At 65.6% G+C, this 55,191-nt stretch carries 56 protein-coding genes, 1 tRNA gene and 2 pseudogenes (2 of these 59 only partly in view); 23 read left to right on the top strand and 36 right to left on the bottom strand.

The genetic code is table 11. From position 1 onward, the window contains the following. Positions 1-326, top strand: the 3' end of a protein-coding gene (locus ACFQO4_RS13265; RefSeq protein WP_500261368.1) for an aminotransferase class IV. Its footprint begins 574 nt before the window's first position; 326 of the gene's 900 nt are visible here — the last part of the coding sequence; the start codon falls outside the window, past its left edge; its stop codon occupies positions 324-326. A 9-nt stretch (positions 327-335) separates the two neighbouring features. Here ACFQO4_RS13265 and ACFQO4_RS13260 read toward each other — a convergent pair whose 3' ends face one another. Together ACFQO4_RS13260 and ACFQO4_RS13255 are read right to left on the bottom strand one after the other, a co-directional pair. Beyond that, positions 336-719, bottom strand: coding sequence for a DUF7344 domain-containing protein (locus ACFQO4_RS13260; RefSeq protein ID WP_500261367.1), 384 nt, complete (start codon positions 717-719; stop codon positions 336-338). A gap of 336 nt (positions 720-1,055) precedes the next feature. Further along, positions 1,056-1,346, bottom strand: coding sequence for a transcriptional regulator (locus tag ACFQO4_RS13255; protein WP_500261366.1), 291 nt, complete (start codon positions 1,344-1,346; stop codon positions 1,056-1,058). 99 nt (positions 1,347-1,445) lie between these two features. On the opposite strand from ACFQO4_RS13255, the gene ACFQO4_RS13250 reads away from it, so the two are divergent. From ACFQO4_RS13250 to ACFQO4_RS13240, 3 genes are all read left to right on the top strand, one after another. Then, on the top strand, positions 1,446-1,799 hold the full coding sequence (locus tag ACFQO4_RS13250) for a nucleoside triphosphate pyrophosphohydrolase (RefSeq protein WP_500261365.1): 354 nt from the start codon (positions 1,446-1,448) through the stop codon (positions 1,797-1,799). A gap of 78 nt (positions 1,800-1,877) precedes the next feature. After that, a complete protein-coding gene (locus ACFQO4_RS13245) occupies positions 1,878-2,852 on the top strand; it encodes a nucleotidyltransferase family protein (protein ID WP_500261364.1) in 975 nt (324 codons plus the stop codon). A 135-nt stretch (positions 2,853-2,987) separates the two neighbouring features. Then, entirely contained in the window at positions 2,988-3,674 is a 687-nt protein-coding gene (locus ACFQO4_RS13240) for a hypothetical protein (RefSeq protein WP_500261363.1), read from the top strand. A 22-nt stretch (positions 3,675-3,696) separates the two neighbouring features. Here the strand turns inward: ACFQO4_RS13240 and ACFQO4_RS13235 are convergent, their stop codons facing one another. Both ACFQO4_RS13235 and ACFQO4_RS13230 read right to left on the bottom strand, forming a co-directional pair. Next, positions 3,697-4,470 (bottom strand): hypothetical protein, encoded by a 774-nt coding sequence (locus ACFQO4_RS13235; protein WP_500261362.1) that lies wholly within the window; start codon positions 4,468-4,470, stop codon positions 3,697-3,699. 607 nt (positions 4,471-5,077) lie between these two features. Then, the gene (locus ACFQO4_RS13230; RefSeq protein ID WP_500261839.1) at positions 5,078-5,317 is read right to left on the bottom strand and encodes a glutaredoxin family protein; all 240 of its coding nucleotides are present in this window, start codon (positions 5,315-5,317) and stop codon (positions 5,078-5,080) included. A 79-nt stretch (positions 5,318-5,396) separates the two neighbouring features. On the opposite strand from ACFQO4_RS13230, the gene ACFQO4_RS13225 reads away from it, so the two are divergent. Together ACFQO4_RS13225 and ACFQO4_RS13220 are read left to right on the top strand one after the other, a co-directional pair. Beyond that, positions 5,397-6,452: a Gfo/Idh/MocA family protein gene (locus ACFQO4_RS13225; RefSeq protein WP_500261361.1), complete on the top strand. Its 1,056-nt coding sequence runs from the start codon at positions 5,397-5,399 to the stop codon at positions 6,450-6,452. Between the two features lie 261 nt (positions 6,453-6,713). Beyond that, positions 6,714-6,929 carry a hypothetical protein gene (locus tag ACFQO4_RS13220; protein WP_254157391.1) on the top strand — a complete coding sequence of 72 codons (216 nt, stop codon included), beginning with the start codon at positions 6,714-6,716 and terminating at the stop codon, positions 6,927-6,929. Positions 6,930-6,965: 36 nt separating this feature from the next. Here ACFQO4_RS13220 and ACFQO4_RS13215 read toward each other — a convergent pair whose 3' ends face one another. Beyond that, on the bottom strand, positions 6,966-7,301 hold the full coding sequence (locus ACFQO4_RS13215) for a hypothetical protein (RefSeq protein ID WP_500261360.1): 336 nt from the start codon (positions 7,299-7,301) through the stop codon (positions 6,966-6,968). A 91-nt stretch (positions 7,302-7,392) separates the two neighbouring features. Here ACFQO4_RS13215 and lrpA1 point away from each other — a divergent pair, with 91 nt between their 5' ends. The 5 genes from lrpA1 to ACFQO4_RS13190 all read left to right on the top strand — a co-directional run bounded on the left by lrpA1 (position 7,393) and on the right by ACFQO4_RS13190 (position 10,589). Beyond that, positions 7,393-7,821: an HTH-type transcriptional regulator LrpA1 gene (gene lrpA1 / locus ACFQO4_RS13210; RefSeq protein WP_500261359.1), complete on the top strand. Its 429-nt coding sequence runs from the start codon at positions 7,393-7,395 to the stop codon at positions 7,819-7,821. A gap of 147 nt (positions 7,822-7,968) precedes the next feature. After that, positions 7,969-8,448 carry an SRPBCC family protein gene (locus ACFQO4_RS13205; protein ID WP_500261358.1) on the top strand — a complete coding sequence of 160 codons (480 nt, stop codon included), beginning with the start codon at positions 7,969-7,971 and terminating at the stop codon, positions 8,446-8,448. Positions 8,449-8,527: 79 nt separating this feature from the next. After that, the gene (locus tag ACFQO4_RS13200) at positions 8,528-9,463 is read left to right on the top strand and encodes a DMT family transporter (RefSeq protein ID WP_500261357.1); all 936 of its coding nucleotides are present in this window, start codon (positions 8,528-8,530) and stop codon (positions 9,461-9,463) included. A gap of 29 nt (positions 9,464-9,492) precedes the next feature. Next, positions 9,493-9,777 (top strand): DdfA family disk-determining factor, encoded by a 285-nt coding sequence (ddfA, locus tag ACFQO4_RS13195; RefSeq protein ID WP_500261356.1) that lies wholly within the window; start codon positions 9,493-9,495, stop codon positions 9,775-9,777. Between the two features lie 113 nt (positions 9,778-9,890). Next, positions 9,891-10,589, top strand: a complete 699-nt coding sequence (locus tag ACFQO4_RS13190; RefSeq protein WP_500261355.1) for a J domain-containing protein — start codon at positions 9,891-9,893, stop codon at positions 10,587-10,589. Here the strand turns inward: ACFQO4_RS13190 and hflX are convergent, their stop codons facing one another. The 7 genes and pseudogenes from hflX to ACFQO4_RS13155 all read right to left on the bottom strand — a co-directional run bounded on the left by hflX (position 10,590) and on the right by ACFQO4_RS13155 (position 14,618). Continuing rightward, on the bottom strand, positions 10,590-11,918 hold the full coding sequence (hflX, locus tag ACFQO4_RS13185) for a GTPase HflX (protein ID WP_500261354.1): 1,329 nt from the start codon (positions 11,916-11,918) through the stop codon (positions 10,590-10,592). A 377-nt stretch (positions 11,919-12,295) separates the two neighbouring features. Further along, positions 12,296-12,556 (bottom strand): DUF3194 domain-containing protein, encoded by a 261-nt coding sequence (locus ACFQO4_RS13180; protein ID WP_500261353.1) that lies wholly within the window; start codon positions 12,554-12,556, stop codon positions 12,296-12,298. Next, positions 12,557-12,952, bottom strand: coding sequence for a prefoldin subunit beta (locus ACFQO4_RS13175; protein ID WP_312909050.1), 396 nt, complete (start codon positions 12,950-12,952; stop codon positions 12,557-12,559). 91 nt (positions 12,953-13,043) lie between these two features. After that, the gene (locus ACFQO4_RS13170) at positions 13,044-13,823 is read right to left on the bottom strand and encodes a hypothetical protein (protein WP_500261352.1); all 780 of its coding nucleotides are present in this window, start codon (positions 13,821-13,823) and stop codon (positions 13,044-13,046) included. A 103-nt stretch (positions 13,824-13,926) separates the two neighbouring features. Further along, positions 13,927-14,172: pseudogene (locus tag ACFQO4_RS13165) on the bottom strand (KEOPS complex subunit Pcc1); the annotation flags it as partial. A gap of 10 nt (positions 14,173-14,182) precedes the next feature. Then, complete coding sequence (locus ACFQO4_RS13160) at positions 14,183-14,317, bottom strand: DNA-directed RNA polymerase subunit P (protein WP_252700721.1); 135 nt, start codon at positions 14,315-14,317, stop codon at positions 14,183-14,185. 28 nt (positions 14,318-14,345) lie between these two features. Then, entirely contained in the window at positions 14,346-14,618 is a 273-nt protein-coding gene (locus tag ACFQO4_RS13155) for an eL43 family ribosomal protein (RefSeq protein ID WP_500261351.1), read from the bottom strand. Positions 14,619-14,980: 362 nt separating this feature from the next. Here ACFQO4_RS13155 and ACFQO4_RS13150 point away from each other — a divergent pair, with 362 nt between their 5' ends. Continuing rightward, positions 14,981-15,295 (top strand): hypothetical protein, encoded by a 315-nt coding sequence (locus ACFQO4_RS13150; protein WP_500261350.1) that lies wholly within the window; start codon positions 14,981-14,983, stop codon positions 15,293-15,295. Positions 15,296-15,460: 165 nt separating this feature from the next. Here ACFQO4_RS13150 and ACFQO4_RS13145 read toward each other — a convergent pair whose 3' ends face one another. Further along, positions 15,461-15,862, bottom strand: a complete 402-nt coding sequence (locus tag ACFQO4_RS13145) for a hypothetical protein (RefSeq protein WP_500261349.1) — start codon at positions 15,860-15,862, stop codon at positions 15,461-15,463. Between the two features lie 235 nt (positions 15,863-16,097). Next, positions 16,098-16,820: a DUF2103 domain-containing protein gene (locus ACFQO4_RS13140; protein ID WP_500261348.1), complete on the bottom strand. Its 723-nt coding sequence runs from the start codon at positions 16,818-16,820 to the stop codon at positions 16,098-16,100. Between the two features lie 177 nt (positions 16,821-16,997). Between ACFQO4_RS13140 and ACFQO4_RS13135 the strand changes: the two genes are divergently transcribed. After that, positions 16,998-17,264 (top strand): DUF7967 family protein, encoded by a 267-nt coding sequence (locus ACFQO4_RS13135; RefSeq protein ID WP_500261347.1) that lies wholly within the window; start codon positions 16,998-17,000, stop codon positions 17,262-17,264. 80 nt (positions 17,265-17,344) lie between these two features. Here the strand turns inward: ACFQO4_RS13135 and truD are convergent, their stop codons facing one another. Continuing rightward, on the bottom strand, positions 17,345-18,760 hold the full coding sequence (gene truD / locus ACFQO4_RS13130; RefSeq protein ID WP_500261346.1) for a tRNA pseudouridine(13) synthase TruD: 1,416 nt from the start codon (positions 18,758-18,760) through the stop codon (positions 17,345-17,347). Between the two features lie 249 nt (positions 18,761-19,009). Between truD and ACFQO4_RS13125 the strand changes: the two genes are divergently transcribed. Further along, positions 19,010-20,926 carry a PAS domain S-box protein gene (locus ACFQO4_RS13125; protein WP_500261345.1) on the top strand — a complete coding sequence of 639 codons (1,917 nt, stop codon included), beginning with the start codon at positions 19,010-19,012 and terminating at the stop codon, positions 20,924-20,926. Between the two features lie 37 nt (positions 20,927-20,963). Here ACFQO4_RS13125 and ACFQO4_RS13120 read toward each other — a convergent pair whose 3' ends face one another. The 5 genes from ACFQO4_RS13120 to ACFQO4_RS13100 form a co-directional block, all read right to left on the bottom strand. After that, on the bottom strand, positions 20,964-21,536 hold the full coding sequence (locus ACFQO4_RS13120; RefSeq protein WP_500261344.1) for a response regulator transcription factor: 573 nt from the start codon (positions 21,534-21,536) through the stop codon (positions 20,964-20,966). A gap of 493 nt (positions 21,537-22,029) precedes the next feature. Then, entirely contained in the window at positions 22,030-24,516 is a 2,487-nt protein-coding gene (locus ACFQO4_RS13115; RefSeq protein ID WP_500261343.1) for a DNA topoisomerase I, read from the bottom strand. 123 nt (positions 24,517-24,639) lie between these two features. Beyond that, a complete protein-coding gene (locus ACFQO4_RS13110) occupies positions 24,640-26,409 on the bottom strand; it encodes a winged helix-turn-helix transcriptional regulator (RefSeq protein WP_500261342.1) in 1,770 nt (589 codons plus the stop codon). A 60-nt stretch (positions 26,410-26,469) separates the two neighbouring features. Continuing rightward, the gene (locus tag ACFQO4_RS13105; protein WP_500261341.1) at positions 26,470-27,375 is read right to left on the bottom strand and encodes a phosphatase PAP2 family protein; all 906 of its coding nucleotides are present in this window, start codon (positions 27,373-27,375) and stop codon (positions 26,470-26,472) included. A gap of 63 nt (positions 27,376-27,438) precedes the next feature. Beyond that, positions 27,439-28,119, bottom strand: a complete 681-nt coding sequence (locus tag ACFQO4_RS13100; RefSeq protein ID WP_500261340.1) for a LysE family translocator — start codon at positions 28,117-28,119, stop codon at positions 27,439-27,441. A 197-nt stretch (positions 28,120-28,316) separates the two neighbouring features. Here ACFQO4_RS13100 and ACFQO4_RS13095 point away from each other — a divergent pair, with 197 nt between their 5' ends. Beyond that, positions 28,317-29,273: an SDR family oxidoreductase gene (locus ACFQO4_RS13095; RefSeq protein ID WP_500261339.1), complete on the top strand. Its 957-nt coding sequence runs from the start codon at positions 28,317-28,319 to the stop codon at positions 29,271-29,273. A 107-nt stretch (positions 29,274-29,380) separates the two neighbouring features. Here the strand turns inward: ACFQO4_RS13095 and ACFQO4_RS13090 are convergent, their stop codons facing one another. Together ACFQO4_RS13090 and ACFQO4_RS13085 are read right to left on the bottom strand one after the other, a co-directional pair. After that, positions 29,381-30,550 carry a DUF3267 domain-containing protein gene (locus tag ACFQO4_RS13090; RefSeq protein WP_500261338.1) on the bottom strand — a complete coding sequence of 390 codons (1,170 nt, stop codon included), beginning with the start codon at positions 30,548-30,550 and terminating at the stop codon, positions 29,381-29,383. 17 nt (positions 30,551-30,567) lie between these two features. Next, positions 30,568-31,242: a cupredoxin domain-containing protein gene (locus ACFQO4_RS13085; RefSeq protein ID WP_500261337.1), complete on the bottom strand. Its 675-nt coding sequence runs from the start codon at positions 31,240-31,242 to the stop codon at positions 30,568-30,570. A gap of 159 nt (positions 31,243-31,401) precedes the next feature. Between ACFQO4_RS13085 and ACFQO4_RS13080 the strand changes: the two genes are divergently transcribed. Further along, positions 31,402-31,752 (top strand): DUF7111 family protein, encoded by a 351-nt coding sequence (locus tag ACFQO4_RS13080; protein WP_500261336.1) that lies wholly within the window; start codon positions 31,402-31,404, stop codon positions 31,750-31,752. 15 nt (positions 31,753-31,767) lie between these two features. Here the strand turns inward: ACFQO4_RS13080 and ACFQO4_RS13075 are convergent, their stop codons facing one another. The 3 genes from ACFQO4_RS13075 to ACFQO4_RS13065 form a co-directional block, all read right to left on the bottom strand. Then, a complete protein-coding gene (locus ACFQO4_RS13075; RefSeq protein WP_500261335.1) occupies positions 31,768-32,472 on the bottom strand; it encodes an alpha/beta hydrolase in 705 nt (234 codons plus the stop codon). Then, positions 32,469-33,515 (bottom strand): VOC family protein, encoded by a 1,047-nt coding sequence (locus ACFQO4_RS13070; RefSeq protein WP_500261334.1) that lies wholly within the window; start codon positions 33,513-33,515, stop codon positions 32,469-32,471. The genes ACFQO4_RS13075 and ACFQO4_RS13070 overlap by 4 nt, the downstream gene beginning before the upstream one ends. Positions 33,516-33,578: 63 nt before the next feature. Beyond that, positions 33,579-34,517, bottom strand: coding sequence for an alpha/beta fold hydrolase (locus tag ACFQO4_RS13065; RefSeq protein WP_500261333.1), 939 nt, complete (start codon positions 34,515-34,517; stop codon positions 33,579-33,581). 121 nt (positions 34,518-34,638) lie between these two features. Here ACFQO4_RS13065 and ACFQO4_RS13060 point away from each other — a divergent pair. Further along, positions 34,639-34,710, top strand: a tRNA-Gly gene (locus tag ACFQO4_RS13060). Between the two features lie 378 nt (positions 34,711-35,088). Here ACFQO4_RS13060 and ACFQO4_RS13055 read toward each other — a convergent pair. Continuing rightward, complete coding sequence (locus ACFQO4_RS13055) at positions 35,089-36,111, bottom strand: hypothetical protein (protein ID WP_500261332.1); 1,023 nt, start codon at positions 36,109-36,111, stop codon at positions 35,089-35,091. 280 nt (positions 36,112-36,391) lie between these two features. Between ACFQO4_RS13055 and ACFQO4_RS13050 the strand changes: the two genes are divergently transcribed. Further along, positions 36,392-37,264: an NAD-dependent epimerase/dehydratase family protein gene (locus tag ACFQO4_RS13050; protein WP_500261331.1), complete on the top strand. Its 873-nt coding sequence runs from the start codon at positions 36,392-36,394 to the stop codon at positions 37,262-37,264. A gap of 32 nt (positions 37,265-37,296) precedes the next feature. On the opposite strand, the gene ACFQO4_RS13045 is transcribed toward ACFQO4_RS13050, so the two are convergent. Both ACFQO4_RS13045 and ACFQO4_RS13040 read right to left on the bottom strand, forming a co-directional pair. Next, complete coding sequence (locus ACFQO4_RS13045) at positions 37,297-37,593, bottom strand: DUF8072 family protein (RefSeq protein WP_500261330.1); 297 nt, start codon at positions 37,591-37,593, stop codon at positions 37,297-37,299. A 77-nt stretch (positions 37,594-37,670) separates the two neighbouring features. Beyond that, positions 37,671-38,348 carry a class I SAM-dependent methyltransferase gene (locus ACFQO4_RS13040; protein ID WP_500261329.1) on the bottom strand — a complete coding sequence of 226 codons (678 nt, stop codon included), beginning with the start codon at positions 38,346-38,348 and terminating at the stop codon, positions 37,671-37,673. Positions 38,349-38,538: 190 nt separating this feature from the next. Between ACFQO4_RS13040 and ACFQO4_RS13035 the strand changes: the two genes are divergently transcribed. Beyond that, a complete protein-coding gene (locus ACFQO4_RS13035) occupies positions 38,539-38,937 on the top strand; it encodes a hypothetical protein (protein ID WP_500261328.1) in 399 nt (132 codons plus the stop codon). Between the two features lie 107 nt (positions 38,938-39,044). On the opposite strand, the gene ACFQO4_RS13030 is transcribed toward ACFQO4_RS13035, so the two are convergent. Together ACFQO4_RS13030 and ACFQO4_RS13025 are read right to left on the bottom strand one after the other, a co-directional pair. Next, positions 39,045-41,129: a type II secretion system F family protein gene (locus ACFQO4_RS13030; protein WP_500261327.1), complete on the bottom strand. Its 2,085-nt coding sequence runs from the start codon at positions 41,127-41,129 to the stop codon at positions 39,045-39,047. A gap of 28 nt (positions 41,130-41,157) precedes the next feature. Continuing rightward, on the bottom strand, positions 41,158-43,083 hold the full coding sequence (locus ACFQO4_RS13025) for a type II/IV secretion system ATPase subunit (RefSeq protein ID WP_500261326.1): 1,926 nt from the start codon (positions 43,081-43,083) through the stop codon (positions 41,158-41,160). Positions 43,084-43,275: 192 nt separating this feature from the next. Here ACFQO4_RS13025 and ACFQO4_RS13020 point away from each other — a divergent pair, with 192 nt between their 5' ends. Both ACFQO4_RS13020 and ACFQO4_RS13015 read left to right on the top strand, forming a co-directional pair. Beyond that, the gene (locus tag ACFQO4_RS13020) at positions 43,276-43,749 is read left to right on the top strand and encodes a DUF5793 family protein (protein ID WP_500261325.1); all 474 of its coding nucleotides are present in this window, start codon (positions 43,276-43,278) and stop codon (positions 43,747-43,749) included. A gap of 94 nt (positions 43,750-43,843) precedes the next feature. Beyond that, positions 43,844-45,028, top strand: a complete 1,185-nt coding sequence (locus ACFQO4_RS13015) for an ABC transporter ATP-binding protein (RefSeq protein ID WP_500261324.1) — start codon at positions 43,844-43,846, stop codon at positions 45,026-45,028. Between the two features lie 26 nt (positions 45,029-45,054). Here ACFQO4_RS13015 and ACFQO4_RS13010 read toward each other — a convergent pair whose 3' ends face one another. Next, on the bottom strand, positions 45,055-45,405 hold the full coding sequence (locus ACFQO4_RS13010; protein ID WP_500261323.1) for a VOC family protein: 351 nt from the start codon (positions 45,403-45,405) through the stop codon (positions 45,055-45,057). A gap of 78 nt (positions 45,406-45,483) precedes the next feature. On the opposite strand from ACFQO4_RS13010, the gene ACFQO4_RS13005 reads away from it, so the two are divergent. After that, positions 45,484-46,989, top strand: a complete 1,506-nt coding sequence (locus tag ACFQO4_RS13005; protein WP_500261322.1) for a hypothetical protein — start codon at positions 45,484-45,486, stop codon at positions 46,987-46,989. After that, complete coding sequence (locus ACFQO4_RS13000) at positions 46,986-47,621, top strand: DUF998 domain-containing protein (RefSeq protein WP_500261321.1); 636 nt, start codon at positions 46,986-46,988, stop codon at positions 47,619-47,621. The genes ACFQO4_RS13005 and ACFQO4_RS13000 overlap by 4 nt, the downstream gene beginning before the upstream one ends. An 18-nt stretch (positions 47,622-47,639) precedes the next feature. On the opposite strand, the gene ACFQO4_RS12995 is transcribed toward ACFQO4_RS13000, so the two are convergent. The 5 genes and pseudogenes from ACFQO4_RS12995 to ACFQO4_RS12975 form a co-directional block, all read right to left on the bottom strand. After that, complete coding sequence (locus tag ACFQO4_RS12995) at positions 47,640-51,992, bottom strand: outer membrane protein assembly factor BamB family protein (protein ID WP_500261320.1); 4,353 nt, start codon at positions 51,990-51,992, stop codon at positions 47,640-47,642. A gap of 245 nt (positions 51,993-52,237) precedes the next feature. Then, positions 52,238-52,714 carry a DUF2062 domain-containing protein gene (locus ACFQO4_RS12990; RefSeq protein WP_500261319.1) on the bottom strand — a complete coding sequence of 159 codons (477 nt, stop codon included), beginning with the start codon at positions 52,712-52,714 and terminating at the stop codon, positions 52,238-52,240. Between the two features lie 278 nt (positions 52,715-52,992). Continuing rightward, positions 52,993-53,991 (bottom strand): AIR synthase family protein, encoded by a 999-nt coding sequence (locus ACFQO4_RS12985; RefSeq protein ID WP_500261318.1) that lies wholly within the window; start codon positions 53,989-53,991, stop codon positions 52,993-52,995. A 260-nt stretch (positions 53,992-54,251) separates the two neighbouring features. Further along, positions 54,252-54,608 carry a hypothetical protein gene (locus ACFQO4_RS12980; RefSeq protein ID WP_500261317.1) on the bottom strand — a complete coding sequence of 119 codons (357 nt, stop codon included), beginning with the start codon at positions 54,606-54,608 and terminating at the stop codon, positions 54,252-54,254. 243 nt (positions 54,609-54,851) lie between these two features. Next, positions 54,852-55,191 (bottom strand): annotated as a pseudogene (locus ACFQO4_RS12975) (sensor histidine kinase) (its annotated part continues 905 nt past the right edge of the window); the annotation flags it as partial.

The raw sequence follows: 55,191 nt of genomic DNA, 5'->3' as shown, positions 1-55,191 counted from the left end.
AGGGGGCGACGAGCAACGTCTTCTTCGTCGACGACGGCGGGTTACACACGCCGACGACGGAGGGACCGGTCCTCCCCGGTATCACCCGTCGGGTCGTCCTCGACCTGGCGGCCGACGCCGGGATTCCGATAGACGAGGGCCGATTTCGGCCCGAAGACGTTCGCCAGGCCGACGAAGTCTTTCTGACGAACACGACGTGGGAGGTGCGTCCGGTCGATCGGGTCGACGGAATCGCCCTCAGTGAGGGCGACGATCGTGAGCGGCCGGTGACGTCGCTCCTGGCCAGATTATTCAACGAGCGAGTCGAGCGGGCTCATTACGAGTGACGGGAGAGTTTAAAACGAGGCCGGAGCGACCAGATCCCGTTCCTGGTCGTACTCGAGCAACCCGGCGTCGACCAGTCGGGGCAGGTGGTCGTGATACAGCGAAATGTAGACGTTGGCAACGCGTTCGGCCGACAGTTCGGTGATCGACTTGCCGGTTTCACACTGGGCGACTTCCTCGGCCGCGTCCGGTAACGTTAGCTCCTGTCCGTGTTCGTCGAGTACGGAGAGCAACAGTCGCCGGCGCTCGGCGGCTACCGCCCGGAGCGTTTCGTCGATCGCCGCCGCCGACTCCGACTGATCGCCCAGCCACTCGAGGAGGTCGAACGCCAGTTCCGAACAGGCCTCGGGTGGGTCGGAATCGGGGTTGGGGTCGGGTCCGGGAGGCTGCGTCATCGTCTCCCTCCGGAATCAGCGCGGATTCGCGCTCGTGAGCACCACTGCCGTGTGCTGTGTGAGGGACTGAAACGGGAACAGGGACTGAAACGGAAACAGGAACGAGAACGCGAGCCAATCTGCACTCGAGTGAAGCGGAGTCTGCTGGAACGGAAACCAAAACGGAAACGAAACCGACGTCGGCGGCCCTGAGCGACGCCTATCGCAGACGCTCGGTAGTCGTTCACTCGATCGTTCATATCCCGATTGTCGGTGCGACGACTGATATCCGTATCGACTTGGGCACACGCCAGCGCTGTAGACCGAATACGTCCCGTATGCCACCCGAGTGGCCGACTACTCGATGGTGAACGTCGGTTCGTCGACGGCTTCGCTTTTGCACTCGGGGCACCGAGAGGGGAGGTTCAACAGGTCGTCGAACGCGTCGAAGCCGCAGTCTCGACAGGCGGGCGGGGCCACGAGAAACTGCTCGTCGGTCCCGTCGACCGAGCGGGCGACGTGTTCGGCGTGGCGGAGCACGGCTCCCGCCGTCAGGTCGAGTCGGGTCGCGAGCGCGCTTGGGGTCGCTGGTTCGTCCCGGAGCGCGTCGGCGAGGCGTTGACGCGTCGTTTCGTCGGCTTCTCGCATGGCGGTTCGTCGTGACTGAACGCCTCGTCGGTTATAGAGGTTCGCTTTCGACCGCCTCGAGCCGACACGCTCGAGTGGGTACCGTTCGACCGCATGCGTATGCCGCGCATCTACGACAAACTGGTCCGCGACGACATTCCGGCCATCGTCGAGGCCAACGGCGAGCGACCGATCACCCACGTCGCAGACGACGAGGAGTACGATCGGCGGTTGCTCGCGAAACTCGAGGAGGAGTGCGCCGAGTATCGCGAGGACCGAAGTCTGGACGAACTCGCCGACGTCCTCGAGGTGGTTCGGGCGTGCTGCGTTCACGAGGGCTGGTCGGTCGAGGAACTCGAGGAACGCCGACGGGAGAAGACAGCCGAGCGTGGCGGGTTCGAGGCGGGGATCGTGCTCGAGGCGGTCGTCGAACGTCAGTCTCAGTCGACGCCTGACGAGAGTCGAGAATTATAGGACAACTACGGGGACTCGCGAATTCCGTTGCTCGATAAAGGGCAAGTGTCTTACACCCTGCTGGTGAACTGCGAGTGTATGAAGGCCGTCGTTCTCGCCGGAGGATACGCGACTCGGCTGTGGCCGATTACCAAACATCGACCGAAGATGTTTCTCCCAATCGGCGACTCGACCGTTATCGACCGGATCTTCGCCGACCTCGAGGCCGACGAGCGGATCGACGAGGTGTTCGTCAGCACGAACGAGCGCTTCCAAGCGGAGTTCGAGGCCCACCTCGCGGCGTCGGACTTCGAGAAACCGCGCCTGTCCGTCGAGGACACCGCAGCAGAGGACGAGAAGTTCGGGGTTGTCGGCGCACTCGCCCAGCTGATCGAGCGCGAGAACGTCGACGACGACCTGGTGGTCATCGCTGGGGACAACCTCATCAGTTTCGACGTCGCCGACTTCGTCGACTACTTCGAGGCGCAGGGGACGCCGACGCTCGCGGCCTACGACGTCGGGTCGCGCGAGAAGGCCAAATCCTACGGCCTCGTCGAACTCGAGGGCGAACGCGTCGTCGACTTCCAGGAGAAACCGGACGATCCGAAGAGCACGTTGGTCTCGATCGCCTGCTACGCGTTCCCACGCGAGGATCTCTCCTTGCTCTCGACGTACCTCGAAGAGGGGAACAACCCGGACGAACCCGGCTGGTTCATCCAGTGGCTGCAGAACCGCCAGCCGACCCACGCGTTCACGTTCGAGGGCGCCTGGTTCGACATCGGCACCCCCGACAGTTACCTCGACGCCGTCGCCTGGTTCCTCGACGGCGACAACTACGTCGCGGAGTCGGCGGTCCTCGAGGAGACGACACTCGGCGAGAACGTCCACGTGATGGACGACGCGGTCCTCGAGAACACGACGCTCGATCACGCGGTCATCTTCCCGCAGGCGGAGATTCGCCACGCCGATATCCGCCGCTCGATCATCGACGAGCAGACGCGCCTCGAGAACATGGACCTCGCGGGGGCGCTCATTGGGGCACACACGACGATTACGAACGGCGCGCCGGAGTAGCCGGAGGCCGAAAGATCCGACGGTGTCGAAATCCTGGGGGCGAGACCGTGAACCCCTGCTCGGCCCGTTTTTTCGAACGAGTACACCGGGCGGTACACCTATCTGTGTCGACTGTGTTGTGTGCCGACAGGAGTCATGGCCTCACCTCAGGCGGTGCTCGATCGGTTCGCCGACGGCGTCCCGTGTACGTCGCTGGCCGATTCGTTTCGCTCGTTCGAGCGACCGGCCGGCGACGAGCCGATGTTAGCCCTCACGGCGGCGACGGCGGCCACGGGTGGCGGATCCGAGACGAGATCGGTCGTCGAAACCGCCGAGAAGCGTCTCCTCGAGCGCGGCGAGGTGACGTCTTTTTTGGACGTCGCCGACCTCGAACCCGACGACGAGCGGCTTCAGGAGGTCTTTCACGCCGACCGAAAATGTCGCGTGTTCTGTGAGGTGGCCCGCGTCCTCGCGAACCGACCGGAGCCCTCCGACACCGATGCGCTGTGTTCGTGGGCCGCCGAAGCCGACGTCTATCGGTACGACCGGGACCCGATCGGCGATGTCTCGGGCGTCGGCCCGACCTCGTTCCAGTACCTTCGCCAGCTCGCCGGGATCGACACGGCCAGGCCGAACGCCGCACTCGAGTCGTTGCTCGAGTCCGTTGAGGACGACTCCCGGACGGACGTGATCGAGACGAGCGAGCCGTTGCGGACGCTAGCGTCGTGTGAGTGGCTCTCGCTGACGACCACCTATCGGCCGCTCGAGATCGATCGCCTCGCCTGGTGGCTCGAGGCGAGCGACGACGAACGAGCACGAGCGGTGGACCCAGCCCTCGAGTGAGAGTGAAATCGCTTGCCTGCACCTACTCGTCTTTGCCCGCTGAATCGCTGGCTTCGCTTTCCGTCGAGTCGCTCCCGGAACTCCAGCCGACGCCTCGCTGACCGCCTTGCCCGTCGGTAATCGTCGCCTTGCCGCTGGAGGGCGCCTCACCGTCGTAGCTGACGCGGACCAGCAGGCCCAGGTTGGTGATCTCCTGCGTGCACATCTCGTCGTCGCTACTGGTGTCGACTGCCGCCGCAGCCATCGAGATGCCGTCCTCGGTCGTCACCTCGAGTGACTTTAACTGGAGTTCAGAGCACCCGTTACTCCCCTGGGTCTCGAGCGCGACGAGCGAGTCCGCCTCGAAGTCCGTCGACTCGAGGAGGTCCGTGATGGCGCTGCGTTCGTCGTCCTGTCGGGACTCGAGGTCGAGGTGAGACTCCGCTTCTTCGCGGCTCGAGAACGGCACGGCGGTCGTCTCCCCGTCGTTCGCCTCGTACCGGACGGTTTCGTAATCGGTGACCTCGTCGCCGACCTCCGTGGATTGACTGTCGTCGCTCGAGTCGTTCTCCGTGTCGTCGTCTCCGTTGCCGCTGTCTGCGTCGTCTCCGTTTCCGTTCTCGGTGTCGTTCGATCCGTCCTCGGTGTCGTTTGAATCGTTTCCTGTTCCGGTTTCGTTCCCGTCGTCGGTGTCGTTGTCGTCGTTTCTGTTTCCGTTTCCTGCGCCCGGATCGCTACTCTCTCCGAGGCAGCCGCCGATCGCCGAGACGCTTGCGATGCCCGCTGTGGTCAACATCCGTCGTCGAGTGATCTGCATATGCGGGGGTTGTACCCGGGTTCCCCTATAAATCACGGTAGGTGAAATGTGTATTTTAGCGAGCGAGATACCGCTCGTCTCGGACTCGAGACGTCGATAAATCCGGGTTTCGGCGGGTGATACGATGACTTTGTAGAATTGGACCTCGGCAGACGAGATAGCGAAATCGTCGGTTAGTACCTGGCTTCACGAACCTGTCACGTCCTCAGAAACGGTTTCGTCAGGGATCACACCACCACCCAATCCGCTACCTGACGATGGCTCGCAGGAGTCCGTTCGGTCGAAACCGGGCGGGGGCGGGGAGCCCGCCCTGGTGAGAGACATGAGCGTACTCGAAGCGGGGGCGAGTCCACGTTCGAGTTACGGGCACGGACACAGCACTCGACTGTCAGCGCGTCGTCCCGTCGGCCGCGACGTCCGAGCGAACGTCGAGTCGGCGACGGGTTTTGCACCGATCGCGCACCCGACGGGGCGTGTGTTCCCCGCATCGTCACCGACGACCGTTCACCCCTTTGTTATTCAGTGGCACACGAGTCCGTAGCCCGTGCCGACTGGCGACAGGCACCAGCTACCATCACGTAGTCGATTCCTACGGCTCTCGAATCGGTCAGGCGAGCGTTTGATCGACGTACTCGAGGATGTTATCCGATTCGGCCATCGTGACCCCGCGGTCCTCGTCGACGAGCACCGGGACGCCGCGCTGACCAGAGATGCGCTTGACCTCGTCGCGTCCGGAGTGCATCGCGTCCGTCCACACCGTTTCGTAGCTGACCTGGGCGTCGTCGAGCGCGTCGGCGACCTTCTCACAGAACGGACAGCCCTCGAGCTGGTAGAGCGTGATCGACATGAGCGAGGGTTCGTGTGGCTCACCAATAACGTCGCGGGTGACGGCGGAACCGTCCGGTTTTGCGTCCGGCCAAACACCCATGTCGGTCGACGGTGTGGAGACCCCTGTGACGACTGCTAGTACTCACGTGGAACCGCTTCGCATCGGCATCGTCGGCCTCGGCTACATCGGGTCGTACGTCGGCGACCAGTTCAACCGCCACCCCGACGCCGAAGTGGCCGCCGTCTGCGACCTTGACGCCGACCGGCTGGCGTCCGTCGGCAACCAGTTCGCTGTCGACGAATCTCACCGGTACGAGTCCTACACGGCCATGCTCGAGGCCGCGCCGCTGGACGCCGTGCTGATCGGGACGCCCCACACGCTCCACTACGAACAGGTGATCGCCGCTCTCGACCGGGGACTCCACGTCTACTGCGACAAACCGCTCACGACGGATCTCGAGCATGCGCGCGACCTCGCTGACCGGAGCGAAGGGGGCGAGGAAGTGTTGATGGTCGGCTACCAGCGCCACCTCCAGACGGCGTTTCGGACGGCTCGAGACCGCTTCGCCCCCGAGAGCGAGGACGGAACTGATCCAACCTGGCTCACCGCCTCGATCACCCAGGGCTGGATCGACGACTCCGCGGGCACCTGGCGGCTCGACCCCGACCTCTCCGGCGGCGGCTTCCTCTACGACACCGGCAGTCACGTGCTCGACGGCGTCCTCTGGTCGACCGGCCTCGAGCCCGAATCCGTTCGGGCCAGCATGGACTTCCACGACGATGAGCAGCGGATCGACCGACGGGCACACCTCGACGTCAGGTTCACCAACGGGGCCACCGGCACGTTCTCGTTCCTCGGCGACGCACCGGCGGTCCGCGAGCACATTCACGTCTGGGACGACGAGGGTGCCGTCTACCTCGAGGGCAAGCAGTGGCGATCCCGACGCGTCTTCGAAATCGACACCGAGAGCGCGGAGTATCACCCCTACATCGACCCGCGTCGCGAGCGCTCCCGCGCGGACGCGTTTCTCGAGAGCGTTCTAGAGGGACACGAACCGCCGGCGACGGCCCGGGACGCCCTCGCCGTGACGGCGCTGACCGAGGCGGCCTACGCCTCGGCGCGTCGCGGCGAGCGAATCCCGGTCGAGATCTGAATCGACAGTCGATTGTTGCCTCGAGTCGCGAGTATCGACGTCCCGGTAAACGACCGCCTTCGCTCGAGTAGGGACGGCTAACGGCGAGGAGACGGTTCGAGTCCTTGGTTTGCTCGCGAGAGGCTGGCATCACACGAACAGACGAGTGAAACTCGTTCGATTGTCGACGGTATCCGCCGTCAACGGTAGCGAGCGCATAGCGAGCGCGTCGAATGTGGTACCCGCTGGATAACTACGAGTGATCTCAGTGTGTCGCCAGCTATGATAGAGTGTACCAACTGTGAGACCGCGCAGTTCCTGCAGATCACCCAGAGCCGCGTCTTCTTCGAGGACGGGGAACTGATCAACGAGATCATGGAGACGTACCAGTGTACGCTCTGTGACTCGACCGGCCAGTACACCTACAGCGAGGACGCCGAGGATCCGATCGTCGACGGCTCGATTCAGGTCACCGGCGAGCGGCCGAAGTACGCCTGACCGTCGAGGGCAGCCGAGGCCCTCGAGTCGACCGTATCACTCGCCGTGCCAGCCCCAGCCCTGGGCGAATCGCTTCGTGAGCGTCGCCAGGACGAGCAACGTGACGAGCAACCCGCCGAAGGCCAGCGGTTGGTAGCCAAACCGGATCTGAGCGAGTCCGTACGTAATCGTCACGACGCCCATGAGCAGGGCGGTCGTCCCCGCTCGCCGCGAGACGTAGGTGGGGTCGACGCTGTCGTCGTAGTGGACGTGGAGGTCGGCCCGACCGCGGAAGGCGATGAACCAGGCAGGGACCAGGATGACGATCCCACACCCGACCCAGAACAGTCCCATGGCGACGTCGAAGGCGACCATCGACGTCCGTTCGGTCATCGGTGCGGATAAGTCCGCCGATAGACACGTCGGCCGAAACTCGGCTTTTCAGATACAAAAGATATTTTCCCGTCCGAGCAAAAGAAGGGGTATGAGCACTCGCCCGACGGAAGATCGCATTCTCGAGGTCCTCGAGGAGGATGCTCAGGCATCCTACGCCGAGATTGCCTCGCGAGCCGAGGTCTCGAAGCCCACCGTTCGAAAGTACATCAACCAGCTCGAGGAGGACGGCGTCATCGTCGGCTACTCCGCGGACGTCGACCCGAAGAAACTCTCGAGCCAGACCATCGCCCTGGTCGGCATCGACGTCGCCAGCGAGCGCTACGTCGAGGCGACCCGGGCGCTCAAGGCCCTCGACGAGGTCGAATCGCTGTACACCTCGAGTGGCGACCACATGCTGATGGCCGAGGTACGCGCGGCCGACGGCGACGAACTCGGGGACGTGATCGCGACGGAGATCCTCGAGATCGAGGGCGTAACCGCGGCACATCCGTCGTTTCTGCAGGAACGGCTGAAGTGAGGGCCCTCGAGACCCGCACACGGCTCTCTGCAGACTCTTTTCGGGAATTGGTGGCGATCTAATCGCCGAGGATTTTCGAGACCAGTTCGCAATCGAACTGCCGTCGATAGTCGAACTGTTTTCTTTCGAGGCGTCGTATCCCCCGCCATGGCAACCTACGAACGCTCGACCCGCATCGACGCACCCCTCGAGGAGGTCTGGGACTTTCACTCCCGAGTGTCGGGACTCGAGGCCGTGACACCGCCGTGGCTGAACCTGCGAGTCGAGGCGGTGATGGGACCCGACGGCGAACGAGATCCTGACATATTGGAGGAGGACGCCGAGATTTCGCTGTCGATCCGCCCGTTCGGCGTGGGCCCGCGCGTTTACTGGACGTCGATCATCCTCGAGCGAGATTCTCGTCCAGGACGAGCGTACTTCAGCGACGAGATGGTTCACGGCCCGTTCGCGAATTGGGTGCACACCCACTCGTTTTTCGCCGACGGCGAGCAGACAGTCCTCCGGGACAAGCTCGAGTACGCCCTGCCGGGTGGCGGACTCGGCGAGGCAGTATCGCCGTTTTCGCGATTCGGCTTCGAGGGGATGTTCCGGGATCGCCATCGGCGGACGAAGCGCGCCCTCGAGTGACCCCTCGTGCACTGATCCGGCGTCACGCACGTTGGCCGGTTTCGCTACCCCTATAGGACTCCCCTCGAATCTGAGCCACGTGATTCCAGACGTCCGCGCCGGAACCGATCTCGAAGTTGCCCCGGTGGCGGCGCTCGCGTTCGCCGTCCTCGCGGCGAGCACGAGCGCGATCCTGATCCGCTGGAGCGCCGCCCCGAGTTCTGTCGCGGCGCTTTACCGGGTGCTGTTCACGACGATGATCGTCGCTCCGGTCGCGCTGGGATTCCACCGCGAGGAGTTCGGCCGGCTCTCGAGACGCGACCTCCTCGGCGCGACCGTCGCGGGGGTCGCCCTCGCGGCCCACTTCGCGTCGTGGTTCGAGAGCCTGTCGTACACGAGCGTGGCCGCGAGCGTCACGCTCGTCCAGACCCAGCCACTGTTCGTCGCCGCGGGCGCCGCGCTCGTCTTGGACGAACGGGTGACGAGACGGACTGTCGCCGGCATCGTCGTCGCCATCGGTGGCGCGGCCGTCATGTCGTTCGGCGACGCTGGGCAGGCCCCGGTCGCGGACGCGACGCTCTACGGGAACGCGCTCGCTCTCCTCGGCGCGGTGACGGTTGCTGGGTACGTCCTCGCGGGACGCTCGATCCGCCAGCGCGTCTCGCTGTTTCCCTACGTCACCGTCGTCTACGCCGCCTGCGCAGTCACGCTCTTCGTCCTGGTCGGCGTCCAGGGCCACGACTACGTCGCCTATCCGCCGCGAGAGTGGGTGCTCTTTCTGGCGATGGCTGTCGGGCCCGGTATCCTGGGCCACACCATCTCGAACTGGGCACTGAAGTACCTCGAGTCGGTCGTCGTGAGCGTCGCCTGGCTCGGCGAGCCAGTCGGATCGACGGTGCTGGCGCTCGCTCTGCTCGGCGAAATTCCCGACGTCGCGACGATACTCGGTGGACTCGTCGTTCTCGCCGGAATCGGCTGGACTACGGTCGACCGACGTCGCCAGGAGGCGAGACTCGGTGAGGAAGGACAGGCTTAATACCGGGACTCGGGAAGGTGGGAATACGTATGGGGTCGGGGGAAGACACCATGGTTTCGCCGTTTCAGACAGCGCCCAGCCTCGCCGTCGTCGAGGCGGTGGCTCACGCGGAGAACGTACCCGTCGAGGAACTCGCACCTCCGACCTATCCGCCGCTTCACGAGGCGATCGATCCGCAGGCGCTCGATCAGTTGCTCGAACCGACGTCGCCGACCCGGCAGCAAAACGAGGTCACCGTACAGTTTCAGTACTGTGGTCGTCAAGTCACCGTCGACAGCACCGGTGAGATAACCCTCGAGTCGATTGCTGACTGAAGACGCCACTGCCCTCGCCCCACCACCCTACCGTCCCGCCGTCTATCCCCTACCACGCCCTACCGGCCGGCGGACGGAACACTCTTTTTACCGAGTGACTTCCAGTGTGGTATATGGAGAGCCACTACGAGGTCCTCGGGGTGTCGCCGGAGGCCGACACCGAGGAGGTCCGACGGGCCTATCGGACCCTCCTCAAACGGCACCATCCCGACCAGGGTGGCTCTCGCGCGCGATTTCTGCGAATCAAGCGCGCCTACGAGACGATCACGGGCGAGCAGGACGCCCCACCGGACGGCGTGCACGTCGAGTTCTACGATCCGACGACTCGAGACGTCACGCCACCGGTCGGCCCGACAGTCGACGGTTCGTTCCTGACGCTGTCGCTCGTCGGTCTCGTCGACGACGTCGGCCTCGGGACGCTCCTCGAGCACCCCCTCGAGTTCGGGACGAGGGTGACGGCCGCGTTTTTCACTGCACACAACACCGGGGACCGGCCCCTGTCCTGGCGCGGGCGGTCGAACACCAGTTTCGTCGGCGACGACGGATTCCTCTACCAGGGGTCGAACGTCCTTCGCCCGCACGCCGCGAACCTCCCCTCGCGCTGGTGCGGTACCGACGCCGAGATTCCGCCGGACCTGGCGCTCGACGCGGTCGTCGTCACCCAGACCGTCCCCGAGGGCGTCTCCATCGAGAAGGTCGTCTACACCCAGCCGGGGCCCGACGGCGAGAGCACGGAGCGATACCTGTTCGACATTCGCCCACGGCTTCGCGAGACGCTCGATCGGGTGCCCTACGAACGCGACCGGGAGTAGCTACGCCCGGTCAGCGGCCCCCCGAAGCCGCTCGAGGACCGCCGGACGGCCCGTACACTCGAGGACGACCGTTTCGTCGTGATACGTGACGTCCTCGACGGCCGTCCGATCGTAGGCTCGCGAGACCAGCGCCATGGCGTCGTCGCCCGCGGGCATCTCGAGGCGAAGGCGTTCCGTCGGCAGGTGGTCTTCGATGCGTGCTCGAAGCCCCTCGAGGTTCGTCCCCTCGCGAACGCTGACGGGAATCGGGTCCAGGCCTGCTTCGTTGGCGAGGTCGACGCGAGTCTCCCGTTCGTCGGGCTGGAGTCGGTCGATCTTGTTCAGTGCGGTGAGGATCCGGTCGGGGTCGACATCCTGTTCGGCGAGAACGTCGAGGGATACCCGGAGCCGTTCCTCGACGGTCTCGAGGTCGTCGCTCGCGTCGACCACCAGGACGACGACGTCGGCCGCGGCCGCCTCCGAGAGGGTCGCGCTGAACGACGCGACGAGGTCGTGTGGCAGTTCGTCGACGTAGCCGACGGTGTCCGTGACGAGCACGGGCCGGTCGCCGACCGTGGCTCGCCGGGTCGTGGTCTCGAGCGTCTCGAACAGGCGGTCTGCGACGCTGGCGGTGGCGTGTTTGTTCGAGCCGTCGAGGAGGTGGTCATCGGCGACGTCGGCAGACTCGGACGGCTCGAACGACAGTTCGTCCGCCAGCCGGTGCAACAGCGTCGACTTCCCAGCGTTCGTGTATCCGGCGATGGTCACGAGGTCGAAGCCCTCCTCGCGGCGACGCTCGCGGAACTGCTCGGCCGGATCCGGGCATTCGGACAGTCGACGCTCGAGTCGCGAGATCCGGTCGCGGACGTCGTAGACTGGCGTCCCGCTCTCGGTCACTCGGTTGAGCATTCCCTCGTCACTGGCGGCGATCAACCGAGGCAGGTCGTAGCGAAGTTGGGCGAGTTCGACCTGGAGACTCGCCCGACGGGAACTCGCCCCCGTCTCGAAGATATCGAGGACGAGACGGTAGCGATCCAGGACGCTCGTTTCGTCGGGAAGCGTCGATTCGATCGCGTGGTGTTGACCCGGGGTGAGCCGGTCGTCGACGACCACCGTTGACGCGTCGCTCGAGGCGACCGTTTCGGCGAGGTCCTCGAGCCGACCCGTCCCGAGGTACGACCCGGAATCGGGGTGGCCGGGCTGGGTGATCGTGTCGACGACGCTATAGCCGGCGCTTCGGGCGAGCGATTCGATTTCAGCCGTTTCGACCGGTGTCGTCGGCTCGCGGGCGACGACGACGGCGGATTTTGGCGGGCGGTTCGTGGACGTGTTCGCACTCGGTCGTGACATGTGTCGATGGTGGGTTTCCGGGTCGCACCGACCCGGTTGGAAACGGTTCGGTGGCGCTCGATGCGTCGCAATCTACGCGAATGGGAGCGCCGCCGCTCGAGTCCTCCTCGAGTCCGGGTTTCTCGACACGAACGAGTCGCGGATCATTAGGCGAGCGACGAGCGACCGACTAGCGATAGACCGATGCCGCTACGGACGGGAGCCGAACGCGCCGTGTGGATCCCGTCGGGCGAGAATCCCGGTTCAGTGAAAAGAAAGGGTCTCCATTCGTCTCGACTCGAGCCTCGACGGGTACCGTAAAAACCGTTGGGGTGGTGTGTGATTAACTCACACGCTCTGGTCGGGGTTCGCCGTCAAAAAATCGCTCGAGGCGCCGCTCACTCGCCGAACAGGTCGTCGACCGCCGACCGGGCGACGAGGGCCGCCTCGTCCGCGACGGCATCCGGGTTCCGTTCGCCCGCGTCGTCCGGCACGTTCAGGTAGACATCGACTTCCAGAACGCCCTCTTCGAAGACGACGGTGACGTCGTAGTCGCGGACGGCTGACTGCTTGTACGCCGAGAAGATGATGTCTTCGGCGGCGTCAGCGGCGGTCTGGACGACCGTCTCGTCGTCCGGTTCCGACTCGCTGCTCGGCATCTACGCGCCGCCGGCGCCCGGGCCGCCCGGACCGGCGGGCCCGCCCATGCCGCCGCCGCCCAGCAGGTTTTGGAGTTCCTCCTGGAGGCTCTCGAACTGCGTCTGGACGCGCTCTTCTTGCTTCTCGAGGGTCTCGAGACGAATCTCGAGGGTGTCGGTTTTCTCCTCGAGCTGCTCTTGGGCCTCGTCGTACTCGGTCTGGACGAACAGTTCGCCGACCTGGCGGTACATCGTGGTGTCGTCGTCGACGTCCTCGAGTTCCTCGAGGGCGGCCTGCGCGTCGTCGAGCGAGGACTCGGCTTCCTGCTTCTGGACGGCGACGGTCTGTGCTGTCTCCTGCAGGTCCTGAAGCTGTTCGATCTTCTCCTGTGCCTCCGGCGGCAGATTGCCTTGCATGTCTCGACGGTTGCCCTCCGCACTGATAAAGCCAAGCTTTGCGTCTCGTGAGTGGATTCGCATCCCGTTGCCACGTTCGACGGGAGTCACGTCACCCGTCGAGACGGTCGCGAACGGACGGTGGGACGGCCGCGACGACGGACGCGGATCGATCACGGGCGAGCCACACGAGCGTCGTCTCGCCCAGCGACCGTGCCCGAACGCGCTGGATCGACACCCGATCGACCTCGAGCGTCGTCTCGAGCGCACCGAACCAGCGACTGCCGGCGGCACCCTCGTGGGGAAACGACGTCACGACGAGCACGTCGTCGGTCAGGCGGCCGGCGGTCGGCAGCCACCAGCGAACGGCGACGAAGGTCGCATACACGGCACCGACGGGGAGCAGGTACCAGAACGAGGATCGCTCGAGACCGAGGACGAGTGCGAAGCCGCCCGCGTGGACCACGGCGCCGACACCAGCGAACGCGACGAGCGATCGGATCGGCGCGTGTTCAACGACGGATCGGGCCGGATCACTCGGTTCCGGCGCGCGAAGCCGGAGAAAGGTGCGGCCGTGTCGCCAGCGAACGAGACGCGTGAGGAGCCAGCCAAATCCCGCGAGGGTGACGACGAGGGCGACGATTAGGATCACGCCGACAGCCAACTCTGGCGTCGAACCTGCCCACGAAGGAACCGCCGCCTCGAGGGCGAGATACGCGGCGAGCGCGGCGAGCAGGACGACGAATCCGCCCGAAATCGTCCAGGAGGCGTACAGCAACGCGCGGAGGAGGCTCGAGTTCGTCGGCGTCAGCTGCCAGGTTTCGATCGGCTGGGACGTCGAGTCTTCGTTCGGGGACGGCTCGAACGGTGAGCAGGTGGCGTCGTCAGCCATCGCCGTCGTGGTTGTCGTGGCTATCGTGGCTATCGTCGCCACCCGAACGATCCGTCTCGTCCGTCCCGCTCGTCTCGAGACTCTGGCTCTGGTACCGGTATCGCTCCCCGATCGCCGTCGCTCGCTCCGCGACGTCGACCAGCGAGAACCAGGTGTTGAGCGCCGCCCGGAGCGCCGTCAGATCGCGGGCGAGGACCGAAACCGTCACCGTCTCCGCGTCGCGGTCGATCGTCGTCCGCGAGCGGTCGTCGTCGATCTCGCCGACCTCGCGGGAGACGGCCTCGGCAACGGTCGTCGCTCGAGTCGGCGACTCGTACTCGAACTCGAGGGTGGCGTCGTGGGGAAACACCGGAAAATGCCTAGTTGACGTCGACGGTCTTGACGTCTCGACTGCGCTCTTTGAGGAGCACGCGGTGACCGCAGTAGGGACAGCGGACGCCCCCGTACTCGTCGAGCTGTACGTCGCGTTTGCAGCGGGAGCACTTGTAACTCATGTGAGGTGGTGTGGTCTGGGTTTCCGGACTACTCGTCGGATTCCTCGCCGAGGGCGGCCCGGATCGAGCGACGGACGGTCTCGCCGGCCGGGGTCTGGGGGCGGTAAGCGCCGCCAGTGAAGACCTCGCCGGTCTCCTCGTTCTCCCAGATGCCGGGGCCGAGGCGTTTGACGTCGTCGCCGTTGACCTTCGAGGACTGCATGTCGTGTTCGATCTCCGAGACGCGTCGTCGAGCGACGCGTCCGTATCGCGCTCCGAATCGGCCGGCACTCCCGACCTTGCCTCGCTTCTTTTCGGCCATAGTATCGGTTTCTATCCCCCTCGTTCTGATAAAGGTGTTGAGTTCGGCTCGCCGCTCTCCGACGACCGGGGGCGAATCGGCCTCGATGACGCAGTTTCCGATCGGTTCGACTCACCTCCTCAAGCGCGAAGTCGCTACTGCCGTGTTCTGGACTCGGTCGTTGCGGTCAATTGTCGCGTGTGGCAGGACATAATCGTCAGGGCCCCAAAAACATTATGCTATTTGGTAACATACTACATATGTTCTCCTCGTTGTGACCACATCGACGGGCGGGGATTCGTAGGAGGGGAGAACTGGCTCAAAACACGGTAAGTACAGCGCTATCGACCGATCGAATTGTGTGACAGACGAAACACGTACACATGCTATTCCTTACGTACTGGAAGCTCAACGAAGGACTATCCGCACGAGAAACGAACGAAATCGCGAGGTCGCTCACCGAGGAGGGGCTGTTTCCGCCCGAAAACGCCGACGTCGTTCGCTGGGACGCGACGCCGGACGGATGGGGTATCGTCATCTGGGAGGCCAGCGACTACGCTGCGGTGAACGACGGACTCAATATGTGGCGCGTGGCCGCAGACGAGACGGCATTCTTCGAAGAGACGAAGACCGCACCGGCAGCGCCCGTCGAAGAGATCATCCCGCAGCAAGCCGCATTGCTCGAACGACTGGAATAAGCGACTACGGGAGCACCGCTCCCGTCCGCTTCGAATCTTTGGTCCACCTCGAGTCCCGGAACGCTCGTCTTCTCGTCGATGAGTGCGATCGCAGGTGGGAGAGTCTCGAATTCCATTACGTCGGACCCATACTCTGGGTCTCGGGGGTCGCCTTCGGACGCCTCGTTAAACGCCTTCGTCGGTAATGCGGTCGACGCCGCAGTGGACGTCGTGGATCGACACCCGTCCATTTCCCAGCTCCGAGGCCTTCGCTCGTAGCTGGCGGACGAGTTCGTCGTCCAGGTGGCCGTACACGTCGATCGATTCCATGTCCACGAACTCTCCGATCGGCGGGAACTTCGGTCCGGCGACCTCCATGTGTCGCTCTAGCGAACTCTGATCGTCGTGCACGTGAATTACCGTCATCCGCTCTTCGTCCCCGCTGAAGTAGACGTTGTAGGCCAGAATATCCGGCACGTTCGTCTCGACGAAGTCGGCCAGCTCCGCCATCGCCGTCTCGAGGTCGTCCATCGCTCCCTCCCGTACCGCCGAGCGGTCGACGTACACGATGAGATCACGTTCGGCCATCTCTCCCCTCCGAGTGACCGCGACCGAACCCTTCCATCGCGCGGGTTGTCGTAATCGCATTCGGTCTCGTTTCTGGTATCATACCCCACTCCTGCGCCCAATTCGGCGCCATCTCGTTCGGTAATGGTTCCTTCCAGCGGGCGCGCTATCTCGCTACACGACGCACCTTGTTAATTGTTACCGCCCCTTAGTCGCGACTGACCGGGGGTGGATTGCACCGAGCGACTCGGCCCCGTCACTCCTCCCGCAAGCCCGCCTCGAGCAGCGCCTCGTTCAAATCGTCGCGAACGACCTCGCCCAGTTCGCGGTCCCGGGCCGTCGTCACGATCCGGTTCTCCTGGACGCTCGAGCCGTCTCGCAGGAGCATGCGGACGTTGCCGCCGTCGTCCGCCCGCGTGACCTTCGCCCGGAGCCCCGACTGCGAGCCGGTGCCGCCGGCGTCGATGGGGCCGGGGATCACCTTCTTGACGTGGGGGTGGCCCGCGACGGTCTGGATCGCTCGCATACCCGCGCGCCCGCCGATGAGGGTCGTGTGGCTCCCGCCGAGTTTGTCCGCCGGCGCCGTCTCGACCACGTCGAGCGCCCGGTCGCCGCGTCTCCCGAGGACGGCCTCGACGGGGTCGTCGTCCTCGACCCGATAGAACGCGTAGTGGGTGTCCTCGCGAACCGCCTGGATCACGTCCCGGTCGCCCGCGGCGTAGACCTCCTCAGGGCGCTTCCGGCGGAGTTCGTCCCCGAGAAGGCTCGCGAAATTCCTGAACTCGACGACCTCGAGATCCCCCTCCTCGGGTGCCGTCGTAATCGTCGTCTCCCCCAGTCGCGTCTCGTCGTCGAGCATCGTCAGCGTCGCCCGGTCGCGTGCGGCCTCGAGGACCACCGTGTCGGTGTTCCCGGTGCGACAGACCAGACAGAAGTCGCCGGGTTTCTCGAGGGACGATCCGCAGTGGCGACACTCCATGGGCGTGGTTGCCGACGAGCGCCTAAAGATGCGGTGTTTCGAACTGGGGCCGTAACGGTATCCGGAGCGGATCACTGGTCCGGGGGTCGGCCCTGGCACGAGTCGCGGGTACTGTCTCCACCGGCGCTGTCAGGGGACAGGGGAACAGGTATCAGTAACCGCCTCGTTTACGAACCCATGCCACCGGAGTCCGGCGACGTACGCGCGTGGCTCGTCGAGCGCGGCTACACCGATCGGGACCTCGTGATTCTCAAGTACGCGACGCTCGAGGGGAACCGGGTCTACCGAAAAGAAATCGCCTCGCAGGCGCTGGGTGCGGTGACGGCCGCCAAAGACGTCTCGGTCGACGATCTCGGCACCGTCGAGGAACCCGAACTACAGGAACGGTACGCCGCCGAGGCGAAACGGATGGAAGCGGCACACGATCCCGACGACGAGATCTGACGTCTCGTCCTCGAGGGTGCCTGGATGCCGACTCACGAGTCACGAGTAGTGAGCCGTAAGCCGGCCTGGTGCGACCAATCTCACCCGAGTGCGAGCGGATCGCTCTTGAGGTACTCGCGCATCACGACCGTTGCGTACGAGCCCTTCGGCAGCGAGAACGAGAACGTCAGCGGACCCGCGTCGACGGTGAGCGGCGTCCGAACGAGGATCGCTCGCCTGGTTCCGATCGAATCGAACTCGCCGGGCAACTCGAAATCCGCGGGCTCGAGGTCGAGATCTGTGAGCACCCGCCGTTCGATCTCACCCGGTTCCCCGTCCGCCAGTGTCGTTTCCGTGCCGACCAGCGGCGCGGTGACGAACGCCCGGCCGCGCTCGCAGTGGCGAGTCACCGACCGTACCCTGCGCTCGTCGACTCGCTGACTGCGGTCGACGTCGGGCAACTCGAGCCCCTCCGGCGCGTCGCGGTCGGCGAAACAGACGACGTCCCCGGCGACCGGTCTGTCGAACGGGAGGCCAGCCTCGAGGCGCTCGCTCAGGATGCGGTTGAAGACGAACGACTGGGCAGCGTGGACGAACAGCCGCTGGAGGTTCGAGGGGAGTCGCTCGAGGGCGTTTCGGAACGTCTCGGAGGCTGGCTCTCTGTCCCCGCTTCCCTCATTGCCGTTCCCATACTCGTTCCCGTCGCCCTCGGCCAGTTCGTGGAGCATCGAGCGCTCGTACTGGAGGCGATTCGGAAAGCGCTCGAGCGCTTCCTGCCAGTCGCGAGTCTCCTCGACGAACGCCCGCGCGGTCTGGGTGTCTTCGGGTTCCGCCTCCGTCGGCCGGCCGAGGTAGGCCATGACGGCGCCCTCCCAGTCGCCGCGGACGATCTCGAGGCCGACCTCGTGGGTGATGGGGCGCTTGCTGCCGAAGCGCTGCTGGCCGAAGACGTTGGGGACGCCGATAGTCGGCTCACTGTCGTCGCTCCCAACCCCACCCCCGTCCTCGCCCTCGAGCCCCGCAAACGCCGCCAACTCGTTCGTAATCGCCTCGACGCGCTCGAGCGCGCCCTCGTCGGGGTCGCTCACGACCAGTTCGAACGCGTTGCCCGCCAGGTCGCCGAACTCGAGGGAGCGCCCGGCCCGGCCCAGCACGTCGATCTCGGCGCGGTTGAGGTCGGGGAGGTCCGCGGGGTCGGCGCCGTAGACCGAGAACAGTTGCGTCGTGATCGCCCGCTTGTCCTTCGTTCCGGCCCAGGACACCCGCTCGCGAGAGACGCCGAGTTCGTTCGAGAGTCGGCGCGCGAAGTCGTTCGTGTCCCAGCCACGGAGCGTCGCCCGGAAGACGAGGTGCGGATAGGCGTCGGTCGAGGCGTCGACCGGCTCCGTGGCGAAGCGCTCGAGTTCGCGGACCCGAAAGTGCTCGTCGCGGTCGCGGAGGTGGCCGCCGATGCCGTCGGTCTCGGAGACGTAGTGCTCGATGCCGACGGCCTGCTCTATGGGGTGGGCCTGACGCATTCGTGCGTCGTTCCGTGGCGGCGGCGCAAAGTCTCCACGGTTTTCGTTGGTCCCTCGTTCGCACCGAGACGTCACCGCAAGAGCAATTTAGTATCGCAACGCACGAGTTACCACTACCGTGAGGAGTCCCGCCAGTAGCGCTCGGCCAGCCCCGTTCGCCGTCGATACCAGTCTCGCATCGAGCACAGGGACTCCTCTCGAATGACCGCCGACACCCAATCAGCTCGAGACCGCCCTCGTGTACTCTGTGTGAGCGGCGATCTGGAAACGCGTGCCGCCCTCACTCGAGCGCTCGCCGACGCGAGCGTCAACGTCGTGCTCGCTCGGACGAACGCCGCAGCAGTCGAGCGACTCGAGCACGAACGGGTCGGCGTCGTCGTCCTCGACGTGGAGACCGTCTCACAGGTGGCGTCACTGCTCGAGACCGTCGAGACGCGATGGCCGGGGACGCCCGTGTTCGGCTACCGCGGCGGGGTCGACGCTCCGGGCGGCGGCGATCACCACGACGGCCACCTCGAAGGCGTCGACGACACCACCGACCTGCCGACGTTCGAGCAGCCAGGTGCGCTCACCAGCGCGGTCGCGGCACACCTCGAGGAGGGCGCGGCCCAGGTCGCACTCGTCACCAACCGGGTGAAACGTCGCCTCGCGGACGCCCGGACTGCGAGCGAAATCGAGCGAGCGATTCGAGAGCCGTTTACGACCCGTGATCGCTACCTGTTCGCCTGGGTCGGCGAGTACGACCCCGGCGAGCGGGCGATTCTCCCCTGGATACCCACCGGTGCGACCGTCGACTGGCCGCTTCAGCGAACGTTTTCGATCGGGGATGGCACGCACCCGCTGCTAGAGTACGTGCTCCGGTCGCGAACGTCCACCATCCGCCGCGGACTCGACGAACTGTCGACGGTGACGGCGATTCCGTTCGGAGAGGTCGCCGTCGAACGCGGGGCGACCTCCGTTGCGGTCGCCCCGCTGGCGGCCGAGGACGATCGGTACGGCGTCCTCGTCGTATACGCCGACGTCTCGTTGAGCGAACACGAACGCGAGGCGATCGATTCGGTGGCCGAAACCGCGTCCTACGCCCTCGAGTCGATCGCGATCCGGGGCCAACTCACCCAGCAGACCCAGTCGCTTCGCCGGTACGAACGACTGGTCGAGACGGCCGGAGACGGGATGTACGTCGTCGACGCCGACGGCCACTTCACGACGGTCAACGACGCGCTCGTCGAGATGACCGGCCACACCAGGGAAGGGCTCCTCGGGGAGCACCACTCGCTCCTGTTCGAGGAGCCAGACGACGAGCGCCAGGACCAGGACGGTGCGTTCCGACACCCCCTCGAGCGATTGCCCGACTCGGACGAGACGGCGACGACGTTCGAGACGATCCTCGAGACGAAGGCCGGCGAGCGGATTCCCTGCGAGACGCAGGCGGCGATCGTCGGCGACGACGACACCTTCCGCGGCACGGTCGGGGTAGTTCGCGACGTCACTGATCGGAAGCGACGCGAACGCAAACTCCGCGAGCAAAACGAGCGCCTCGACGCGTTCGCCCAAATCGTCAGCCACGACCTTCGCAACCCGCTCGGCGTCGCCCAGGGGTATCTCTCGCTCGCGGAGGAGACGGGTGCCCCGAAAGATTTCACACAGGTTCGCGACGGACTCGAGCGCATGGAAGCGATCATCGCCGACGTGCTCGCCGTCGCGCGCGAAGGCGAGTGGGCGAGTGACCTCGAATCGATCGACCTCGAGACCGTCGCCAGGGAGGCCTGGGAGAACGTCACCGTCGAGAACGCGACCCTGACCGTCGAATCGTCGGTGACGCTCGAGGCCGATCGGTCGCCGATGCTCCGGTTGCTCGAGAACCTGTTTCGCAACGCGATCGAACACGGGTCGACCGACGACGCGAGCCCGCTCACGATCCGCGTCGGCCGGCTTGAGCGCGACGGCGCAGTCGATGGCTTCTACGTCGCCGACGACGGCCTCGGAATACCCGAATCGATCCGCAACGAGGTCTTCGACTCGTCCGTCTCGACCGGTTCGGAGGGGATCGGTCTGGGCCTCTGGGTCGTCAGGGAGGTCGCCCACGGCCACGGCTGGTCGGTCAGCGCGGTCGAGAGCGAGGAGGGTGGCGCGAGGTTCGAGTTCGAGTTCGCAGCCGAGGAGTAACCGTTCGGGTTTCGGTCTGAAAGCAGAAGTGACGCGCTCAGTTTTCGGTCTGGAGGTCTTGGAACGCACCGACGAAGTCGTCGTGGGTGGACATTCCGGAAATCGTCTCGTCGACCTGGTCCCGGAGTGTCTCGACACGATTTGTGAGTTCCTGGTACTCCTCGTGATCTGTAAGTTCGCGGTCGGCCTTCTCGGACTCGAGGAGCGCTTTCTTCGAGACCAGGGCGTAGTACTCCTGAATGTCGCTCTTGTATTCGGATCGTGTCGATACGTCCTGGACCATCTCGAGGAGTTCGTCCTTCGAGACCGGCTTGACCAGATAGTCGTCGAAGCCCATCTCGATGATGTCGAAGTCGGGGTCGACGGCCGTAACCATCACGACCCGACAGTCGTATCCATTGTCACGGATTTGCTGGAGGACTTCGTCGCCGGAGAGCCCCGGCATGCGACGGTCGAGGAGCACGACCTCGACGGAGTCGGTCATCTTCTCGAGGGCTTCCTCGCCGTCGTAAGCGGTGGCGACGGGACGGTCCGCTCCGAGCCAGGCCGCAAAGAGATCGGCGAGACGAGACTCGTCGTCGACGACGAGAACTTCGGGCTCGTCGCTCACGGAAGGATCACCCCGTTCTCGTCTTCGATTGCAGGCACGCGTCACAAATGGTGGCTCTAGTTGATAAATCTCGCGACCAGAAGTCTATTATTTGATAGGTTTAGGCCATTTCGAGCGAGCCTGTTTGAAATTTTTTCGAGGGCGAGTCGAACCGTCCTCACCGTCGAGAGCTGCCGTTTCGCCGCTTCGTCGGGTGAAACCGATGTCAACGGAGCGGCGACGGATGGTGACACACCGTGCGTAGTTGCTTCTGATTCCCCGCAGTCACCTCATTAGCAGGACCCCTCAAAATCTCACGGCCAATATGTTTTGGGTTCGTTTTCCGGTAACACCGTCGACGGCTCGAGTATGCTACAGCCGACCCGCTTCACTCTCCTGGTCGCCGAACCCGACGGCTCGAGGTGATGGGACGCTACTGACGTCGCCTCGTCGAGAAGAGTGAACCGGGGCAGCAGGCGTGACTGCCGCACTGACCGGTCTCGGGTCCGTCGTCTCAGGCCGCCGTCTGCCAGGTCCGGACGCGATCCTCGCTCACGCCCTCGACCGCGCTGGCGAGGGTCTCCGGATCGGCCTCGAGCAGGTCGTCGATCGACTCGATCCCGGCCGCGGTGAGTTTCTCGACGGTCTTGGCGCCGATTCCCTCGATCGACTCGAGGGCCGACCCGCTCTCGGCCTCTCGAGCCTGGAACTCGCGGTAGTTACAGATGGGACAGCCCAGTTCCCAGGGCTCGTCGCCGTTGTGGACGACGAGTTCGGGCAGGTCGTGTTCGTCACAGCGCTCGTCGGTGACCTCGATGTCGCCCCGGCGCGGGAGCGGCAGCGAGTACTCACAATCGGGGTAGCGGGTACAGCCGACCAGCCGCGAGCCGTTCTGGAGGGTCTTGATCGCGAGTTCGCCGCCGTGTTCGTCACCACACTCCGGACAGGTACCCAGAACCGGCCCCTCGCCGGCCTCTTCGGCCTTGCACAGCGGACAGCCGTGGACGAACGTCTGGCGACCGGCGAGCATCTTCACCTCGTGCAGGTCGTGGTCGTCGCAGGTCTCCTCGAGGATCAGGGGCTTGCCCGTCGAGGGGAGCGGCAGGGTGAACTCGCAGTCGGGGTAGCCGTCGCAGCCCACGAAGTACGAGCCGTAGCGGCTCCGGCGAACGAGCAGGTCCTCACCGCAGTCGGGACACGGACCCAGGCGTTTGTCCGCCTTCAGCGACTTGCGGAGGTGATCGCCAACCTCGTCGCGGGAGGCCCGTAGCTGCTCGAAGACGGCCTCGAGCATCTCACGAGATTCGTCGGTGACGTCCTCGAGGGTGGCCTCGCCCGTCGCGATGGCGTCCATGTCGGCCTCGAGCTGGGCCGTCATCTCCTCGCTGACGACCCGGTCGGCGTAGTTCTCCGCTGCGTCGACGACCGCCATCGCGAGCTGGGTCGGTCGCGGTGGGTCGTTCTCGATGTACCCCCGGTCGTACAGCTTCTCGAGGGTGTTGTGCCGGGTACTCTTCGTCCCGATGCCGAGGTCCTCCATGGTCTCGATGAGCCGGGACTGGCCGTATCGCCGCGGTGGCTGAGTCTCCTTCTCCTGGAGTTCGACGTCGCCGATGGCGAGTTCCTCGCCTTCGTCGACCGCGGGGACGTAGTTCTCGGAGGTGTTGAAGTACGGGTAGACGTCGTGGTAGCCCGCTTCGACGAGGCGCTTGCCGTTGGCCTTGAGCTGACAGGCGTCGGCCTCGGCGACCACCTTGAGGTGCTCCCAGATCGCCGGTTCGGCGACCGTCGCGTAGTACCGGCGGACGACCAGTTCGTAGACCCGCCACTCGTCCTCGTCGACGTCGCCGCCGCGGGCCGGAATCTCGCCGGTCGGGTGGATCGGCGGGTGGTCGGTCGTCTCCTCGTCGCCCTCTGTGGGCACGAGGTCGCCGTCGCCCTCGAGCAGGTTCTCGGCGGACTCGCCTAGGACGGGGTGGCCGACGAACGAGTCGAGCAATTCCTCGGCCTCGAGGTCGTCGGGGTAGACGGTATTGTCCGTCCGCGGATAGGTGATGTACCCGGCAGTGTAGAGGTCTTCCGCGATGGACATGGCGCGTTTGGCCGAGAAGCCGATGGCACTCGCCGCGCGGATGAACTGCGTCGTGTTGAACGGCGCCGGCGGCGTGTCCGTTCGCGTCCGTGCGTTGACCGACGTGACCGTCGCCGAGGAGGCGCTCGAGAGCGTGTCGTAGGCGCTGTCGGCGGCCGATTCCTCCCAGACACGTTCGGCCTCGTTATCGTCCTCGTCGAGGTAGAAGTACTGGGCCTCGAACGGGTCGTCGTCCTTGATCAGGTCGGCGAACAGCTCCCAGTAGGTCTCGGGGTCGAAGGCCTCGATCTCGCGCTCGCGGTCGACGATCAACTTGAGGGTGGGACTCTGCACTCGCCCGACGGAGATGAAGTCGTTGCCGAGCTGGCCCGACGACAGCGAGAGAAACCGGGTGAGCGCGGCTCCCCAGACCAGGTCGATGATCTGGCGCGCCTCGCCTGCCGCCGCGAGGTTGAAGTCGATCTCGTCGGGTTCTGCGAAGGCGCTCTGGACTTCGTTTTCCGTGATCGAGGAGAAGCGAACCCGATCGATCGGTACCTCCTCGTTGACCTCGCGAACGATCTCGTAGGCCTCCTTGCCGATGAGTTCGCCCTCGCGATCGTAGTCGGTCGCGATGGTCACGCGGTCGGCCTGGCGGGCCAGGATGCGAAGGGTCGCGACGATGTTCTCCTTCGTGGGCGTCTTCTCGATCGAGGCGTCGACGAGTTCGACGGGTTCGACGTCCCGCCAGTCCGAGTACTCCGGTGGGAAGTCGACGCCGACGACGTGACCCGACAGCCCGACGCAGCGCTTGCCGCCCCACTCGTAGACGTTCACGCCGTTCTCGCGGGTCGCGTCGGCGGACTCGCCGCTCAGAATCTCTGCGATGCGTCTCGCCGCGTTGTCCTTCTCCGTGATAATCAGCTCCACGGCGTCTCACCTCCCGGTCCTCGAGGCACGATCATTGGGCCCCGGTACGACCGAGCCCCGGATAACCCTTTCGGGGAAACCGACGGACACCGCGGCTGTGCGTGCCCGCGAGCACGCGAAACGTCAGTCGTCCGCCGGTGCCGGAGTCGACGCAGTATCGCTCGAGTCGGCGTCGACTTCGGCCTCGAGCAGGGCCGATCTGGCGTCCTCGGAGAGTCGATTACGGACGGCCCGGCCATCTCGTTCGCGGACGACGAAGCCAGCCTCCTCGAGCGTCGTGAGGTGGTGGGAGACGGTGCTCGGATCGAGGTCGAGCGCCTCGGCGAGGCGTCCGTTGGACGCGTGCTCGAGTACGGCCAGCTCCTCGAGCACCCGTCGGCGGGCCGGTTCGGCGAGGATGGCGTATCGCTCGTGGTCGCCCCCGTCCGTCCCGCCCACTCCGTCCATCCCGTCCGCACCGTCCGCCTCGATCGGGAAGTAGCGTCGCTTGCCGCCGACTTTGACCGAGGTGAGCAGGTTTTCGTCTTCGAGCACCCGAACGTGGTGGCGAACGGTCGACAGGGCGACGCCGCTCCGGTCGCTGAGTGCCGAGAGGTACAGTCCCGGCTCCTCGGTGATCGTGTCGAAGACGGTTCGTCGGTGGTCGTTCTCGAGCGGATCCGAGTCGTCGTACCGGCTGTACCGGAGGAGGGCCAGCGCCTCGACCGGGACCGGGAGGGCGTCCCGGAGCGCAGTCAGCAATCGACGAGGCTGGCTGCCAGTCCAACTGGCGACGGCGTTCGTTGTGCTCTTCCCGGCACCGGCGCCAGCACCGGCACCGACACCAGCACCAGCGCTAGCCCCCATTCCCGACACGGCTACCGCGCCGAGTAACCCAACGAGCACACCGTTGACGGCATGTTGCGTCTCGGGACTCGAAGCGGAGCCGAATCCGGACCCGCTATCGTCGGTGGTGGTCGTGGCGTCATCGTCTCGATGCTCGTTCCCTTCGGTGGCTTCGTTCCCCTCAGTTTCCCCGTCGAGCGCCGTCTCAGTTCCCTCGAGCGATTCGTCTGCGTCGTCATCGGATTTCGCGTCATCGGTGGACGCATCGACGCTCACATCGGCGTCGAGTCGTGTCTCGAGCAGGCGAGTGCCCGAAAGTGTGGCCGAGGTCGTGGTATCGAGTTCGGTCACGGCGTCGGTAGTCGTGGTGTCCTCGACCACGTCGACCGTCTCGTCAGTCGTGTTCTCGACGGCTTCGGTAGCTTCGTCAGTCGTGTCCTCGATCGAGTCGACCGTCTCGTCAGCCGTGTCCTCGACCGCATCGACTGTTTCGTTCGCGGTGTCCTCGACGGTTTCGGTAGTGCTTTCTGCCGTTTCGACTACCATCTCCGTCGAGGCCGTCGTGTCGTTGACTGTCTCAGTAGTTCCGTCGGTCGTGTTTTCGAGCGTGTCACTCGAGTCCGCAACCACGTCGTCTCCATCGTCGGTCACGGTTTCGTCGGATTCAGCCGTCCCATCGACATCGTCGGTTAGATTTTCGTCGGTGTCGACTGCGTCGTCGGTGTCGGTTGTCTCGTCAGTTTCGTCTTCGACGGAGTCGGTGGTGTTCTCACTCTCGTCGGTTACGTTTTCATCGGTTACGTTTCCGTCAGTTACGTTTTCGTCCGAGTCCGTCGTCTCATTGACCGTCTCGTTCGTCTCTTCGATATCGTCGTCCAGATCGTCGTCTAACTCGTCGACTGGCAGAGTCGTCGACTCGAGCAGCGTACCTACGCTCGAGCCGTCGATGTCGTCGTCTTCCGTGGCCACCGCTACCGCGGTTCCGGCGACGATCCCCACGACACTGGCCGTGGTCACGACGAAGACGAAGAGGAGACTGGTGACGAGACGGGTGCTCGACGAAACCATACCTTCAGATAGCCAGTTATTCGCCACCCACTATATGTTTTCTCTAGTGATCAACCCAGATCACGCGGGAATGACGCGTTCGAGGCTCGAAGGTCGGACGACGGGTGCACTGATCGCAAACGCCGTGAACAGGCCCGCAACGAGACTCGTGGCCAATGCGGGCACCCGGGTAACCGTCGCGACGGCGAGGAGTGCCGCGCCCAGCGACAGCGCCGCGATCAGCGCGCGACTCGAGACGGGGCGACCGAACGGCGTCATCCGAATCCGGCTGCCGTCGATACGGGTCGCCTGCCAGCCGACGAACGCACCCAGGGTGGCTCCGGCCAGGAGTATCGCGTCCGGTTCGGCGGCGCTAGTGTGCAGGTAGAATCCGCTACACAGGATGGCCAGTCCGAAGGTCGCTGCGGGTTCGTCGGTGTCGACGCGAGAGAGGACGAGGTACGTCCCGGCCAGCAGCGTCAGTCCGAGGGCAACGCCGGCGACGACGTCCTGGAGGTAGTGGACCCGGAGGACGACGCGAGTCGCCGAGACGGTGGCGACGAGGGCGGCGGCAGCGGCGTATCGCGTCCGTCGGCTTCCGACGGCGAGGACGCCCGCCAGGCCGAAGTAGAGGATCGTGCTCGTCGTGGCGTGCCCGCTCGGGAACCCGTACCCGGTCGCGGTCGCCGTCGCCTCGTACAGGGGCTGGACCATCGTCGAGACGGTCTCCGGGTCCCGGAGCGGTTCGTCCGGGCGGGGAATCGCGAACAGCGCCTTGAAGCCGCGGTAGATACCGATTCCCGCGAGCATCACCCCGGCGAGCGTGGCGACTTCGCGACGTTTCGACGGGTGAAACCAGTACAGCCCCAGGAGGACGACGGCGACGAACCAGACGTCGCCGAGCTGGGTGAGCAGGGCGACCACGATAGCCTGCCAGTCCGGGACTGTCGACTGGATCGGATTGATCGCACCGAATCCGAGGTTCATCGCTTCCTCCTTCTCGATGGAGCCTATAAACGCTTGTTCCAACCGGAACGACGGACACCCTTCTCACACGAGTCCGATCACGCCGAGGCCGAGAAACAGTACGCCAAACCCAGCGAGGAGGATTCCGCTCACGAGAGCCACCGCGGGGGCGAAGGCGTCGACGCGTCGACCCGCTTGAGCCAGAGCCGCGGGGTAGGTCGTGATCCAGAGGACGATCCCACCGAAGAAGCCGACCAGGAGGGCGAAACTCCCGGTCTCGACGACGAACGATCCGGCGAGCGCATCACCAATTCCGGGTACGTGGGCGAGCACGTCGAGCGTCCCCGGCTTGATGAGGCCGACGCCGACGGTGAGCCAGAACCCGATCTGGAACGGGTTCGTCGCGGCGAGGACGAACGCCTTCTGGAAGCCGGTCGCTCCCGACTCGAGGTCGTCGGTGAACGACGCGTCGCCGCGGGCCTCCCGCCAGGCGCCAACCGCGAAGACGAGCATGAGGACGCCCCCGAGGAGATAGAGCGCCGACTGGAGGACGCCGTAGCGTTCGACGACGGCGACGACGCCGACGAACGCGAGGACGAGAAAGAGCACGTCGGCGATCATCGCCCCGAGGCCGGCCCTGAATCCGGCACCCCAGCCTCGAAGCACGCTCTCCTCGGCGATGATCGCGTTCATCGGGCCGGGCGGTGCGGCGAGAGCGATTCCGAAGACGACGCCCGCAGCGAGTGATGTGAGAGTCGGCGACACAGCTACCGTCTCTCGTGTCGGCAGCGATAAAAGTTCGTCGGGGTCGCCCGTTTTCGCCTCGAGTCCGTCCTCGCCTGCTTCGAGTCCGTCCTCGCACGCCCGAATCCTCTATCGCTCAAGTGCGTCCTCGGCCGTGCGATTCCACGCAGCGCGACAAACCGTCGATACTTAGGCCCCCTCGCTCGAATCAGTCTCCTATGACGAAGGCAGCGGCGGACGACGCAGACGGGGTGGCCATCGACGAGCCATCCGCCGACCGCGAGGGTATCGACCGGAACGAAGGCGCGTCCCGCCCGGGGACGGACGAAGCCGCTCGAGACGCCGAAGGGTACACGCGAAAGCGATGCGTCCTGATCACCGGCTGCTCGTCCGGAATCGGGCGGGCGACCGCCCGCGCGTTCCTGGACGAGAACTGGCGGGTCGTCGCGACCGCTCGCGACACGGCCGACATCGAGGACCTCGCCGACGCCGGCTGTGAGACCCTCGAGTTGGACGTCACCGATCCCGACCAGGTCGCTCGCATCGTCGAGCGAACGGTCGACATCGGCGGCGCGATCGACTGCCTGGTCAACAACGCCGGTTACGCCCAGATGGGGCCAATCGAGGACACGTCGACGGCCGACCTGCACCACCAGTTCGACGTGAACGTCTACGGCCCACATCGCCTCGCTCGCGCGGCGCTTCCGCACATGCGAGCGCAGGGGTCCGGCCGGATCGTCAACGTCTCCTCCGTACTCGGTCGTCTCTCCTTCGCCGGAACCGGCCCCTATTCGGGGTCGAAACACGCGCTCGAGGCGATGAGCGACGCGCTCCGTGCGGAGGTCGAGGATTTCGGGATCGACGTCGTGGTGATCGAACCCGGGCCGGTCGAGACCTCGTTCACCGAGCGGGTCGAGGAGGAAGTGCCGGAGGACCGAACGCCGGCGTACGAGTCGCTCTACGAGATTATCGAGGAGAGCCAACTCGTCGGCGGTGGCGGGCCGCTGGCCTCCGAGCCCGAGGACGTGGCCGCGGCCGTCGTCCACGCGGGAACGTGTCCCGAGCCGCCAGCCCGGTATCCGGTCGGCCCGCTCGCCGAGTACGGCCTCTACGCGCGCTTTCTTCCCGACGGCCTCCGGGACGCCGCCTACGGACTCGTCAAGAAGCTGGTTTGAGCTGGTCTGTATAGGTCTGACCTGTCGTGAACAGTTCTCTGCTGGTCTGAGTGCCCCAACGCTCGCGCAGACTCCAGTGATGGTCGATCGTCGAACTCGATTCGAGCTCAACGTGGTGCCTCGAGTCCCCTGCCGACGCCGAGCCAGAGGACTCCACCCACCGCTCCGAGCGCCGCGACGACCCGGTGGCCGACCTCGATCAGTACGCCACGGTCAGCCGTCGGTTCGTGACGGAAGAGGAGCCAGTTCCCGTCGCCGTCGGCGAGTACGACGGCACCCGAATCGAAGGCGAGCGAGGCAAACACGAGGAGGACGAGTGCCAGCGCGAGTACGATGACCGTTCCGACGGTTCCGACGAGAAAGGAGTGGACGACTCGAGCGGGCGGCCTCGACTGTGAGCCTGTAGAACGACCGTATATTGCAAGTGCTCCGTCCCTGTTCTCGTTCCTGGCTCCGAATTCGTCTTCATCCCCGTCTTCGTTTCCGTCGCCGTCTTCGTCCTCGTCTCCGCCCCCATCGGCAGGCGCCGGTCCGACGCGAACGCACTCGGGGTACTCGAGCAGCCGGCTGGCCATCCAGCAGTCCCCGACGGATCCCGCGACGTTGGCGGCGAGGAGGACGAGGGGCCATCGAGCGCCCAGGCCGACCGCGAGCGCGAATCCGACGACCGAGATGACGACGACGGGGGCGACCAGGATGGCAAGCATCTGGTTGCGGCCGTAGTCGGTTCGCGTCTCGGTGTAGGCGTAGGGAATCCCGAACCGGGCCGTCCGGACGCCGTAGTGCGGTCGGCCGCCGAAGTGGCGCATGACCACGCCGTGGAGGAGCTCGTGGGGAACGGCGACGACGAAGAACGCGCCGACGACGAGCGCGACGACCTCGAGCCCGCTCGCCAGGGCCGACGGATCGACGACGACGCCGTCGAACGGACGGCCGAGAGCGGCACCGTGGAGGTCGAGTGCGACGTACCAGCTGTACAGGAAGGCGACCGCCGAACAGAGCGCCCAGCGGCCGGCAGCCGACCGCGGAGCCCGCAGGCTCGCGAGGTGCTGGTAGGCCGATCGGTCGTCGGTGGCGGTCACGGCTGCGAACAGGTGGCAGTTCGTGACGAACGAGTTAGGGGTATCGGTTCGGACGGCCGTCCCGTTTCGGATTGGGCGGTGACCGACTCGAGTACGCTTGCGGTCGCGCTCGCTGTTCGTACATCTCGTAATTACCGTACTCTCGTGTCCGGGTACGTTTTCTCGCGTGAACAACATGATCGCGTGCGCGTTCACCAAACCTCGAGCACCAGCTACGCGCCGCCACCGTCGGAAACGACATCGATGGACCCGCGCTGGCCCCAGGAGTCGTGCAGGTCGCAGACGTACGCCGCCGCATCCGCGGTCGCCTCGAACGTGAGCGACTGGGACTCGGCGTCCGTCGGCTCGGTTCGGTAGTCCTGGACGACGTCCTCGTTTTCATCCCGGATTTCGACGTTGTGTACGTGTCCGTCTGCGTTGTGCCAGGTGATCGTGTACCGCTCCCCTTCAGTGAGCACAAGCGTCGGGTTCCGTTCGTCGGCGATGGCGGACGGCTCGAGCCCCGTGAAGTGAGACGTCCGAGCCTCGAAGACGAACTCGTCGACGACCGCCGGGGCCGTTTCGTCGGAGCCATCCGTTTTCTCCGTTCCATTGCTGTCGCCGTCCTCGTTATAACCGTTCGCATCGGATTCGTGGTTGGATTGGCCGTCGTCCTCTTCCGTCTCGCCGTCGCTATCGGATTCGTGGTCGTCCGGTTCGCTCTCACCGGTCGCGGAGTCGTCGTCGGAATCGTTCGATTCGGTCGTTGTGTCGTCGCTTTCATCCTCAGGGCCCCCGTCGGATTCCGGCTCTCCCTCCGCCAGACACCCGGCCACGAGCGACGACCCCGTAGTCGCCCCGAGGAGGGCCACGAACCGGCGTCGCGAAACGAGTCTCGAGCGCGTCATCGGGTCGACACTCGAGGGCCGGTCGAATAAGTACGGGATCCATACTCTCGTCAAGGACTGATTATCACGCGATTCGATACCACCGTCGAAACGAGTCGGTGGTCTGTCCAGGAGTCCGGAACCGATACCTTCGCGTACCCGGCCCTGGAATCGCGTCGTATGACCGATGAGCGAGGGAATGGCGATGCTGACAAACGAAGGGGTAGTGACGCCGACGAGCGAGAGACTAGTGACGCCGACGATACGCGTGCCGAGGCAAATGGCATCACCGCGACCTACAGCGAAACGGGCGACGAACGGGTACTCGAGTTCGACCGCGACGGAACCACGGCGGCCGTCGCTCAGAACCGCGAGGGATACGCGATGCTCAAGGTTCGACCGACCGCGACGGGCGACGAACTGGAGCGCTACTACGGGTTCGACATGGCCCTCGATCACGTCGCCGAGCGCCTGGGAGTGACACCACACGAGCTACCGGTTCCGGAGCCTGCAGCGGATATGGGAATGTAGACGTCGAGTGGCCCGCTACCGAGTCGCCGACTCGAGAACTGTCTCGATCCGTCGCTCGAGCCAGACGAACGCCTCGTCGCTGACGGCGTGGCCGGTGTTCGGCGTCGACATCACCTCGACGTCGCCACCCAATTCCTCGAGAACCGTCGCACTCGCTCGGGCGGCCGCCGGGGAGACGTACGGGTCGTCGTCGCCGAACGCGAGCAAGATTGGAGTTCCCTCGAGCGAGCCGTCCGGTAGTCGAGACGGAGACCGCGACTGGCGATCCGGCGGTCCGTCGGACTCGTCCGAGAAGCCAGGAACGGTTCCCGCGAGGATGCCGGCACCGCCGTAACGTCGAGGAGCTCGACACAAAAATTCGGCTACGACGCGAGCCCCTTGGGAGAAGCCGACGAACACCGTTCGCTCGGCACCGACGCCGACACCCGTCGCTCTCTCGAGACACGCCTCGACGCGGTCAACGCTCGCCGCGAGCCAGGGGTCGTCCGGCTCGAGTCCCGTTTCAGGCGTCGACGTCGACGGATACCACCGGCCCCGGAACGCCTGCGGGGCGAAGACGGCGAGGCCGTGGCGCGAGAGCGGGTCGAAGAGGTTGATCGCCCCCTGTGCGGTCGCGCCTCGGCCGTGGACGACGACGAGGGCGGCCCGGCTCGCTCCCGCTGGCGCTCCGGCCTGGAGTATCGAGTCGGTCGCGTGTGAGGGTTGCCGATCCTCGGTCACGGCCGATCGACCCGGCTATCGGTTTCGTCTGCCACCGCTTCGTCGGTTTCGTTGGCTCCTGATCCGCCGGTTTCGTCGACCTCCGATTCATCCTTGTCACCCCCGTCGCCACCGGGAATCGTCACCGGCGGTAACTGGCTCTCGATCAGCTCGCGGTCGGCCTCGAACCGGGGTGGCAGGTACAGCGCGTCGGGACTCGAGTCGGCGACGTCGAAGCCGGGCGACTCGGTCGCGAGTTCGAACAGGATGCCGCCTGGCCCGCGGACGTACAGCGAGTGATAGAAGTGGCGGTCTTTCACCCGGGAGGTCTCGTACCCGCGCTCACGAAACAGGCCGTGCCACTCGTAGAGTTCGTCGACGCTCGCGGCCCGGACGGCGACGTGGTGGATCGTCCCCGGCCCCTCGCGGCCGTACGGCAGGGATCGGTCGAGGATATCGATAACTCTCGCGTGAGTGCCGTCTGCGCGATAGCGAATTCGATCCCCCTCCTGGCCGACTCGCTCGAGCCCCAGGGTCTCGAGCGTGGCCGCGGTCGCGTAGGGGTCGACCGGCGTGAGCGTCACGCCGTGGAGCCCGCGGATGCCGACGGACGGCGGGACGGGGCCGTCTTCTCGGGCCTCGATCGGCGAGACCTCCGCGATCGGCGACGACCGCTCGACGAGTTCGATCGGCGTGCCGTCGGGATCGGTGATCGAGAGCACGCGGTCGTCGAACCGGGTTTCCTCCGCGAACTCGTGGCCCCGATCCTCGAGTCGCCGTCGCCAGAATGCGATCGAATCCGGCGGGATCGCGAAGGCAACGGCCGTCGGCTGGGGCGCACCGAGGCGCCCCGGATCGACGTCGCCGTAGGGAAAGCACGTCAGGACCGCTCCCGGTGTCGCCGACGGGTCGCCGAAGTAGAGGTGGTGAGCGAGGATGTCCTCGAAGTTGACCGTCCGACAGCACAGGGTCAACCCGAGCGTCTCGAGATAGAAGTCGAGCGTCGGCTGGGGCGAGCCCGTGATCGTCGTGACGTGGTGGAGTCCGGGGGTATCGGTGAGCATCTTCGGTCTGGTCCGGTTGGTTCGTGTTCGGATTCCCCTCGAGGAGCCCGGACGAATGCGGAATCAGGAATCCGTCCGTGGCAACTCCGCCGAGACGTACTCGAGGAACTTATCCGGGTGTTCGGCGTGGGGCATCTGCGTCGCGTAGTCGATGACGACGAGGTCGAGATCGGCGGCGTCCGCGAGTTCCCGGCCGTCCCGGAGCGGGACGAGTTCGGCGTCTCGCCCCCAGACCAGCGTGGTCGGGGTCTCGAGTGCCGCGAGTTCGGTCGCCAGGTCGAAGTCGGAATCGGGGTCGAGCGTGCCGGCGACGAACGAGGCCGGCGCGTACTTCGCCCCGGGCTGGTGGGCACTTTGCCAGGCGTACTCGAGGGCCGCGGGGTCGATCCGATCGGCGTCGTAGAACCCGTCGCGCTCATAGAAGTACCGGGTCGAGGGTTTACTCACGAGGACGTTGAACAGCGCGGTGCCGACGAGCGGGGTCCGGAACAGGGTCCGGATCCACGGCCGGCGCTCGGTGGTGTCGGCCAGCGGGCAGATCAGGATCAGGCGCTCGAGGTCGACCTCGGACGCGGCGTCGACGGCGAACGCGCTCGTGAGCGAGGAGGCGACGACGATGGGTGTCTCGGTCTGGTCGCGGATGAACTCCGCTATGAACTCGGCGTAGAGTTCGGGCGAGTAGACGAGCGGCGGGCGGTCGGAACGCCCGAATCCGGGGAGGTCGACGACCGTCACGCGGTAGGTGTCAGCGAGCTCGTCGACGACGTCGGCGAACTCCTGCCCGCTCGCCGCGGCGTGGATCCCGTGAACCAGCACCATGTCTGGGGCGTCCGGCTCGCCGGCGACCGTGTACCGGACGTCCATCCCTCGCCAGTGATAGGTTCGCTCGACGCCGGGAACGGGGTTCTCGAGGGGACCGGCGCGGGACGCCAGGAGGCGATTCCCGAGTGCGGTCAGGCCGACGGTTCCGGCGGCCGCTCCGAGGGCGGATCGAAGCTTCATGGGGTATTCTTCGACGCGCGTGCCCTTATCGATGGGGTTTGTGTATCCCGGGGGGTCGGTGTATAAGTAGCGTCCGAAAAGGGAACGCCCTTAAACCAGGGTGCCCAACAACCGGGTGCCTGCGTGGTTGGTCTAGCGGCTATGACCTCAGCCTTCCAAGCTGATGACCCGGGTTCAAATCCCGGACCGCGCACTTTTCGACGAACGGACGTGAGGAGAAAATACGTGAGGAGAAAATGTGCGATTATGGGATTTGAACTACGGAAGACGCACGCTCACGAACGGAGTGAGTGAGACCGTCTTCAGGTGGTTCAAATTCTGGACCGCGCGTTGCCATCGAGTTCAAATCCCGAACCGCGCAGCCGGTGGACGACACACCTCTCAAGCGATGGCCCTCTCTCGAGCACAAACGACACTTGAGAGTCCTGATCTCGAGTAATCGGGACTCGAGTAGTGCACGGATTTCGATTTCGATTTACTGGTCTTGTCGAACTCCTCTGACGGAGATACGTTTCAGCAGCTATGCTGAATACACTCACGCGGAACCGGTTCTTGGGGTCGAACCGAATCGTTACGTCGACAGGTCGTCGGCCCACTTCGCAGGGAGAATACGTAGCAGGCCGTCAGTCGCGAGATCCTCGGTCGTAACGAATAGGATGTCATCGCCGCCGATGACGGCGGTACCGCCGCCGAATACCTCGTCCCAGTGGTTGAGAACGGCGTCGGGGATCGGTAGCTCGCGGACGTCCTGACCGATTTCACTGCTGGCAACGTACTGTATCTCGTCGCGCCCTTCGAGAGCGTCGTAATCGATGGAGATCAACACCGCGTCGTCGCGCGCACGGATTCCCCAGAACGTCTCGGTCGAGTGGGCCAGATAGCCCTGGTTGAACGCTCGCTGTGGCGCCGGGACCTCCCGACTCTGCCTGTCGAAGGCCGCCTCTCCCAGACGATCGATATCCTCTGTTTCGGTGCTATCGCCGGCGTCAGTGTCCTCCTCGGTCGTCGTCTCGTCGCTTTCCCCTTCCTCGCCACCGGCATCCCCCGTTTCGCGTTCGGTTGCCTCCGATAGGTCCTCGCTCTCGACGCCGATGTCGACGACATCGCGCTGGCCGACCGATGCCGACTCGGCGTCAGATTCGGGCTCGAGCCCCGATTCCACGTTCTCGATTTCTGGCGACGTGTCAGCGACCTCCACGGCCGTCTCGCCGGTGGTGTGGTCTTCCTCGCCGACGTCGCCGGTTTCATCGGTGACCGCATCGAGATCGGGCGACGTGTCTACCACGTCAGTTTGCTCGACGTCAGGCACCTCGCCGCGGCTATGGGACCGGCGCTGGCCGAGTGCGGCCGCCATGAACCCGGCTCCCAGGACGAGCCTGGCGAGCCCGCGCTCGCGCTCGCCGGCCAGGAGCGCTCGGGTACCGCTGAGGAGGCCAGTCCCTCCGATAATCGCCGTTACTGTACCCGATTCGACGCCGTGCCGGAGATACGGTGCTCCTCTGGAGAGGTACTTACGGCCGCTTCTCGCCGCGGCCCGCACGGTATCGAGTTCTGACTTCGACTCCGATCGTGCGCTGGTGTCGGTCTGGTTCACACCGGACCGTTCGGTCGCGACACACAAATCCCCACCGTCATACGCATCATCTATCTAATAGTAGCCACGCTTAGTTGCCGCTCTGCCGAACTCATGTTCTGTATTCAGCAGCCAAAGATCACCATCTTCGAACGATTTCAACAAAGCGGCTTTGTCTGGTAAACAGTCTCGAGTCACAACACTCGAGCGGCGATTCGCAATGGACGGATGGGGTCATTACGAGTCACAGGATCGAGGCTCTCGCACGGAACGCTTTGTACGAGGCACCCGTACAGCCCGTATGAACGTCCTCGTCACTGGCGCGAACGGCACGGTCGGCACCGCGCTCCGCGAGCACCTCGAGTCCGAACTCGACCCCTCCCTCGAGCCCACCTGGATCGACATCGAACCCCACCCCGAGTACGAAACGACGATGGGCGACGTCACCGACTACGGGACCGTCCGGGAGGCGATGGTCGGACAGGACGCCGTCATCCACCTGGGGATGCCCGACTTCCTCGGCGGCCCGGGGTCGAACTCGCTTGCCTGGAGCGAGGGATTCGCCGCGAGTTGCCAGGCGATCGGAAACGTTCTCGAGGCGGCGGCCAACGAGGGCCTCGAGACGGTCGTCTACGCCTCGTCGAACCACGCGGTCGGCATGTACGAGGTGCAGAACGCGCCCGAGATTTACAGCCCGGATTACGACCTCGAAATAGATCACACCGCCCCGCCGCGGCCCGACTCTCGCTACGGCGTCGTCAAGGTCTTTGGCGAAGCGATGGGACAACTGGCGGCGGACGCCCACGGGGTGAACTGCTACGCGATTCGGATCGGTTCGGTTCGCGACCCGGAGTACGACCACCCCTACGGGGACGCCGAGCGCGGCGTCGACCGGGGCGAGTTCGAACGCGATAGCGAGGCCTACGAGGAGCAGGTTGCCCGTCAGAAGTGCATGTGGCAGTCGCGTCGAGACCTCGCCCGGGAGGTCGCTCGCTGTCTCGAGCGCGGGGCCGAGGTCGCTCGAGCCGGGACTGACGACGAACGGGGCGAGTTCGACGTCTTCTACGGCCGTAGCGCGAGCGACCGAAGCTGGCTCGACCTCGAGCACGCACGCGAGGTCGTCGGCTACGACCCGGCCGACGACGCGACGGCGTGGCAGGGGCCGCCGGAGTGACGATCGAGGAGATCGACGGGCGGTGACGGACGCTACTCGTCCGCCGCCTCAGCCTCGAGTACGCGTCCGACCATCGACCAGTCCGCTTCGTCTCCCTCCTCGTTCGACGCCCGGCGACCGACGAGGACGGACTCGTTGTCCGCGCTCGAGACGAACCGATACTCGACGTCGGGTTCGTCCTCGCGGCTCCCTTCGGCTTTGAACTCCTGCTGAAAGAACTCGACCCAGTCCATCTCGAACACGGCCTCGGTGCCGTCCTCGAGGGTGAGTCGAACCGGCCTGGGAGAGACGTTGTGGATGCGCTTCGCGATCGGATTCAGATCGGCCATATGAGTCTCGAGACGGTGGGAGGGAGAAACGGTACCGGTTTCGCTCTCGGCAGTCTCCGGGCCATCGCCGACCCGAGTCAGGAACGAAGCTGAACCACCGCGTAGCAGTTGCCGCTCGAGATCTCGAGAGAGACGGTTTCGAGCGCGCTCGTCTCGAGATCGGCCTCGAACTCGTCGGGGTCGTAGATATGGTAGAAGCGATCGACCGTCTCGCCACCGGGGAGCGTCCACTCGACAGTTGTATCGAAGCCCGTGGTCTCCTCGAAGGCGTCGTGGGCGGTGCTCCAGGCGCTCACGAGGGCACTGCCCCCGGGGTCGAGCACCCGAGCGAGTTCGTCGAGGCTGGCTACCCGCGCTGCCCTGGTCGGCAGGTGGTGAATCGTCGCGACGTAGACGGCGACGTCGACAGCGTTGCCTCGGAGCGGAAGGGAGACAGCCTCGCCCTGCACGAGATCCACCGAGAAACCGTGCTTGAGGGCGCGGTTTCGACCGGTCTCGAGCAATCCGCGGCTGACGTCGAGGCCGACGACGCGCTCGACGTGCTGGGCGAGCACCTCGGCGTGCCGGCAGTTGCCACAGCCGAGGTCGAGGCCGACTTCGTGTCCGTCTCCGATCTCGACGTACTCGTCGACGAACGCCTCCACCTCCGGCCAGGCGTACTCGCGCGTGGACGCGAAGTGGGTGGCGATCCGGTCGTAGGTTTCCTGGACGCTGGTCACGTCAGTCACGTCGACCACGTCGCCTCGTCTATCCATCTGGCTCGAGGTCGGTGGCGTCGAACCAAAAACGTTCGTTCCTGTCCGTGAGGGGCCCGTTCGAACGCGTCGGTCGATGCGCAGCGTCGACACCGCCAGAAGTCGTGGAACCCATCGACTACTTCGGCGGGTGGCTGTCTGTTCCGTTGCAAGCACAATGACTACACCCGCTCGTGGCGCACGTTCGCCCATGACCGACGTTGTCGACGACGATCTCGAGATCCAGCGCGATCTCGGCGAGGCGACGATCGTCTACGAGGAACCGGACGAGGGAACCGTCAGGAAGACGATCCCGAACGAACACGTCGCGTACTTTCAGGACCACTGGATCATCAAGACCGACGAGGACGAGGAGGGCCACGACATCATCCGGCGGATCCCGACCCGGCGCGTCCACTACGTCGAACGATCCGTCGAGGAGTTCGAACAGGAAGTCGAGACGCTGCTCGACCGGGTCCAGTCGTTCGCCAGCGAGTTGCAGACGAAGATTCCAGTCGGCGGCGGCAAGGGCGGGAACGACGAACCCGTCGAGCCGCGCCGTATTACCGTCGACGATTCCGACACGGACGGCCAGACTGGCGAGGAATGACTCGAGTTCGCCGTCGACGATTATTCTCGAATCACGACGGCCCTCAGACCACGACCACGAACAGCACTTCGATCCTTAGACCACGACCACGAACAGCACTTCGACCCTCAGATCACGACCGCGAACAGCACGAACGAGAGCGCGACCATCGCCACGGCGTGTTTCACCCCGGATTTCACGTCTCCTGTGCTTAGCTGCCCGGCGATCAGCCCCGAAAGCGCCCCCTGAATGAGCGTCGCGTGGTAGAACAGGAGCGTGTACGTCGCGGCGTCGACGTTGTCGAGTCCCGACAGCCCGTCGACCTGGGACGATTCGAGCGACTCGCTGCCGCCCTCGACGGCGGCCGCCTGGAGCGTCGGCAGCATGTAGCCCGCCAGGACGGCGATGATGAACAGGAAGACGAGAAACGAGATGTAGACGACGACCATGTACTCGAGCATCGCCTGCTGGCGGGCGCGCTTGAGTCGTCGATCGGCCGCGGCCTGTCGGGCGGCGATCCGCAACACGGTGGCGAGGTTTCCGCTGGCGTTCATCGCCTCCGTGAGGAGCGTCACGACGCGGGAGGCCGCCCGCGTCCGAACCCGGGCGCCGAACCGGACGACCGCCGTCTCGAGGTCGGCCCCCCACTGGACGTCCGCCCAGATGCGTTCGAGTTCGACGTCGAGCGCGCCGAGATCCGATTCGCGGAGGCGACCGATCGCCGAGACGAGCGCCACACCGGCCTCGTTGACGCTCGCGAGGCGGTCGAGGAAGTCGGGAATCGCCGCTTCGACGGCGTCGATTCGTCGTCGATGAATCGCGTACAGGAGGGCGAACGTGGTCCCCACGAGGAGGCCGGCGACGACCAGGACGTCGTCGATGACGGCCGCGTCGATTCCGGCCTCGGTCGTCGCCTTGGGGAGCCGCCAGGCGATCAACCCGAGCGCGATCGGTCCCGTTACCAGGAGCGAGCGTGCCGGCCGGTCGAGCAGCGTCTCGAGGGGAGATCCCAGTCGCTCTCGAACCGCTCGGAGGCGCTTGTAGATGTGAATTCGCTCGACGTTCGGCGGGGGTGAGGTGTCGTTTCGGAGTCCACCGTCGGTTCGGGCGAGAGCCTGCTGGTACGGTCCCGGGTCGTCGACGTCGCCTTCGTCGATCGTTCGGCCGGGGTTGACCGAGTCGGTGACCATGCTTAGGTAGACGATGAAGGCCAGATTGCCAAACGGCAGGATGACGTAGATCAACACCTGCAGGGGGCCGAGGGTGTCGCCGACGGAGATGCCGATGACGAACAGGATCGTGATGAGAAACAGCGGCCCGGCGACCAGGACGGTGACGTACGATTCCGCGAGCGTGCCGAGCAAGTCGAGCATGCGTTCTTGCTGGGACTCCGACTCCTCCTGATAGTCGTGATACTGGCGCTCGAGGAACGACGAGAGGCTGTGGCCGCTCTTGAGGACGCTGATCAGATTTTCGGAGAACTCGCGGAACTGGGGGCTCGGGGAACGTCGGCTCATCGTCTGCAGCGCCGTGATCACGTCCGTCCCGAAGGTGTCCATGTTCCGGACGGCGACGCGAAACTCGCTCGCGGCCTCCCCGTAGGTGTCGTCGTGAGCGGCGACGATGCGGACGACCGTCGGAAACTCCATCCCGCTCTGTGAGAGGGCGTAAATGAACGCGACGGTCGACGGCAGGGTGTACTCGATCCGTCGTGCCCGGTTGTCGGCGACGTAGCCCGGGTACCACCACCGAAACCAGTAGGTGCCGACGCCGGCGAGCACGCCGAGGGTCAGACAGGAGACGAGTAAGAGCCCGAATAGCTCGAGTGCCGAGAGCGTCGGGATGCCGGCGACGTTCGCGAGAAAGGAGAGGGCACCCGGCAGTTGCTCGCGCATCACCGCGGGTTCGATCGAGAGGACGAGCAGAAGTCCCCAGCTGACGTAGATACCGAGAATACTGCCGACGACGGCGAGCAGGCCGGCGTAGAGGAGCGACTTCGCCCCGTACTCGCGGTAGGTGGTCGGGATGTGTGCCGCTCGAAGCGAGTCCTGTCTCCCGGGGTGTTCGGACCTGAACTCCTCGACGTAGGGGCCGAAGAGCCGATCCGCTATTCGGGCGAGGAGCGTGTCGACCCCCCGGTTGACGACTGCGAGCAGGATTGGCGAACAGAGGACGACCGCGAACGCGAGCGGGAGGAAGTTTGCGCGAGTCATGATTGTGGGTGCAGTCGATCTCTCCGCGTCACTCAGTTTCGAGCGAGTCGCCCGCTCGCTTCGGCGGTGTCGCGTCCGTGTCGTTCGTGCTTTCGCCGGTCTCGGTTTCGCCGCTCGTGCTTCCGTCGACTCCGTCGAGTTTGCCGGTCCCGGTTTCACTTGTCTCGAGTCCGTCGACTCCGTCGCTCTCGCTCGCGTCCTCGATCCGCTCGAGCACGCGTTCCTGGTCGGCGTAGTACTCGTTGACGAGCGCTGTGAATCGTCGGTAGTCCGAAATCTCGTGTTCGAGCGCGTACTCGAGGAATCGTTCCCGGTTTCGTCGTTCGGTCAGAAGCTCCCGCTGGGTCCAGCCGCGCTCGTGTTGAATCTCGGTCACGACGTGGCTGGTTTCGGCGGTGAACGTGTCCGTCTCGCCGTCCCAGGAGTAGGCCGTCGAGTAGTCCAGCTCGCCCGTTCGCTGGTCGACGCCCTCGATCTCTGCGAGGACCTTGTTCCGCCGGACGCGCTCGCCGCCGAGCCTGGTGAGCGTCTGCACCGAGAGGATGTCCAGGCTCTGGACCATCGCCCGGGGGACGTTGATCGGCTCGTTCTCGAGCCGATTGATGACCGTCTGCACGGAGTCGGCGTGCATGGTCGAGTAGGTCGTGTGACCGGTGTTCATCGCCTGGAAGAGCGTGATGGCCTCCTCGCCGCGAACCTCGCCCACGACGATATACTCGGGGCGGTGGCGGAGTGCCGACCGCAGGAGGTCGTACATCGTGACGTTCTTTCCCTCGTGAATGCGCTCGCGAGTGACCGATGACAGCCAGTTGTCGTGGTGTAACTGAAGTTCGCGGGTGTCCTCGATGGTGAGCACTTTCGACCGCGGTGGGACGAACATCGAGATGGCGTTCATGCTCGTCGTCTTCCCTGAGGCGGTCCCACCGGCGAAGAGCAGGCTCTTGTTGTGCTCGATGGCCAGCCAGAGGTAGGCCATCTGCTCGACGCTGAACGTCCCGTACCGGACGAGGTCGACCGGCGTGAGCGGTTCGTCAGCGTACTTCCGGATGGTGAACGCCGATCCGCGCGGGGTGACCTCCGTCCCGAGGGCGAGTTCCGCCCGGGAGCCGTCCTCGAGGGTCGTCTCGACCATCGGATCGCCGATGGAGATGTGGCGTCCGGAGTGCTGGGCGAGGCGGACGACGAACCGATCGAGTTCGTCTTCGCCGAAGCTGACGTCGGTCTCGACGTCCGTATACTGGTCGTGATAGACGAAAATGGGGAGATCGTACCCGTCACAGGAGACGTCTTCGACGTGCGGGTCGTGCATGATCGGGTCGAGCCGCCCGTAGCCTCGAAAGTCCCTGAATATGTAGTAGAAGAGGCGGTAGAACGTCGCCATGTCGACCTCCGCGCCGTAGCGCTCGAGGTACTCGCGGACGGTGGATCGAAGCAGTTCCTCCACGTCTTCGTCGTCCGTCTGTCGGTAGAGGAGCGGATCGCGCACGTCCTCGAGCAGCGTCTGGAGCACGAGTCGTTCCTCGTTGGTGAGCGTGGGTTCGACCGTCCGGTAGCGGTGGTGGTTGGCCGCCTCGTCGTACTGGATCACGACGAACGAGAAGGGGGCGTTCACCCAGTAGCGATCGACCTCCTCGAGGCCGTTCACGTCGTCGAACGTGACGAGCGGGCCGTGTGCCTCGGGATCGTAGGCCGTCACGTCGATGTGCGAGCCCTGTAGCACCTCGACCACTCGATGCAAGGTGCGTCGAATCTGGTCGAACGTGGACTCGAGTGCCGAGTCGGGAGGGATTGTCGTGTCGTCCTCGAGTCCCGCGGGCGTCGGACCGTCGTCGTCGCTCTCTTCGCTCGTGTCGGTTGCCGACGATGGGTCACTCGCGGGGGCATTCGCGTTCTCGTTAGTGTCCGCGGTGGTGTCGAGTTCGGCCCCAGCATCGGTGTCGCTGTGTGGTTCCATCGTCTCTGTTCGCAGTCTCTTCTACGGAGAGGCCGTATCGTCTTAAATCAGATGGCCAATTGCCGAGTACCGGATGCGAGAATTCGACGGACGTCAGCGTCATCTCCTACTGAACTGTCTTGTTCAGATGTGCAGAAAACGCACAATGGGCGTTACGTTCATACCTCGTGAGTGCGAAGTTGCCGGTGCGTAATGAAGCGCGAGCACTTCACGTTGTCTGCCAGCAATGTCGACTGGATCGAGACCGACAGTGACCCGAAGAAACCCGCCGTAACGATCGACTGCACCGGTCCAGCGACACTCCTTCGAGACCGTCTCACCGGCCCTGATGGCGAGCCACTCGAAGCCCGAGAGACGGACGCCGCGCTTCGACTCCAGGGCCCGATCGACGCCGAAGATACCGACGGCGTCGTCAGCGTCACGAACCGCGTAACCGGCGAGTTCGTCCTCGAGCTCAACGTCCCCGCCCGGGACGTCTTGCAGTTCATCCGGGCCGCTCGTGGGTTCGACGAGGACACGACCGACGACGGCGGGCGCTACCACGTCACGATAACCCTCGACGGCGAACCGTTCGTCGAGTACGACAAACGCACGTTCCTCGTCTACGACGACGACGGCGACTTGCTTCGTCACCGGAGCCTGATCCCGAGCGGCGTCGAACTGTAGCCGCTCGCGGGGATTCGATTTCGACCTGCCGGGAACGGACCGGCAGCTATAAGTGTTTTAGGGTAGCCTAAACTAACGAAGAAAGCGGTTGCCAATGGCTCACGACTCCCTGCTCACGTCGACGACCGACGACCGACCCGCGGACACAACGCCGACCAGCGACGTCGTCCTCGAACTCGAGGGCGTCGCCAAGCGCTACGGCACCGAGGCGGTCATCGACGACCTCTCGCTCACGGTCCACGACGGCGAAATCCTGACCCTCCTCGGTCCGTCCGGCTGTGGCAAGACGACGACGCTCCGACTCATCGCGGGCCTCGAGCAACCGAACGGTGGCGAGATTCGCCTCGACGGAACGTCCGTGGCCGGGAACGGATCGTTCGTCTCGCCGGAGGAACGCGGCGTCGGCGTCGTGTTCCAGGAGTTCGCGCTCTTTCCGCACCTGACAGCTAGAGAGAACGTCGCGTTCGGGTTGACCGACTGGCCCGCAGACGAACGTGAGGCACGCGTCGACGAACTGCTCGCCCTCGTGAACCTGAGCGAACACGGCGACGACTATCCCGAGGAACTCTCCGGCGGCCAGCAACAGCGGGTCGCGCTCGCTCGCTCGCTCGCCCCCGAACCCGAGATGCTACTGTTAGACGAACCGTTCTCCAACCTCGACGTCGACCTCCGCGTCGAGATGCGCGAGGAGGTTCGACGCATCATAAAGGAAACCGGCGTGACCGCCGTCTCGGTCACCCACGACCAGGAGGAGGCGCTCTCGGTGTCCGATCGCGTCGCCGTCATGAACGACGGCGACCTCGAGCAGATCGACGAACCCGAACGCGTCTTCCAGCACCCCAAATCGCGGTTCGTCGCGGGCTTTCTCGGGCACGCGAGCTTTCTGTCGGGGACCGTCCGCGGCGATCACGTCTCGACGGCCCTGGGTCGCGTCCTGCGAGCGGACGTCGACGGCCTCGTCGCCGAGTACGACGGGACCGACATCGACATCCTCTTGAGACCCGACGACGTGACAGCTTACCCCGCGAGCGGCCCCGAAGCCGACGGAACGGTCGTCTACCGGCGCTACCTCGGGCCGACGATTCTCTACCGCGTCGAACTCGACGACGGCGAGACCATCGAGTGCATGCACAATCACTCAGACCGGATCGACCTGGACGAGCGCGTCGCCGTCAGGGTGACCGCCGATCACGACCTGGCGTGGTTCCCCGCCGACCAGCGCGTCGACGCCGTCGAATCGGGCGTCGAGAGCGAGGCGACCTCGAGTTCGGCCGATTGAGCGTCTGTTTGGTTGTCTGACTTCTCTTACAGCGAATCAGTCTCGTGGCGAAACGTCTGAAACTCGAGCGTCCGTCCCTCCGGATCCTCGGCGAAGAACTGGTAGATTCGATAGCGGTCGTTCTCGACCGGTTCCCCGCACGCCCGGTTTGCGAGGTGCTCGTACATCGCGTCGACTTCGCTCGCGGTGTCGAAGACGAACGTGATCGTGCCGTCCGTTTCGGCGCTCTCGCGAGCACAGAATCCGACCAGGAGATTGTCGTATGAGAGGATCGTACAATCGGGCTGTTCGAGCCACCGTTCCGCGCCCAGCTCCTCGACGTAAAAGTCGACGATAGACTCGAGCGATTCGGTGCCGAAGAAGACGATGCCGGACATGATCGATTCGAGTGCGGGTGACGGAAAAACCGTTGGGGTGTCGGAGTATTTATGCGACGTCCCTCGACAGTGACAGGTATGGCGCAGTCGGGTGGTCGAACGACGGTGACGCTGGTCGTACTGCTGTCACTGCTGTCGGTGGTGCTCGCCGGCTGTGCGGCGCCGATGGCCGACGCGGGCGGCGACGGGCCGCCGGACGACCGCGCGACCGACGAACACACCTTCGAGGTCCACGGGGACATGCCCCTCGACGCGAACGCGACGTTCGAGCGCGTGCAGGCACTCCTCGCGGTCGACCTCCGGCCGCCGACGGTGTACGTGGACGAACCCATCGAGCGGCCGCCGCGAGCCGTGCAGGATCCCTCGAGTTTCTACGCCGTGATGGGAATCCCGGCACCCGATCCTGACGACGGGGCCGAGGAACTCCGGGTCGGTGGTGTTTCGAGTCCGATGCAGGCGGTGTACCTCCTGCCCGAGGCGGACGCCTCGCCGGCGGCAATCGAGCAGGTACTCGTCCACGAACTGGTCCACACCGCGCAGTTCCAGCGAGGCGCACCGCGGCGAGTGCGGGCGGAGATCCCACCCGAACACCGCGGGACGACCGACGCCAGGCTGACGGTGACGAGTCTGATCGAAGGAAGTGCCGTCTACGTCTCGAGTGCGTACACCGAGACCTACGACCTGCCCGTGACGCCCGAGGACGACCTGCTCGAGTCGCTGTACCCGGACGCCAGCCCGGGAACCAGGCTTGCCTGGGGGCCGTACCACCACGGCGGTCGGTTCGTCGCAGCGGCCGCCGACTCGCCGGCGACCCACTGGAGCGTCTACGAGACGCCGCCGGTGACGATGCAGGAGGTTCGCCGTGGCGAGCCGGCAATCGCCTCGGGCGAAGCCGAACTCGAGTCGTTCGATATCGACGTCGACGCAGAATCCGCTAGCTGGGAGCGCGACCCTGCCGGGACGGACGCCGTTGGATCGTTCGTCCTCGAGCAGGTGCTCGCGACGGAACTCGCCACGGACGCGGCGAGAGACGCCGCCGCGGGCTGGTCGTACGATCGTGTGCGGCGGTTCTCGAGTGAAGGGGCCGTAGCCGGCGACGGCGATAGCGGCGATAACCGGGTCGACAGCTACGCCTGGGCCATCCGATTCGAGGACGAATCGAACGCCTCGCTCGCGACAGACGCGATGGCTACGGCGCTCGAGCGCCGGGCGACCAGCCTCGAACCCGAGTCCGGAACCGACGCGGCGAATCGCACGGCGACGACGACGCGCTGGCGAACCGAGACGTACGCCTTCAGCCTCGAGCGGGCCGACGACCGAACGCTCGTCCTGTTTGCCGGTGACGAGGCGTTCGTCGAGTCGGCGAGCCTCGAGGGGGTTTCGGCGACGGGCGACGTTCGGATTACGTTCGACGAGCGGGACTCGACGTCGTCGAGTATCGACTCGAGTCGACGCCTGTCCTCGAGCGAGGTGATCGAAACGGCCCAACCGGCAGTACGGCCGGCACGCCCTTCGCCTGGGGACACACTGTCAGACACACAATCGACGGCTCGCGGCGCCGTTCCTCTCGGTGGTGCGCCATGACCGACTGCCGCTCGCTGCCGATCCGCTGTGGCGTCGCCGCCCCGACCGTCGCCCTGGCCGGAATCGTCCTGTCGACGTTCGTCGCGACCCCCGAGACGTTCACCTGGCGAACGCGCGCACTTTCGGACATGGGTCGAGTCACCGCACGAACGTTCTGGCTGTTCAACGGCGGTCTCATCCTCGGTGGCCTCCTCGGTACACCGTTCGTTGCCCTGCTCTGGACACGCGCCCGGAACCGGTTCGAGCGGGTGGGCATCGCACTCACCGGTATCGCCGTCCTCGGCATGGTTGGCGTCGGGATCTTCTTCCTCGGACACACGGCGTACTACCTCGAGTCGAGCCTGCACGGCCTCGCCGCGCTGACGGTGTTCGGCGTCGCCCCGGTCGCCCAACTGCTCGCCGGGACGGGACAGGTGCTGGCCGGCGATCGGTGGGTCGCGGTCGCGTCGATCTGGCTCGGTGTCGCCCACCTACTCGGCTGGCTCGGCTGGCTCCTCGTTCGATCCGCGGAAGCCGACCCGGGACACTGGTTCGCCGTCCCGGAGTTCGTCGCCGCCGTCGCCTTCGGCGTCTGGATACTGATCCTCGCGAGAACGGCTGCCGTTCGGTCGGGGGCTCGAGGCAGGTCCTGAAAGACGGCTCGAAAACGACTACTGATTCGCGCCGAACCGAGTGAACAGCCCGGAGAACCCGATGCGATCGGCCCACGAGGACTGGTCGTCGCCGAGAGCGGCGATGCCGCCGGGGCCGGCGGTACACAGCAGGCCGCTCGCGACCGTCAGCCCCTCGAGGGCCGCCCCGGTTTCGGTGTCGTATCGCCACCGGGCCGCGCCGTCGGTCGCATCCAGCGCGTAGATGACCCCTTCGTCGGTACCGACACAGCAGGCGCCGTCGACGACGGCCGGTGCGGTCGGCGTCGCTCCACCGGTGTCGAATCGGAACCGTTCGGCGCCCGAGGTCAGATCGACCGCGTACACGCTCAAATCGCCGCTGGCGACGTAAACTGTTCCGTGGGCGACCGCCGGGGCCTCGAGGGCGCCGCCCGTGTCGAATCGCCAGCGAATCGCGCCGTCGGCCGCCTCGAGAGCGTAGAGACTGTCACCGTCCGTGGCGACGACGAGGTCGTCCGTGGCGGCGAGACAGCCGGTTTCCTCGGCGTTCGCGCCGGCGATAGCGTCTTCATCACGGTCGCCGTCGTCCTCGACATCGACCGCTGCCTGGAGGTCGCACGTCCACTCGAGCGAGCCAGTGTCGCCGTCGAGGCGCCGAACGACTCCGTCAGCCGATCCGGCGAATACGCCGCCGCTGGTGACGGCGACCTCTGTGACGGCCGCGGGCTCGTCGGTCGCGAGCGTCCACTCGACGCGTCCCGACTCGGCCTCGAGGGCGTACACCGTTCCGCCGTCGTCGGCGGCGTAGACGGTTCCGTCGTCGACGACCGGAGCGACCCGGCAGGTCGCGTCCAGCCGGTACTGCCAGCTTCGTTCGCCGGTCTCCCGGTCGAGTGCGTACACCGTCCCGTCCGCGCTCGCGGCGTAGAGCCCGTCGGAGACGGCCGCGGGCGGCCCGGTCACGATGCCGTCGGTCTGATACCCCCAGCGCTCGTCGCCTGTCTCGAGCGAGAGCGCCAGCACGCGACCGCTGTCGGTGCCGACGTACACGGTGTCGCCGACGACGGTCGGTGCGGTCGTTCGTACGTCCGGATCGAACCGCCACTGGACGTCGACCGCCGACGAGAGCGGATTGCCGTCGGGGACGGCCCCGGTCCGTGCGGCGTCGGCTCGAGCGGCGCTCCAGTCGCCCCACTCGTCGTGGTCGTCGACGGACTCGAGCGCACTCGTCGCCCGGTTCTGGGCCCGCACGGCCGCCTCGGCGACGGCCGGGGCCGGATCGGCACCGAGCGGATCGAGGATCGACGGCTCGACGCCCACGAACCCGAGGCCGTGACACGCCTGTTCCCTGACGCGGCTGTCGGGATCGGCCAGTCGAGCGACGAGGGCGTCTCTCGCCGCCGCGAGGTCCACGTCGCCGCGCGGCGCCAGTGCGGACAGCGTGCGAGTCGCGAACGCTCGAACGCTGTCGTCCTCGTCCTCGAGCGCGTCGACGACTGCCGAGACGCTCGACTCGAACCCGCCGGAGTCGTCTTCGGCAACCGCCGCTAGGGTTCGGGCTGCCGTAACCCGAACCACGGGCGAATCGACGGCGAGGCCGGCGGCGATTTTCGAGATCGCCGTGGGTCGCAACCGCTCGGAGCAGTCGGCGAGCACCGACAGCGCAAGCACTGCCGTTCCGGCCGCCCAGGGATCGCCGTCGACGCGGCGGCCGAGTCCCGAGAGCTGATTGTTGATCGCGTCGGTGTGCGTCGGCGTCTCCCCGCCGGCCACGAGCGACGCGGCGTCGACCAGTCGATCCTCGACGGCGTCGAACGCCGTCTCGAGCGTCGAGTCGTCCTCGAGGACGGCGACGGCCGCGAGCGAGAGCGTCGCGTAGCCGCGAACGGCCGGCGTCTCGTGTTCGAGGAGGTCGGCGACGGCGTCCGCATTCTGGCTCACTGCCTCGGATTCGACCACGGCGAGCGTCGCGAGGTCAGCCGCGACTGCCTCCATCGGTCGATCGTCCGCGGACTCGAGGAGGAGCGCCACGACGGATCGACCCGATCCATCGGTGACGGCCGAGAGGGTTCGGAGGTGGGCCTGGCGTTCGAGTCGTCCGGCGTTCGCCAGCCGCTCGAGCAGGTTCGAGGCGAGCGGTTCCACGATGGCCGTATCGACGCGAGCGAGGTCGGCCAGCGAACGGGCCAGGGTGGTCGTCCTCGCCATCGACCCGTCGTCGAACTGGTCGAGAACGATCTCGGTTGGCGTCGGATCGGTCTCGATGGGTCTCGTGAGAAGGGTTTCGAGTGCCTCGAGCGCGGCACTCCGTTCGGCTGGTCGACAGTCGCCGGCAAGTCGATCGAGAACGGCGTCGACGACGGCGGTCGTTTCGTCGCCGGTCTCCGGGAGCAACACGCCGAGGGCCTCGAGTGCCCCGGTTCGAATCGAGGCGTCGTCGGCTGTGGTTTCGGCGATAGCCAGTGCCCGGGCCGGCGATCGAACGCGATCGCCGTCGGGACCGATCGTGGTGAGTGCGGCGACGACGTTCGTCCGGACGGTCCGGTCGGGGTCGTCCACCGATCCGAACAGCGCGCCCAGAGCCGACCGAACGTCCTCGGGGTAGGCCTCCCCCAGTCTCCGGAGAGCGATCGCAGCGTTGTTGCGGACGCTCGCGTCGTCGTCCTCGAGGCGGGCCGCAAGCGGTTCGACGGCCGAGCGGACGTCTCGCGGCCGTTCCGTGGCGACGCCGGCGAGGTCGCGGGAGGCCGCTCGCCGAACGGCGACGGCGTCGGCTGCGAGTCGGGTCGAGAGGGATCGAACGGCCGGGTGGACGCTCGCGACCTGCACCTCGGCGACCTCCGCCAGCGACCGAGCGGCGTGGCCCTGTCGCCACGCGTCGGTCTCGTCGCCTTGCTCCTCTTCGAGCTGTGCGAGGGACCGTTCGACTACTGCCTGGTCGACGTCGCCGTCACGAGCGATGGCACCGAGCGCGTCGGCGGCCGGTCGTCTGACCGACTCGTTCGGCTCGTCCAGGCACGCGGCGAGGGAGGGAACCACGATGCGAACGGCGTCGGGGTCGGCCACTGCGACGACGGCCAGGGCTCGAGTGACGTTCGCCCGCACCGACGTTTCGTCTTCGTCTTCGTCCTCGTCCTCATCCTCGTCGTCGAGGCGAGCCGCAAGTTCCGCCACGACGGGCGCGACGGCGTCGGGGTGCTCCCCGGCGACGGCCTCGATTGCGGCGGCAGCGTGTTCGCGGGTTTCGATCTCGTCGTCCTCGAGCACGGCAGCGAGCGCGCCGACCGACGACTGCACGGTGGCTGGCCGTTCCTCGGCGACGGCGCGCAAGGTCGCCGCCGCGTCGGTACGGACGGCTGCCTGGACGTCGGTCAGTCGATCGGTGACGGGCGGAACGGACGACTCGAGGCCCGCCAGCGCGGGGTCTGCAGTGGCGACGTGCCGGAGTGCGCGGGTGGTCGGTTCGCGAATCGAGGGAGCATCGGCGAGCGCCGCCGTGAGCGGATCGAGTGCGGTCGACGCGCGATCCGGCGTCTCGGCTGCGACCGCCAGCAGCGTGTGCGCGGCGTCCTCTCGGACGTCCCGGCGATGGTCGTCGAGTCGGTCTGCGACGGGTTCGATGGCGATCGGTTCGGGGTCGTCTTCGACCGCGAGCGCGCGGAGCGCGGCCATCGCGTCGGCCCCGATTGCGCCGTCGTCGTCGAGTCGCTCGAGCAGGGGCGAGGCGGCGTCGGTCGTTGCGGCGAGCGCGGTCGGGTCCGATTCGGCGACGGCCCGCAGGGCTCGAACGGCGTGTTCGCGAACCGTCTCGTCCTCGTGGTCGGCGGCCGCGGCGATCGAGGCTGCCACGGGTCTGACCGCCTCGGGGTCGGCGTCGGCGACGGCCGCCAGTGCGGCGGTCGCTCGCCGGCAGACGAACGCGCCTTCGTCTTCGTGATCGTCCTGGTCCTCTTCCCTGCCGGAGACGACCGCTGCGAGCGCCCCGACCGACTCGAGCAACGCCGTCGGTTCTGCGTCGCCGATCGCCGCGAGCGCGTCGACGGCGTCGGCGCGGACGGCGGTCGATCCCTCGAGTCGATCGGTCAGCGCCGAAACGCCAGCCGTGACTTCCGCCGGGTGCTCGGCGGCGATTGCCGCGAGCGCCGCCGTCGCGTTGGCGCGAACCGACGGTTCGTCCTCGAGTCGGTCGATCAGTGCCGGAACTGCCGAGCAGACCTCGCGCGGTCGGTCGGCCGCCTCGCCGGCGAGCGTGCTGGCCGCGTACGTACGAACGTCGGGGTCGTCGGCCGAGAGAAAGCGCTGTAACTGGTCAATCCCGAGGGTGACCTCGAGGTCGTCGTCCGGCTCCCCGAGCACGGGGTCGTCCGGGTTCGAAGTGTCGTTTCGTGGCATAGATGCGTGATGGACGCAGACCGTGCTGGTTCAGCACGGTCCACAACTGATTGTGAATCCGTCCGGGGGGAGTTAATTCTATCCCCGCCGTTTCGGTGCCTAAGACTGTCAGTCGGCGCTGTATCTCGAGTCTGGGGGCCGGCGGATCGCCTCGAAGTGCGGGTGTGAGTGTGAGTGTGAGTGGGGGCGAACGCGTCAACTACCCCGTCGACGGCAGGAACGAGGCAAAAAACGGGCCGGAACGGTCACTTCCGCCAGAACGGAGTGGGGAGGTCGCTGGCCGGGGAGGCCGTCTGCTGGTCGGCGCGCTCGACGTAGTTCCGGACCAGATAGTACACCGCGACGTAGGCGACGCCGGCGAGCACCACTGCGAGGATGAGGTTTCCGATGAGCAGGAGCTGAATCAACAGCAGAGCGGTCTCGAGGTGTGTCCACCTGGTCGCGATGAGGGGATCGGTGCCGAAGAGGGTCGCGCCGAGGTAGAAACTTCCGAGGTAGACGGCGGGTTTGATGGCGGGATTCAGGACGGCCACGGAGGAGAATATCGCAGGCTTCGAGATCCAGGACCACCAGTACGCAAACAGGAAAAACGAGCCGATTCCGAGCCCGCCGGTCGGCAGGGCTGTGACGAAGATGCCGATGGCGAAACTCGTCGCGACCTCGTGGGGCGTGTGTTCCTCTTCCCACGCCGTCCGTAGCGCGTGCCGTACCCGGTCCTGCACGCGTATCACTCGGTCACGAAACATACTGCCTCTCAGCGCAACCTCATCTATCGAGAGAGAAAAGCGTGTCGACAGGTGTCAACCGGAAATACTGTATTGGGACTCGAGTCGGGTTCACACGTTTGCACGTCAACGCTCGAGGGAGAGCGAGTCAGGTGATAGTGAGGGTGAGGAAGGCTGCAATCACGGAGCACGATTCCGACCGTGCCATCCGCGGTGCGGAGCTTCTGATCCAATCGTATGAGTATGAGAACGTGCGTACGAGTTCGACGCTCTCCTCAGGCGTCGCTCTCCTCCCAGAGCGAATAGAGGTCGTCCATCACCGGATCGGTGATCGATTCCCCGTCCAGGACGAGCGACGGTCGTTTGGCGTCGCCCTCGAGCGCCTGGACGCGACCGACGACCGTCGCCTCGAGGTCGGCAGTCGAAACTGCGTCGAGACACGCTTCGAGGTCGTCGTCGGGAACCGTCGCGAGCAGTGCTCCAGAGCCGAAGATCTGCAGCGGGTCGACCCCGGCAGCCGTACAGAGGGCCGCCGTCTCCGACCGGACCGGAATCGCGTCGCGGTCGACCTCGAGTCGAACGCCGGAGGCCTGGGCGAGTTCGAGCAGGCCGGCCGTCACGCCGCCCTCGGTCGGGTCGTGCATCGCCGTCGCGTACTCCCGGAGGATTCGGGCGTCGGGGACGACGCTGATCTCCGCCAGGAACGCCTCGGCGCTCGAGCGCGTCGCCTCGTCGACGCCGAGTTGCTCGCCGAAGTCCGCCGCCAGGATGGCCGTCCCCTCGATGGCGGCGGCTTTCGTCAGGAGCACGTGGTCGCCCGGTTTGGCACCGCCGGTCTCGACGACCCGTTCGGCGGCGCCCATCGCGGTCAGCGAGATCAGGGGTCGCTCGAGGGCGTCGACGTACTCGGAGTGGCCGCCGACGATAGTCGCCCCCAGCGAGCGAGCGGCAGCGTCGAGGTCGCGGGTGACGGTCTCGAGGGTGTCGTCTCCGTCGTCGGCCGCCGACGAAGGGAGCAAGATGACGGTCGTGAGCCAGCGTGGGTCGGCGCCGCTAGCGGCGACGTCGTTGCAGGCGACGTGGATACCGAGCGTGCCAACTTCGCTGGCGGCGAGCGAGATGGGGTCGGAACTCACGACGAGGTGGCCGCCGGGCCAGTCGATGGCCGCCGCGTCCTCGCCCGTCGCGGGACCCTGTAGGACGGCGTCGTCGGCGTCGCCGGTTCGGCCGAAGACGTGCGCCACGAGGTCGTCGGGGTGGACTTTGCCGGGCATACGACGAACGTGGGTGATGGAGGGCTTGTAGCTGTCGAAGGACTCGAGTCGGGTGTTACTACTTCAAAATTTATGGCTCTGTTGAAATCCTCAACTGCTGATAGAGATCGGGTGCTGCATACAGAGGATGAATTCAGCGAACCAATCTCGTTTGTTTCAATCTATTCGTGCTGAATCAGGCGCACGGTAGCTCCGCATACCGAGCGGCTATTGCACGTGAGAACTCAGCCGAAACGGACGGTCGACGTCACCGATGGAGCTTACTCTCCGTCATCAGTCTCGTCCTGCGACTCGGTTACCTTGTCGGATTCCGCCGCCGCCGATGATTGGACATCATCCATGTCGACCGGCGTATCCAACGCGTCCTCGTTTATGGCATCGTCAAGTGTTCCTCTGTCTTTCACCGCATCGAGGCCCTTTTCGTCGACCGCGCGCTTGATCTCCTGTGCGTCGATAGCTGACGTGACGTTATTGGAGTCCGTGGACGATTTGAGAGCGCGCCGCACGACGACGTATCCAGCGAGCGCGACCCCACCCGACGCGACTGCCCCAGGGATGCCATAGCGTTTGTACCCGAACTTCAACGCTTTCTTGCCGATCGTATAAGCACCAATCATGAATCCTGCTTGGAGCGTGAGAGGGAAGAGGCTGTTCTCTACTTGAAATCAATGTCTGCGTCAACTACCTCTTCTCTGGGGAGCAATCCAGCCTGCACATCGGGTGGAGACTATCCGTGCCACATTTGCGCCCTGTATTCAGCAGAGACTGAACGTTCTGCTCAGATTTTGTCAGAATATGTCTGCTGAATATAGAGGATGAGTTCAGCACAGTGACCTCGTTTGGTTCATGCCGAATCCGTACTACGCGTCGGGGAGCGTGAACGAGAACGTTGCACCCTCGCCGGGGTCCGAGTCAACCCAGATCTCACCGCCATGGCGTTCGATGATCCGCTCACACACCGCCAGTCCGATACCGGTTCCATCGTACTCCACGTGGCTATGAAGGCGATTGAAGACCTCGAAGACGGAATTCGTGTCGTCGGGATCAATACCGATTCCTTCGTCGTGCACCGAGATGATCCACTCGTCTCTCGTTCTCTCAGCCGAGATGTGAACGCGTGGGGGATCGTCACCGCTGTATTCGATTGCGTTGTCCAGCAGATTCTGAAACACTTGCCGGAGTTGGTTCGCGTCACCCTCG

It is taken from the genome of Saliphagus sp. GCM10025334 (assembly GCF_042663485.1).
In the GTDB taxonomy this organism is placed as follows: Archaea; Halobacteriota; Halobacteria; order Halobacteriales; family Natrialbaceae; genus Natronosalvus.
The sequence above is the reverse complement of the archived record's forward strand: the minus strand, read 5'-3'. Positions and strand labels throughout refer to the sequence as shown.

Coding starts and splice junctions, on each gene's coding strand:
- ACFQO4_RS12995 (WP_500261320.1), bottom strand. CDS start 51,992: ATGCCACGAAACGACACTTCGAACCCGGACGACCCCGTGCTCGGGGAG.
- ACFQO4_RS13095 (WP_500261339.1), top strand. CDS start 28,317: ATGACGAAGGCAGCGGCGGACGACGCAGACGGGGTGGCCATCGACGAG.
- ACFQO4_RS13045 (WP_500261330.1), bottom strand. CDS start 37,593: ATGGCCGATCTGAATCCGATCGCGAAGCGCATCCACAACGTCTCTCCC.
- ACFQO4_RS13005 (WP_500261322.1), top strand. CDS start 45,484: ATGGCGCAGTCGGGTGGTCGAACGACGGTGACGCTGGTCGTACTGCTG.
- ACFQO4_RS13245 (WP_500261364.1), top strand. CDS start 1,878: ATGAAGGCCGTCGTTCTCGCCGGAGGATACGCGACTCGGCTGTGGCCG.
- ACFQO4_RS13070 (WP_500261334.1), bottom strand. CDS start 33,515: ATGCTCACCGATACCCCCGGACTCCACCACGTCACGACGATCACGGGC.
- ACFQO4_RS13255 (WP_500261366.1), bottom strand. CDS start 1,346: ATGCGAGAAGCCGACGAAACGACGCGTCAACGCCTCGCCGACGCGCTC.
- ACFQO4_RS13000 (WP_500261321.1), top strand. CDS start 46,986: ATGACCGACTGCCGCTCGCTGCCGATCCGCTGTGGCGTCGCCGCCCCG.
- ACFQO4_RS13205 (WP_500261358.1), top strand. CDS start 7,969: ATGGCAACCTACGAACGCTCGACCCGCATCGACGCACCCCTCGAGGAG.
- ACFQO4_RS13235 (WP_500261362.1), bottom strand. CDS start 4,470: ATGCAGATCACTCGACGACGGATGTTGACCACAGCGGGCATCGCAAGC.
- ACFQO4_RS13085 (WP_500261337.1), bottom strand. CDS start 31,242: ATGACGCGCTCGAGACTCGTTTCGCGACGCCGGTTCGTGGCCCTCCTC.
- ACFQO4_RS13225 (WP_500261361.1), top strand. CDS start 5,397: ATGTCGGTCGACGGTGTGGAGACCCCTGTGACGACTGCTAGTACTCAC.
- ACFQO4_RS12985 (WP_500261318.1), bottom strand. CDS start 53,991: ATGCCCGGCAAAGTCCACCCCGACGACCTCGTGGCGCACGTCTTCGGC.
- ACFQO4_RS13250 (WP_500261365.1), top strand. CDS start 1,446: ATGCCGCGCATCTACGACAAACTGGTCCGCGACGACATTCCGGCCATC.
- ACFQO4_RS13160 (WP_252700721.1), bottom strand. CDS start 14,317: ATGAGTTACAAGTGCTCCCGCTGCAAACGCGACGTACAGCTCGACGAG.
- ACFQO4_RS13020 (WP_500261325.1), top strand. CDS start 43,276: ATGAAGCGCGAGCACTTCACGTTGTCTGCCAGCAATGTCGACTGGATC.
- ACFQO4_RS13040 (WP_500261329.1), bottom strand. CDS start 38,348: ATGGATAGACGAGGCGACGTGGTCGACGTGACTGACGTGACCAGCGTC.
- ACFQO4_RS13155 (WP_500261351.1), bottom strand. CDS start 14,618: ATGGCCGAAAAGAAGCGAGGCAAGGTCGGGAGTGCCGGCCGATTCGGA.
- ACFQO4_RS13035 (WP_500261328.1), top strand. CDS start 38,539: ATGACCGACGTTGTCGACGACGATCTCGAGATCCAGCGCGATCTCGGC.
- ACFQO4_RS13030 (WP_500261327.1), bottom strand. CDS start 41,129: ATGACTCGCGCAAACTTCCTCCCGCTCGCGTTCGCGGTCGTCCTCTGT.
- ACFQO4_RS13180 (WP_500261353.1), bottom strand. CDS start 12,556: ATGCCGAGCAGCGAGTCGGAACCGGACGACGAGACGGTCGTCCAGACC.
- ACFQO4_RS13065 (WP_500261333.1), bottom strand. CDS start 34,517: ATGAAGCTTCGATCCGCCCTCGGAGCGGCCGCCGGAACCGTCGGCCTG.
- ACFQO4_RS13170 (WP_500261352.1), bottom strand. CDS start 13,823: ATGGCTGACGACGCCACCTGCTCACCGTTCGAGCCGTCCCCGAACGAA.
- ACFQO4_RS13230 (WP_500261839.1), bottom strand. CDS start 5,317: ATGTCGATCACGCTCTACCAGCTCGAGGGCTGTCCGTTCTGTGAGAAG.
- ACFQO4_RS13220 (WP_254157391.1), top strand. CDS start 6,714: ATGATAGAGTGTACCAACTGTGAGACCGCGCAGTTCCTGCAGATCACC.
- ACFQO4_RS13015 (WP_500261324.1), top strand. CDS start 43,844: ATGGCTCACGACTCCCTGCTCACGTCGACGACCGACGACCGACCCGCG.
- ACFQO4_RS13080 (WP_500261336.1), top strand. CDS start 31,402: ATGACCGATGAGCGAGGGAATGGCGATGCTGACAAACGAAGGGGTAGT.
- ACFQO4_RS13025 (WP_500261326.1), bottom strand. CDS start 43,083: ATGGAACCACACAGCGACACCGATGCTGGGGCCGAACTCGACACCACC.
- ACFQO4_RS13190 (WP_500261355.1), top strand. CDS start 9,891: ATGGAGAGCCACTACGAGGTCCTCGGGGTGTCGCCGGAGGCCGACACC.
- ACFQO4_RS13240 (WP_500261363.1), top strand. CDS start 2,988: ATGGCCTCACCTCAGGCGGTGCTCGATCGGTTCGCCGACGGCGTCCCG.
- ACFQO4_RS13145 (WP_500261349.1), bottom strand. CDS start 15,862: ATGGCCGAACGTGATCTCATCGTGTACGTCGACCGCTCGGCGGTACGG.
- ACFQO4_RS13260 (WP_500261367.1), bottom strand. CDS start 719: ATGACGCAGCCTCCCGGACCCGACCCCAACCCCGATTCCGACCCACCC.
- ACFQO4_RS13105 (WP_500261341.1), bottom strand. CDS start 27,375: ATGAACCTCGGATTCGGTGCGATCAATCCGATCCAGTCGACAGTCCCG.
- ACFQO4_RS13135 (WP_500261347.1), top strand. CDS start 16,998: ATGCCACCGGAGTCCGGCGACGTACGCGCGTGGCTCGTCGAGCGCGGC.
- ACFQO4_RS13010 (WP_500261323.1), bottom strand. CDS start 45,405: ATGTCCGGCATCGTCTTCTTCGGCACCGAATCGCTCGAGTCTATCGTC.
- ACFQO4_RS13140 (WP_500261348.1), bottom strand. CDS start 16,820: ATGGAGTGTCGCCACTGCGGATCGTCCCTCGAGAAACCCGGCGACTTC.
- ACFQO4_RS13110 (WP_500261342.1), bottom strand. CDS start 26,409: ATGGTTTCGTCGAGCACCCGTCTCGTCACCAGTCTCCTCTTCGTCTTC.
- hflX (WP_500261354.1), bottom strand. CDS start 11,918: ATGTCACGACCGAGTGCGAACACGTCCACGAACCGCCCGCCAAAATCC.
- ACFQO4_RS13150 (WP_500261350.1), top strand. CDS start 14,981: ATGCTATTCCTTACGTACTGGAAGCTCAACGAAGGACTATCCGCACGA.
- truD (WP_500261346.1), bottom strand. CDS start 18,760: ATGCGTCAGGCCCACCCCATAGAGCAGGCCGTCGGCATCGAGCACTAC.
- lrpA1 (WP_500261359.1), top strand. CDS start 7,393: ATGAGCACTCGCCCGACGGAAGATCGCATTCTCGAGGTCCTCGAGGAG.
- ACFQO4_RS12980 (WP_500261317.1), bottom strand. CDS start 54,608: ATGATTGGTGCTTATACGATCGGCAAGAAAGCGTTGAAGTTCGGGTAC.
- ACFQO4_RS13215 (WP_500261360.1), bottom strand. CDS start 7,301: ATGACCGAACGGACGTCGATGGTCGCCTTCGACGTCGCCATGGGACTG.
- ACFQO4_RS13175 (WP_312909050.1), bottom strand. CDS start 12,952: ATGCAAGGCAATCTGCCGCCGGAGGCACAGGAGAAGATCGAACAGCTT.
- ddfA (WP_500261356.1), top strand. CDS start 9,493: ATGGGGTCGGGGGAAGACACCATGGTTTCGCCGTTTCAGACAGCGCCC.
- ACFQO4_RS13050 (WP_500261331.1), top strand. CDS start 36,392: ATGAACGTCCTCGTCACTGGCGCGAACGGCACGGTCGGCACCGCGCTC.